We start from the raw sequence: 43,972 nt of genomic DNA on the forward strand, positions 1-43,972 counted from the left end.
CGCTTTTTTCTACAGGATTCTGATACGATTCAATTAACTAAGCAAGTCACTAGAGACATATTTAATACCATTAAGCCTGAAAAAAGTACCAGCCTCTTCTTTGATTTTTTCTGGCAATACTGTATCGGTAAAGCCGCATTAGCAGTTAATAATGCCAATCATGTCGAAAATTTAGAAGAGGATCGCTTCTTCCAATTTTCGACGGAAAATTAAATCGTTACTGCTTCTCATATGCAAAATATATGAAAGAAACCAAGCAAATCAGAACCAAAATAAAAAGCCTTAGAGATTTTTTCTCTAAGGCTTTGTCGTATTATTGCTTAGTTACGTTAGCTGCTTGAGGTCCGCGATCGCTTTCTTCAACATCGAAAGTTACTGCTTGTCCTTCTTCTAATGTTTTAAAACCGTCGCCTTGGATAGCTGAGAAATGTACGAATACATCGCTGCCATCTTCACGAGTGATGAAGCCAAAACCTTTTTCTGCGTTAAACCATTTTACTGTTCCGTTTTCCATGAATAAAATCCTCCTCGTGCCTAAGCACTTAATTAAGTATGTGTAACATTGCCGGCCTACGAAAAGGGAAACATCTGTATACCAACTCGTATCTCAAACAAAATTACAATAATAGTTTAACATTCTACTTATTCTATGCGCAAGGGTTTTCAATTGCTACTTTAAGTACTTTTCTTCACGCAAACTGAAATATTTGGTTTCACCAACAATAATGTGGTCTAATAACTCGATTCCCATCATCGCTCCGCACTCCTGAACACGTTCAGTAAAAGCCAAATCATTATGTGACGGCGTGGGATTTCCCGAGGGGTGATTATGACCTAATACCACCCGTGCTGCACTAATTCGCACCGCCTCGCGAAAAATTTCCCGGGGATGGGCGATACTCTGATTCAGCGAGCCAATGAAGATCGTCTTCTGCGAAATAATTTCATTTTTCGTATTCAAAAAGAAGGCGACTAAATGCTCTTGATGGTAATCCTTTAGTTCTGTGATCAACTGTTGACCTAAAGAAAGACTAGATTGAACCTTCCCCATCTTTGGCTGTAATGCGCGATTGATTCGATAACCAAATTCCATCATCGCCTTTAATTCAATTGCTCGCGTCTTGCCAATTCCCTTAAATTGCTGCAGCTCCTGCAGCGTTGCATGCTTTAGATCATAGAGTGCTGGGTATTCACGCAAAATACTACCCGCTAATTCCATCACATTTTGCTGACGCGATCCATTGCGCAAGATAATCGCTAGTAGTTCCTGATCCGATAAATGCTTCTCACCTTCTCTAAGCAAACGCTCCCGCGGCCATGAACTTTCAGGCAGCTCTTGTAATAACAAACTTTTTTCCATAAAAAACTCCTTTGCTACTTTTCTTTAAAGTACGCAAAGGAGTTAATTTTATGCTTCTAAAAAGTCGATTACCTCATGCAAGGTGGAGAAAACCGCTTCTGTTTTTTCTTTTAATTCAGTGGTTGGCGGAAGAATATCCGGTACCATCACTACTGGCACCTCCGCTCCTTCTGCGGCTAAGATCCCATTTTTCGAATCCTCTAACACTAAGCAATCTTCAGGCGCAAGTCCTAAGCGATTCGACGCGATTACAAAAATTTCTGGATCAGGTTTGGCAAATTTCACGTCCTCAGCTGAAATAATGTCCGAAAATTTGTCACGAATTCCTGCATGCTCCAGTAAAATTTCAATAATCGGTCGCACATTACTAGACGCCACTACCCGCGGAATTTCTTTTTCCTCTAAATAAGCGAGCAATTCATGGACACCTGGTTTCAAATCGACCTCACCGGTTTTGAAACGATCATGAGCCATTCCCCAGCTTTCATCGATAAATTTTTGCACCGTCTCCTCGCCATGATCAGCATACATTTTATGCAGCTCTGCCCACACCTCTTCATCTGAGATACCGATAAAACGTGCATAAATCTCTTTCGTAAAAGGCAGACCGTATTTCTCAGCTACCACCAAATTGGCTTCGCAGTAAATCGACTCCGTATCAAACAATAAGCCGTCCATGTCGAAAATGATTCCCTTAACTTTTTTCATTCGTACCTCCTAAATTTAATAATAATTGACGTACTTCAGAAACGAAGTACAATGAGCCCGTAATCAATAGTAAATCATCTGCACCCATATCCTCTAATAATTCTCCTAAGCCGAATTGCCATAATGAAACCACCTCAAAGCGGCTATCCAGATGGTCAAAGCGACTAAGATCCAACGCTTTAGGATATTCAAATGTGGTCAGATAAATGTGAGCATTAGGAATTTCTGAAAGCAATGCAAGCATCTGGTCAACATCCTTTGTCTCCAACGCTGAAAAGAGAATATTGATATTATAATCGCGAAATTCGCGTTTTACATTTTCGACTAAGCGTTTGATTGCATGTCCGTTGTGCGCCCCATCCATGACGATCAAGGGTTCGTCACTGACCTTTTCCATTCGAGCCGGCCATTGTGCCTTCATCAACCCTTTTTGAATGGTCTTCTCTTCAAATGGCAGACCCTTTTGTTCACAATAGAGATGATACAGCTCAATCGCTACTCCGGCATTTTCTACTTGATGACGCCCCAATAATGGTACCTTCAGTGATGTAAGCTTGCCAGCTTGATCGGTAAAATTGAACAGCTCGCCCCAAGTGGCATCAGGTCGCAAATAATCCACTTGGTATTCTTCGCCGTAGCGATACATTTTTGCTGTCTCATTCGCTGCCTTTTCCACAATTTCGATCAACGGACCTTTCGTAATTTTTCCTGTTACTACGGGTACATTTTTTTTGATGATTCCGGCTTTTTGTCCGGCGATCTCGTTTAAGGTATCTCCCAAAACATCCATATGATCGTATCCGATCGTTGTAATAGCCGTCAAAATCGGTTTCACGACATTGGTTGAATCCAGCAAGCCGCCTAAGCCAACTTCAACGATGGCAACGTCCACTTGTTCTGTCGCGAAATAATCCAGCATGATTGCTGTCAAAATCTCAAATTCCGTAATCCCGCTAATTGCTGGGTCTCGATCAAGCTCAGCGACGATTGGCTGATATTTTTCGACATAGACAATCAGCTGATTGTCTGGAATTGGCTGGGCGTCAATGGCGATTCGTTCGTTAAATTCTTCAATGTAAGGGGAAGTAAAGCTGCCGACAGTAACCCCCGCCTCAATTAAGATACTGCGTAAGTAGGCAACCGTTGAACCTTTACCATTCGTTCCGGCAATATGAATCACAGGCACCTTTTTTTCTGGATTATCTACTTTATCTAATAACGCTTGGATGCGTTCTAAACCTGGGCGTGAGCCAAATTTTTTACGACTATGAATCCAAGCAATCGCTTCTTCTATCATCAATAGTATTCGCCTCGTTTATCTCTTTTTTTGCATGCCTCTAGTATAGCAAAGTTTCCTGAAGAAAGATGGATAAGTGCTGAGGAAATCCACCAATTTATAAATTTAGTTATGAGATTATCAGATAAAAAATGAGCGCGACCCAAATTACAGGTCACACTCATCAATCAATTAAGAAATCGTCCGCAGACTTTCAATCCGTTCTTGAACCGCTGCTTGTTTTTCTAAATAATCTTTTTCTTTTGCTCGTTCTTCAGCAACCACGTTTTCAGGTGCATTCGCCACGAAGCGTTCATTGGCTAATTTACCTTGGACACGTTTGACTTCACCGTTCCATTTTGCCAATTCTTTTTCAAGTCGTTTGATCTCTTCTTCGATATTGATCAAACCGGCTAATGGCAAGTAAATTTCTGCGCCAGTCAATACGGCTGACATCGCCAAGTCAGGTGCTGTAATGTCGCTTGCAATCACCAATTCTTCTGGATTACAGAAGCGTTCGATATAGCTGGTGTTCTCAATTAAGAATTCATCGATTTTTTGATCATTCGTTTTGATCAGTAAAGTAATTGGTTTTGAAAGTGGTGTATTCACTTCCGCCCGAATGTTTCGAACTGAACGAATCAATTCCTTCAAAAATTCCATACCTTTTGCGGCTGTTTTGTCATTGTATTCTGGATGAACCACTGGATAGTCCGCAACAACTAATGACTCGCCAGTATGTGGAATCTTCGCCCAAATTTCTTCTGTTACAAAAGGCATAATTGGATGTAATAGACGTAAGGTTTGATCTAAAACGTAAACCAAAATGCTCTTCGTCGTTTGTTTTGCTTCTTCATCTTCTCCGTAAAGAATTTCTTTACTCATCTCGATATACCAGTCACAGAAGTCATCCCACATGAAGTTATACAATTGACGTCCAGCTTCACCAAATTCAAATTGATCAAACAGGCTGGTTACTTTTTCAATCGTTTCATTCAAACGAGTTAAAATCCAACGATCCGCCACAGTTTTCTCACCAGAGAAATCAATATCTTCAGCGGTAAAGCCTTCAACGTTCATAATTACGAAACGAGAAGCATTCCAGATTTTATTGATAAAGTTCCAAGCTGCATCCATTTTTTCATAACTGAAGCGAACATCTTGACCTGGCGCTGAACCTGTTGATAAGAACCAACGCAATGCGTCAGCACCATATTTTTCAATCACGTCCATTGGATCGATCCCGTTGCCTAAAGATTTACTCATCTTACGGCCTTGTTCATCACGAATCAAACCGTGGATCAACACATTTTTAAATGGACGTTCATCCGTGAATTCCAAGCTTTGGAAAATCATCCGGCTTACCCAGAAGAAAATAATATCGTAACCGGTCACCAAGGTACTGGTTGGGAAGTAGCGTTTGTAATCTTCACTTGCTTCGTCCGGCCAGCCCATCGTAGAAAACGGCCATAAGGCTGAACTGAACCAAGTATCTAATACATCCGGATCTTGTTCCCAATTTTCGCTATCCGCAGGAGCTTCCATGCCAACATACATTTCGCCGGTTTCTTTATGATACCAAGCAGGAATACGATGACCCCACCATAATTGACGAGAGATTACCCAATCGTGGACATTTTCCATCCAAGTCATAAAGGTATTGTTAAAACGAGGCGGGAAAAAGTCCACCGCATTATCGGTACTTTGATTTTTTACCGCTTGGTCAGCTAAAGGCCCCATCTTAACGAACCATTGAGTTGATAAACGTGGTTCAACAACAACACCCGTACGTTCTGAGTGCCCAACGCTGTGAACCATTTTTTCGACTTTGATCAAACGACCGATTTCTTTCAAATCAGCAACGATTGCTTTACGTGCTTCGAAACGATCCATGCCCGCATACTTGCCGGCCAGCTCATTCATGCTGCCATCCGGATTCATCACGTTTACTCGCGGCAAATCATGACGATTACCCACTTCAAAGTCATTCGGGTCATGAGCAGGAGTAATTTTCACTGCCCCTGTTCCAAACTCACGATCAACATAACTGTCCGCAATGATTGGAATTTCTTTATCGACTAATGGTAAAATTACTGTCTTACCAACCAAGTCTTGGTAGCGTTCATCTTCTGGATGGACAGCAATCGCTGTATCTCCTAACATCGTTTCAGGACGAGTCGTCGCAATTTCCAACACACCGCTGCCATCACTTAACGGATAAGAAACATGATAGAAGGCACCCTCTAAGTCTTTATGGATAACTTCAATGTCAGACAAAGCCGTTTTCGCTTGCGGGTCCCAATTGATGATGTATTCGCCACGATAGATTAAATCCTTCTCGTATAACGAAACAAAAACCTTACGCACTGCATCGGATAAGCCATCATCAAGAGTAAAACGTTCACGGCTATAATCCAGGGATAAGCCTAACTTCGCCCATTGCTCACGAATATGTCCTGCGTACTCTTCTTTCCATTCCCAAACCTGATCAACAAATTTTTCACGACCAAGATCATAACGGGAAATACCTTGTTCTCGTAATTTTTCTTCAACTTTTGCTTGCGTCGCGATACCCGCATGGTCCATCCCAGGCAGCCACAGCGTATCAAAGCCTTGCATCCGTTTCTGACGAATGATCATATCTTGCAACGTCGTATCCCACGCATGACCTAGATGCAACTTCCCAGTTACATTTGGGGGCGGAATAACAATCGAATAAGGTTTTGCTTGCTGATCTTCTGATGGCTTGAATAAATCTTGGTCTAACCATTTCTGGTAACGACCCGCTTCTACTTCTTGCGGATTGAATTTTGTTGGTAAATTTTCAGTCATTTAAATTCCTCCTATTTTAAAAGATTGATTGCTGGTACAGCTTCTTTAGTCAAAGCAACAGGTACTCTTTTTTGTGCGTATACGAATCCGCTAAACAGTTCCGTTTCATGTTTCGTCAGAACCTTTTTAACTAGGATGTGCCTTCATAATAAATTGCGAAAAGCAGAACTAACGAAAAAAAATCCTAGAACACAACTGTGTTCTAGGACGTAAATTACGCGGTACCACCTAAATTGCAGAAAAAGACTCTGCCGCTCGAACATGTGTAACGGACATGTACCGTGCGTTCTTACTTCTTTCAGATCGCAAAACTCCCAAGCTACCTTCTATGAGTCAAAGTAAAGATGTTTCAGCCGTGCATCTTCTCTCTAGAACTTTAATCCTCATATACTCCTCTTGATCATCGTCTGACTCATTCTACAATGAACTCGGAAACTTGTAAAGTCCTACTGACCATCAAAATAGATCAACGTCTGTAACTCCGAGGTTAAATCAATATAATGGACATGGACATTATCCGGCACTTTTAAAGGATCTGGCGCAAAATTTAAAATGGCTGTGACTCCATTTGCAACCACTTGGTCAATTGCTGCTTGAGCATTTTGACTGGGAACCGTAGAGATAGCAACAGTAATTTTTTCTTCCGCCAACACCTCATCCATCTCATCAATCGAATGAATAAGGTAGCCACACAGCTCTTTGCCAACCTTTTCAGGATCGTTATCGAATGCACAAACAATATTCAAATTTTCATTGCGACGAAAATTATTATTTAGCAGCGCTTGGCCTAAGTTCCCGCAGCCAATCAATGCGATCCGTTTTTCTTCCTTCGTTTCCAGCATGTCGCTAAAAACCTTAATCAAGTCGTTGACATCGTAGCCGTAACCACTGCGGCCAAGCTCTCCAAAATGGGAAAAGTCACGTCGAATCGTCGCAGATCCTACCTGAGTCATTTTGCTGAGCTCGGAAGATTTGATGCGAGTAACACCATTTTTCTCCAATCCTTTCAAACAACGTAAATACAAAGACAGTCTTTTAGTTGTCGCTTTCGATAGTTGGGGTTTTTGAATGATTCGCTCCATGTTTTTTCTCCTTGTTCGTTTTAATGTAATAATTTTTTTTCAAAAAATTAGGCTGATTCTCTCGCCGTATATCATTCTGCTAAACAGTTCTTTTGCTTACTTGGACAATAGCTTTCTACTTCTTCTAAGCTATAGATACTGCGAAAAGCTGAACTGACATCCTTGTTCGTTTTAATGTAATAATTTTTTTTCAAAAAATTAGGCTGATTCTCTCGCCGTATATCATTCTGCTAAACAGTTCTTTTGCTTGTTTTGAGCATAGCTTTCTATTTCTTATGAGCTATAATACTGCGAAAAGCTGAACTGACATCCTTGTTCGTTTTAGTGTAATCATTTTTTTAGCAAAAAATTAGGTCGATTCTCTCGCCGTATATTAGTCTATGAGCTCTTGTTTGTTAATTACTTCACATAAACGATTTTAACATGTAGAAAAAACAATAACAATCTTTTACAAAAAAAAGAGCAAGAAAGTACACTTTCTTGCTCAAATTTATTATAAAAAATCTGCGAACTCTTCGTTTTTCTCTGTTCGAGCAGGCATGATCTCTTCAATCTTCAATCCAGCTAAACAGCGGGCCATCAACCCTTCAATATCGAAGCGTTCCTCCAGTTCCAAAACTTTCTCCAGTTTTGGTCGTGTCTTAGGTTGAGGTGGCGCAAAGATTGTACAGCAATCTTCAAACGGCTGAATGGCCAACTCAAAGGTATCAATCTTTTCTGCTAGTTCAATGATTTCAGTTTTATCCATTGTCACGACTGGTCGAATAATTGGTGTAGTCGTCACTTCATTGATGGCTACCATACTATGCAATGTTTGTGAGGCTACTTGGCCCAGTGATTCCCCATTGATAATGACTAATCCATGACGCATCTCGCGAATCGCATCTGTTAATCGCAGCATCATCCGACGTGTTAATGTCATCCAATATCCTTGTGGGCTATGGGCTTTGATTTCTTCTTGAATTTCAGTAAAAGGAACTTCGATAAATTGGATTCCGCCAACATATGGCGTTAATTTTTCTGTCAGATCCTTGGCCTTTTGCAGCGCCTGCTCACTAGTATAAGGCGGGCTGGCAAAATGAACAGCCTCAATCTCCACTCCGCGTTTCATCGCTAAGTAACCAGCAACTGGGGAATCGATCCCGCCAGACAGCATTAACATTCCACGACCACTGGTCCCAACTGGCAATCCACCAGCTCCTTTGATCGTTTCGTAAGAAAGATAAGCCCCATCACGGCGAATTTCTACCCGCAAATTAATATCCGGACGCTTCATCTGGGCTTTGATATCGGGACAAACATCCATTACTGCATCTCCTAGATATTGCTGGATACCATGACTATCCAATTCAAAGTGATGGTCACTACGCTTAGCAGTAATCTTAAAGGTTTCTTTTCCCGTATAAATCTCTTGCATGATTTGCTGCGTCATTTGCTTCAAATCATCAAGTGTTTTTTCTACGCGAATACTTGGCGAGAAGGTTTGAATCCCAAAAACCTTTTCTAATTTAGGTAAAACCAAACGGCTGTCTTCACCATTTAATAAAATATGCATTCGGTCACGATCAGCATGAATTTTCAAATCAGGAAATTCCGCCAACGCCCCACGGACATTTTGTGCGAGTCGCATGATAAAACTGCGACGGTTCTTTCCCTTGGTTGATAACTCTCCGTAGCGCACCATAATTTCAGTATATTGCACGATCATTCTCCTTATTTATAATGTCAGTTCTTGACCTTCTTTGTCTTTTAATGCTTCAACTGGCATCCATAATCACTATTTACATGAAGCGGTCTTAATTGATCTTCGAAAACTTGTCGTAAAGATGGTTGAATATCACCATGAATTGCTCTGCTTCGGCCATGGTATTGGCTTCATCTAAACTAACTCGGATTGCCGTCGTGGCAATGTCATGGGGAACCCCCATGGCATGTAATGTCGAGCTATCGACCTTTTTACGACTTGAACAAGCACTCGTCGTTGACACGAAAATTTGTTTTTCCTCCAAGGCGTGAACCAACACTTCCCCGCGAATCCCTTTAATTCCAAACGTTAAAATATGCGGCGCAAAATCCTCATCGCCAGAGAAAATCGTTACCTTCTCATAGCTAGCTAACGCTTCCTTTAAGTATTGACGAATGACTGCTGTGTGGTTTGGTCGTTCTGCCTTTTTCTCAAGGTGTAGGCGCAAAGCCCGACTCATCGCCACAATAGCAGGAAGATTTTCAGTCGTTGCCCGCTGCCCACTTTCTTGTCCGCCGCCATTTAACAACGGTGCCAGCTTCTTGCCTTCCTTCCAATAGATAAAACCAACTCCACGAGGACCGTGAAATTTATGGGCAGAAAAAGTAGCAAAATCAACCCGTGGTGTCAGCCATTTTTCCTGCTCAACTTTACCAATCGCCTGTACGGCATCCACATGGAAATGAATCGTGGGGTGGTCTTCCAACACTTTGCTAATCGCTTCGATCGGTTGAATTGCTCCCATCTCATTGTTGACTCCCATAACCGAAACTAAAATCGTTTCAGGACGAATCAGCTTAGCCAACTGCTCGACTTTTACAAAACCATTTTGATCAACTGGTGCGATACTAACTTCACATCCAAGTTCTTTTAGTTGTTCGGCTGTTCGACTGACAGCCGGATGCTCAACACTGGAAATAATGAGATGATCGCCGTATTCTCGCTTAGCAATCGCTGTACCTTTCAGTACCCAGTTATCCCCTTCCGTGCCGCCGCTGGTAAAAAAGACTTCATTGGTTTTCACATTCAGCAAGTCTGCTGTTTGTTTTCGCGCTTGCTGCAGCAAACGATTCGCCTGTGTACCTAAGTCATGCAGACTAGAGGGATTCCCCATAATCCGTTGACTCGTTTTTACATATGTATCAAGTGCGGATGGATAAATTGCCGTCGTCGCACTATTATCAAAATAAATCATTCTTCGACCTTCCTTCAAAAATTCTTTCCTATTATAGCGAGAATGTCATAACACTTCAAGTAATCCTTACAAATAAGAAGAGTTTCATAACCTCTTCCTTAACAGTTGCCAATAACGTCGATCTTCATTTCTCCGAAATAAAGTAAAAAAGCTGAGCAAATCGCTCAGCTTAGACTAAATCTCGGTTGTTAAAATAGAAATCCTCAATCCGTTTAAAAGCACCAGGTTCAACTCGTTCTAGCGCAGTGCCAATCTCATCCAAGGCATCTTGGTAACGATATTCTCTGTTAAATAGTTCCAAACTGTTCTCAATCGCACTCTTGATTTCAGGATGAGTATGACGGTAACGATTCGCATATTGCATCATTTGCTCCGTCAACGCTGCAGCATCCACTAAGTCGTAGGTCTTTTGATCCAACAATTCCATGTCCTCATCGCAAAGACTCACAAGCTTATTAATATCCTGCATATTGATTCGAATCTTGTTTAATGATTTGCTTAACTCTTCCACACGATCCGTCGCTACGAAGAAGAATTCTAAGTAATCCCCAGGCAAGCCAGGTAAACGTTGTTGTTCTACATAGCGTTTTAGATTGCGTAAACGGAATTCATACTTCTCGATTTTCTCAGAAGCTTCCTTTTCACCTTTACGCAAATCGTGTAAGTCATCATCGATCTCAACTTGTTTCGTTTCAATATCATCCAAGACTTTGAAGGCATCCTTATAGAACACTTGAACTTCGGAAAAGGCTAATTCATGTTTGTCAATCTGTGGTTCCATATTGCGGTTGCGACGTTCCAGTTCTTCAATCTCTGTTTGGAACCCGCGGGCACGTCCCAACTCATTGTTGTTCAATGCGTAGCTCTGAGAGGTGTGGTCCAACTCGACCATCAATTGGTGGTTATTCCGAGCAGCGTGAGTAATATATTCACCGATTGTTTTACGGTTAGTTAAAACATATTTTTTCGCTTCAAATTCTTTTTCTAATACGACATACAGATCATCGATCAATTCAGCCGTTTCTTTATTGGCTGTTTCCACAGTACCTAACTCGATTTTCTCTAGATCCTCTAATGAACGTTCAACATGCTTCTTCACTTTATCCAGACGTTCTTCGAAATCATCCTCTGGTAAAACAAAATTGTCAGCCATCATTTTCTTATAAGTTTTTTCTAGTTCATCGATCTGGCCTGGGAAAGTTTTTTCTAAATCTTCATAAATAGCAGGAACCTTTTGCATCGTTTCTTGTACTTCGTACGTATGCTTCTCTGCATCATCCAATACTTCTCGGGCTTCGATCGGATCGCCTGAAGTATTCAAAGTAACGAATTGCGTAAATTCGATTTCCACATTTTTTACCTGTTTTTGAATCTCAGGTAAAGCAGGTCCAAAGCTGTCTTTCTTTTCCTTCAGATCCTTTTTCAATTCTTCAAAAACATCTAACGCTTGCTGAACGGCTAATGAATTACGTTCCTCCGTCTCGCGTAATTCCTTCAATCCTGTACGGATTCCTTCGACTTCTTCTTCCATCTCAGTCATCGTGCGCTCTGCGCTTTCGATCGCCGATTTTCCCTTCATAAAACGGAAGGTCTCATTTTGGCTTTCAACTTCAAAGATTTGACTTTCAAGCTCAGCAAAAGATTTCGTCGAAACATCTGTCCACTTTTGATTCCATTCACGGAAAGTATTTTGACTTTGGCCGACAAGATGCATTTTTTTCACTTCATCGACCTCTTCCACGACAGGAAGATCGAATAACGCTTCTTTCCTTTTATCAAGTTCTTTTAAGCGTTCTTGATTTTTTTTCTTCATCAGATAACCAATCAAGTATAAAACGGCAGCCAAAATGACTAAGCCGATAACGATCCCTATGATTACATTACTTCCCATGTATGATTTTCCTTTCAACTATCCAGATTCAGTTTATTTAATGGTTCATTATTATCAGTTTTTTGGCGAAAACATCTAACGTAGATTATAACACAAAAGACTTTTCTCTTCACTAGCTAGTTTTGAAATCCCTTTAGAAATGTTTATCGCACAGTCACTCCTCATACTAGCATTTTTTGCTGACTGCTTCAATTGCAATAAATTTAAGAAAAGTGTAATTTTATCAAATTTTCTATTCGAGAAAGCGTCGAATCCCCTTGAAATTGTGCAACTTTTCAGATAATATTAAAGCCACATTAAAATAAGAGGTGATTAAAGTGAAAGTGATCAAATTTGGCGGGAGCTCCGTAGCTTCAGCTGAACAACTAAAAAAAGTCTTATCGATCGTGACAGGCGACTCCGGCCGTCGTTTCGTGGTGGTTTCTGCTCCAGGAAAGCGAACCAATAAAGACAAAAAAGTCACCGACTTATTGATTCAATTTTATAATGCTGTTGTTTACAAACACGATACTGACGAATTGATCCGTGAAATCGTCGCGCGTTATACCGAGATCGCGGCAGAATTTCAGGTCGATGACGATATTGAGAATACTTTTAGTGCTGAATTAAGGCAGCTGCAGGAAAACTTTGACGAAGCCGATCCTTATGCCTTAGACAGCTTTTTAGCCAGTGGAGAGAATTTAAATGCCCAATTAGTCGCAGCATGTTTCCAAAAAAATGGTGTCCGTGCTCGCTACATCAATCCAAAAGAGTTAGGAATCACAGTCTCCAATGAACCGCAAAACGCCCGGATTCTAGAGGAATCCTATGAAAAAATCTATCAATGGCGCGAGTCTGAAGATATCCTAATTATCCCAGGATTCTTTGGCTACACAACTGATGGCCACCTTTGTACCTTTTCTCGAGGCGGATCGGATATTACCGGTTCGATCGTTGCAGCAGGTTTAAAGGTCGACCTGTACGAGAACTTCACGGATGTGGATGGTATTTTCGCGGCCAGTCCCAAATATATCCATGATCCTGAACTGATTGAATATGCTACTTATCGTGAGATTCGTGAGTTGACGTATGCCGGCTTTACCGTTTTTCACGACGAAGCCCTGATGCCGGCCTTTAAAGCACAGATTCCTGTGATTATTAAAAACACTAATAACCCCGAATGCCAAGGAACGTTAATCAAGAAATCCTTTGAGAATGTTAGCCGGAATGAAGTGGTGGGAGTTGCCAGTGATGGCGGCTTCTGCGGAATAACGGTTGGCAAATATTTGTTAAACCGAGAAGTCGGTATCGTTCGACGTATTTTGCAAATTCTTGAAGATCTGAACATTTGCTTTGAGCATATGCCTTCAGGAATTGATGATATCTCGATCATCCTGAGAGAACGCCAGTTGACTCGTGATATTGAAGCAGAATTAATGAAGCAGATCGAAGAGAAAATCCAACCGGATCAGCTATCGATCGAGCATGGACTGTCCGTAGTCGCCCTTGTTGGTGAAGGCATGCGTGAGCGGCCAGGAACAACTTCTGACAGCACCGCTGCTCTAGCCCGTAAAAATGTCAATTTGCGGATGATCTCTCAAGGCGCCGATGAACGCAGTATTATCTTCGCCATTCGCAGTGAGCAAGAACGCTTAGCTGTACGTTCACTTTATTACACATTTTTTGATTAAAAAAGGAAAAGCCGTTACTTTTCGGCTTTTCCTTTTTGTCTGTTTATTTCTTCTTTGATCAATGGTTCAGGTGCGTATTTTTGCTGCCAATCCTCCGGCTTCATCACTTTGTTAGTCACTGGATGATACCGCGGCTTCCCATCAGGAAAGAGTTTCCCCATATTCGCCCGATGGACGATCTCAAAAATCGGTTGAGGATTAACGCCAATCAAGGCAAATGAGCCATACGTAAAATAAAGCAAATCGGTCAGGGCATCCACTTCGGCCGTTAAAGCATCTTCGACCTTTTCCCCCTTGGTTAAAACCTTTTCCTTTGCCTGTTCAACACTTTCGTGAAGCTTCTCAACTAAATCCGAAAACTCCGCTTCATCACCTTCTGCAACACCATACAAGAATTCGACGATCTCTTCAGCTTTAAATCCGGCACGAAAGCTCCCACGTTCTTTAGAAAATGCTTTTGGTAAATTAGGTGGCGCTGGCGCAAAGGTTTCATGAAATTCTTTAGCCATTTGATATGGTTCTTTTGACATACTTATCCCTCTTTAAATGATATTGAAATACTTCATTGCTTGATAAATGCCATCATTCTCATTCGTTGCGGTAACATAATCCGCTTGCTCTTTGACCTCATCCAGTCCATTCCCCATCGCTACTCCGATACCGACTTTTTTGATCATTTCAATATCGTTATAGTGATCACCAAAAACCATTACCTCTTCAGGCGTAATCCCAGCGGCTTTCGTAAACTCCAAGATGCCATGATACTTCGAGCCATTCTTGGGAACGATGTCAACCGAGTAAGGATTGGACCGCTGAAACGAGCAATCCGGCAATAATTCTTGCAATCGTTGTGCTTCATTTTCTGCACTGAAAAGCACACATTGATAAATCGGTTCCTGTAAAATCGAGAGCTTTTTGTATCGCCCCTTTTGACGATTTGGACTGAAGGATTGCAACAATCTTCTCGTCGGTCTAACAGGAAACCATTTGGGCATCCAGCTGGCGATCTTTTTTAATAAAGAATTTTGGGACCATTTCATTAAATGGCTGCCATCCATTCTTCGACGTCCGCCAAAAATGATTTGCCGATGTTCGTCATCGGCAAAGTTCACGATCCGCTGCAATGTCTCAGCAGAAAATGGACGCTGGTAAATATCCTTTTCTCGCGTGTACACCAGTTGCCCATTGTACATCACAAAGACGTCCAAAGGCAGCTGTTCAATTCGTTCCTCGATCCTCACAGGCCCTCGTCCGGTCGCGACTCCGCAGAAAATCCCCTGTTTTTGCGCCAGACGAATCGCTTCTCTGGTACTATCCAATACTTTTGAATCACTTGTGATCAACGTCCCGTCAATATCAAAAAAAATGGCTTTTATCATGGTTCTCCCTCATTTTAAAATAGATCGATTTGGCTCGGATTTAATCCTTCGTAATCCAAACCTAAACGCTTTTTCAGTTGCATAGCATTATCGGCCGCATCCCCACCGGAGTTATTATTGAAGATAACACCAACTTCTTTTGTTTCCTTGGCTACTTGCTGAATTTTTTCTCCTAATATTTTTAACTCTGCTTCATTGTAACGATAAAGCGTACGTTTCTTCCGCCAATCCCCCGTGCGATCATTCCAATAGGCCCGATTTCTGCCATGGAAACGGAACAAGCTGAAATTCGGGTTGGTTACCGTCGTATCCAACGGTACAGTGTCAGGCAGCTGCGGTTCATCAACCATCACCAAACTAAAGTTCAAGGTTCTCATTAACTGATGGGTCTTTTCAATGAACTCTTTGCCATACCAGCTGTAGTCTCGCAGCTCGATCGCCACAGGCAAATCGTTGAACAATTCTCGCAACGTTTCTAAATAAGCAACGTTTTCTTTGGTACATTTAAATTGTGCCGGAAATTGCGCTAAAAAGCAAAATAACTTTCCACTTTCGATCATCGGCTGCAAGGTTTCTAAAAAATGCTCCTGCATCGCAGTCATAGAAGGATAGCTATCTTGCCATTTCGCCTGTCCTGTGAATCCGCCATATAGCTTCACCACAAAACGAAAATCCTCCGGAACCTGTGTGAGCCAGTTTTCAACGGAACTTTTTCTGGTAATCCCATAATAATTCGTATCTAATTCTACCAATGGTAAGTAACCAGCGTACTCATACAAAGAAGAGGTCTTCTTACCCGTCAGACTGCTGTGTTCATTAAAAGAAGTTAATCCAATTCGAATCATAGTATCCTAGCCTCCCCTTGCTTCATAGTATACAATAAACATAGCAAAAAAATGATTGCAATGCGCGAATAACGAATGGAGTAATGAAGATGAAACGGATTTTGATTTTACATACAGGTGGAACGATCTCAATGAGTCAGGATGCTGACGGTGCTGTACGCCCTGATAAGAAAAATCCTTTACTGGCGGCGGGGCAAGAATTACGTTTACCTGCTGATATCGAATTAATCGTAGAAGACTTTTCTAATCTGCCTTCTCCACATATAACAGTTGAAACAATGTTCCAGCTCAAGGAACGGATTAAAGCGGCCAAACAAGAAGGCCTTGATAGCGTCGTTATCACACATGGAACGGATACATTAGAAGAGACTGCTTATTTTCTAGAAATAACCATCGGTGATTTAATGCCGATTATTCTCACCGGCGCGATGCGTTCAATCAATGAATTAGGCAGTGATGGCCTCTATAATTTTGAATGTGCGATTCGTGTAGCGGCTTCAGAAAGTGCCATCAATAAAGGCGTGCTAGTGGTCATGAATGATGAAGTCCACAGTGCCCGCTATGTGACAAAGACCCATACAACAAATGTCGCCACATTTAGGACGCCGACGCTAGGACCGATCGGATTAGTAACAAAATCAAAGATTCTTTTCAAACAAGAACTTCCCAAGGCAACTCGTTATGATATCGACAGTTTTGATGCGATGATTCCGATTGTAAAAGTTTTTGCCGGGATGGAGGGCGAGTTCTTTAAGATACTTGACCAAGCCATTTCTGTGGATGGTCTCGTAGTAGAAGCATTGGGTGCGGGAAATTTACCGCCGCAAACCTTACCGCCTTTTTATCATTTATTGGAAAAAGGCCTGCCGATCGTTCTAGTCTCTCGCTGCTTCAACGGGATTGCTGAACCTGTCTATGATTATCATGGCGGCGGCGTAGAATTAGCTCAGCATGGGGTGATCTTCTGTAACGGGATTAACAGTCAAAAGGCCCGGTTAAAATTATTGATCGCGTTGAACGCCAAGCTCTCAAAAGAAGAATTGAAGCGATTTATGGAAGAATAATTTGCTAAGCAACACGACAAAAAGAAGCTGGATCGAAAATACTCTCGATTCAGCTTCTTTTTTGCCATAAAATATTTGCTTCGCAGGCCAGTTGATCGCCAAGACGAATTTCATGTCGGGTTTTGACTTCTTCTGCCTCAACAATTTCATAAAAGCTTTCGATATCGTTCCCGTATAATACCTCTTTATCAAATTTTACATTCACATAGATCGGTTCATGCTGTGTCATAAAATCATAACCTAAGACATCGATCAACCAATTGAAATACATGGCATTGTTGACATGATGATTGCTGTCAAGATCGTAGTAACGTACGTGATATAACTGATGCTGTTCACCCTCAACTTTTTCGATCTTAGGCCAGCGACGAATCTTTTTAACCTGCGGTGACTCGTAAGGTGCCATTAATTTAGCATCCACACTGCTCATTTTCCGATTTTCAACATCCATCAAAACAAAGGACATATCGATCTTCAGCAATTCTGTTTCCTCTGAATCATAAACCCAAAAGCTGCGGTAACAGAAATAACGATTAAATTCGGTTGGCTCAGTCACGACCGTGATCTGCTCGCCGACTTTTGGCAATCGATCAATTGTTACCTCCGTTTGAGTAATCACCCAAGTAATCCCTAGCGTATTAATGTATTCAGTGCCCCGTTCCAATTGATCGCTTTGATCAGACGATGCCTTGATAGCAACGCTTAATAAAGCCGGAAATGTCATATTTTGATTGATATCGCACTCATAGTAGGCGACCTCATGATTCAAGGTGTATCTTTTTCCCAATTACTTTCCTCCTAAAGCTAAGACACGATCTACCGCATCCCCATAACTCTCGCCAAAGGTATTCAGATGAACAAGCAGATAATAGAGCTGATAGATCGTCAGTCGTTCTTCCCAACCGGCACGCATCGGTAGAATTTCTTGATAGCTGTCGATGAACTCTCGACGAAATCCGCCAAAAAGCTGCGACATGGCCAGATCCACTTCCCGATGGCCATATGACACTACCGGATCAATAAATACAGGCTGTCCTTGCGTATCAAAAAACGTGTTGCCGCTCCAAAAATCACCGTGCAATAAAGTTGGTTCAAAAGACATTGTACCCCATTTTTGATACACCCACTCTTTAAATAACTGATAATTTTGTTCTCGCTTCGTTGTCCAATGATTTCTTCCCTTGGCAATTTCAATTTGGATCTCCAAACGATAGGTAAAATAGAAGTCCCACCAGTCTCTGGTAAATGTATTGATTTGCGGAAGGACGCCGATAAAATTATTTTTTTTATAACCAAAATAATCGGCTTTTACTCGATGGATTTTACTCAATGCATGGGCTAAATCTTTTTGATCCCCTTCACCAGGTTCGATCCATTCCATCAGAATAAAAGCCCCTTCCATAAAAGTTCCATGTTGAAAAACTTTTGGAACGCGTACAAAGTTGCTCAATTCTTCCAGCCCGCCAACCTCAGCTTGAAAAAAGTCCGCTGACATCTGAGGATGGTATTTTAGAAAATAATCCCGTTCTCCATCTGTTACACGATAGGCCTGATTGGTATCTCCGCCGCCGATCGGTACAGCTTTCGATTGTAATTGTAAATAGTTTAGCAGTTCATCCATCTCGTCAGCTCCTTACAACAAATAAATTTTCTTCAGGTCTTTGATTTCTTGTTTCGTTACACCGATTCCATCACGAATAAAGTTATTCATTGTTCCATATTGCTCTTTGATTAATTTGAAGCTTGTTTGCAGATATTCCTTTTTAGCCTTCATCATATCCTCAATGCCGTTCAACGAATCCGCGGGCACACCTGCTTTCTCCGCTTTTTGGTACATTTCTTCGACAGCCTTCTTTAAATAACGATTCGTTGCTAGATAATCCTTTGTGATGGTTGTTTGATTGACATCTAGACTGCTTAATAACAGGATTGCCGCAAAACCCGTACGGTCTTTTCCTGCCGTACAATGAAAGAGCAGACTCTCCTTCTCACTTGAATTCTCCAAGACTAAATCAAAAAATTTACGATACTGTCCTCGCACATGGTCATCTGTCACAAAGTGTTTGTATACCTCGACCATTTGTTGATGCGCATCCTCTCCGTTTTGCATCCGACGCATCATTTTCCTAGGCGAGGCCGAAGCTGTCTTAGTTTCCTCTATTGGAAAAATTGGCAAGAAAATATTTTTCGCTTCAGGTATTTCCTGATCCGGCTGAGAATCTCGCTCTTCAATTGAACGAAAATCGACGACTTTTTTAATCCCGTATTTACTTAAATAGTGTTTATCCTGCGCATCAATATGATTGATACCTGCAGAACGAATCAATTTTTGATGAGCGATCCTCCGTCCATCTTTTGTCTTATAACCACCCAATTCCCGCATATTTTCAGCATGCCGAACGGCTAAATGTTTAGGCATTCAACCAACCTCCTTTTTCATTTTCCGAATGCATCTCCCATTCAACTAAATTATCCATTTCGCAAGCGACTTCTCTTAATAAAATCCCCTCATTAAGCCTTTTCCAAAAGTTGAATCAACATCCTTTTTGCTAAAAGTATAGCATAATCAGCAAGAAAACGCTTTTGTTCGTAAAAAGGGCGTTTCAAAAAAATCTGAAACAGCCACACTGTCTCAGATTTTTTTCTTTTATGCCAACGCACCCATTGGGTCCCAAGGTGCTAGAACTGTTGGTTCTGCCTCGAAGGCAGCTAATTGTTCTGGTGTTAAAAATTCTTTGCGAACAACGATTTGATAGGTGTATTCATCCATCCATTCGTCACTCATTACAAAAAAGCCCTTTTCGCCAACTTTTTCTCCCCAGCTGTTTTCGACTTTCCATTTTTTCGCCTGACCATCAATCAAGTCGACACCGGTCAAAACCATCGCGTGGGTCATCAAGCTTTCGCCATAGTCTAATCGCTCAGCCTTCGTCATGGTCAAATCAACGTCAAATAAATCTTCGACATCATAGGCATCTAAGGCCATGATTCCGCTGTCGCGGGTTGAGGATTGACCAACATCGCAGCCAAACCAGACAGATTCGCCTTGCTCTAATTGCTTAACCGCCAATGCCTTGAAATCCTCCATCTCAAGATTCAAGTATTTTACCTGTTTACCATCCACTACATTTCCTAACATATCCACCGTATAGGATTTCATGAAAGGCTTGTCTTCAGTCGGCGCATTGATAATACTGATATACTCATCTAAATCTACATCAACATATTTATCATAGAAGCTTTGTGGAGTCAGTCCTTGATCCAAATGATAATTTTTTTCTTCATCACGATATTCAAAATCAAACACTGTTGGCGGTGTCCCCAATGAGATCGCCAAAAGATTATAGACTTCCTGCAGCATCGCTTCACGGTTTGCTTGAATCTCTTCTTCTGTCGCCTCTTCCAAGACCATCTGACGGAGCAGAACCGCGTGTTTGCGTAATAATTTATTTAAATAATTATTTAGATCGCGAGAGTTTGAACTGTTGCTGCTTTCCGGCATCACACTTTTCGGTACGACTCCATATTTTTGGAAAAGAGACACAATCATATCCCATTGCCCACCATCTTGCTGCGGTGTTTGCAGCAAAAAGGCCACCTCGCGGCTCGTTACAGGCTGATCTGCTGTATTCAATATATTTTCATAGAAGTAATTTGCCTTCTCGTATTTATCCCAAAAGAAGGTATAGTTTTGTGAAAGCTCAAAGTCCTTCAGCTGAAAGGTCGTCAACAGTTTGTGCCGAAACGTATTTAATGCCGCAAACATCCAGCAGCGTCCAGATTGTTTTTGGTTTGCGACTTTTCCTGTAGCCAGATCAATGGAGAAGACCGGCGTATTTTCCACATGTGTCTGAATATTTTCCGCAGAGGCCCGAATACCATTTTTTACTACGCCTCGTTGCAATGCGATTTGTTTAGAATTTTGTTCAAAAGCTTTTCGAAAAGCTTGGGTTCGTTCATTTGTAATTTTTGCCATAAAAAACGCCTCCTTGCCCCTCATTTTACGCTTAATGAGACAAAGAGACAATTAGTTTACAAACTAGGCTGCAAAACTGCTTTTCCTTTTTCGATCCATTGACCCAGTCGCTTGCTTGATAGCATCACCGTTAGCAACATACTCCCGATAAACAATAAAAGAACTTCCACAGAGCTGATCTCGAAATCAAGCTCAAGGGCTCTCAAGCCTTTCACTAAAAAACCATGAAGCAAATACACCGTCAACGTATTTTTTCCCCAATTGGAGAAAAAGTGCCGTTCTTTGGGGACAATCATCAAGAAAGCAACGATTCCGATTAACCCAGCTATAAAAAAGATCAAACGTTGAGGTCCGCCTAGTAACGGTTGATTGAGATAGTCTTCATAGGGCTTTGAACCAAAGACCCAATACTTATTGATCAAATCGTTTCCCTGTATAAATAGAAACAATCCGCTAAATAGCAGTAAGGCCATCCATTTTTTCGGATATGTCTTCAGCTTTTCGACCCAATTCTTCGGAATCACGTAGCCTAACATGAAATAAGGGAAGAACGTCAATGTTCGCTGAACCGCTAAAAAACGATCAAAAATTGGAAAATACCCCACGAGCAGTGCAATCAGTATACTAGCGATCAAAACCTGTCTTACTGAAAATTTATGCGTCAAATGCAAAAGCACGTTCCAGCAAAACAAGCTCAATAAAAACCATAATGACCATTGCGGAATTCCCAGATCAAGACTGAAGGAATCCTGCAGACCAATCAACGTGTAATAGCCGGAGTACAACAACTGAAAGAAAATGTAGGGAAGCAACAATTTTTTTACTAAAATCATCAAGGGTTTTGGTCCACTTTTCGCGAAAAAACCTGAGATCAGGATGAACGCGGGCATGTGGAAGGTAAAGATAAAATAGTACAAATCATTATATAGAGGATGATCATTTGCAAACGGCTGTAGAAAGTGACCAAACACAACTAAGATCATCAAGAAAAGTTTTGCGTTGTCAAAATAGGCATCGCGTTTTTCCATCGAATCCCTCCTCGCTATTAGTATAACGAGGATTGTTATTAGGTTCAAAGAGAGTGACTTCGTTTTAAAAAAAGGTCATGCTTTTCTCAATATTTCACTCATATTTAAGCTTTTTATTCATATAAAATTCACTTTTTAGGTGTAAAAAAATAGAGACGATCAAAAGATCATCTCTAAAACTCCGGCAGTAGGACTCGAACCTACGACATCATGATTAACAGTCATGCGCTACTACCAACTGAGCTATGCCGGAAGAATACTTTACTATAATATCAATTTTTATTTCATGATGCAATCCTAATTTTCAAAAATTAGATGGAGCTGCTGAAAATTTTTATCGAAATAAAAATGGAACGATTTCAAATAGAATTAGAGGATTTATTATGTCAAAACACAAGCACCAAAAAAGAAAGAAAAATAAATTAACACTTGTTTTTCCGCTTTTTTTAATACTCCTAGCATTCAGCGGAATGTATGCTGAACACAGCTATTCTGAGCATCACGCAACGAAAAAAAGCAGCACACCTGCAACGAAAACAACTACTGATTTGACCAATCAGCAACCAATCGAACCAAAAAACGCTACGTCCGCTGGTATTGAGCAGTTATTGGTAGAAAAAAATTTTAGCGGTACTGTTTTAGTTTTTCAGCATGGACAGGTGATTTTGAATAAAGCTTATGGCTGGAAAGATCAAGCTAGAAGAATCCACAATACGATTCATACACAATATTGCATCGGCTCCGTTCAAAAGGGACAAACTGCCTATTTGATCATGCAGGCGGTTAAATCTGGTAAAATTTCCCTAGAGGAAAAGCTCAGCACCTTTTATCCGCAAATTTCTAATAGTGAGAAAATCTCTATCAAAGATATGCTGAATATGAGTTCTGGGTTACGTATCGACGAAAAGAAAATTGCCGCATTGAACACTACTGATCCACAAAAAATACTTTCAGAGACAATTCGTCAAACGACTGTGGCTGCGAATTCTAGTTACTCCTATCAACCGGTCAATTATGTTTTGTTAGCTGGAATTTTGGAGCAAGTCTATCATACCGACTACAGCACACTATTTGATAAACTTTTAAGAAAACCAATGAAGCTGAAAGAAACAAGCTTCTATTCAGAAACGAACAATCAGCAGGCTCTTTCATACTCAGAAAGTTCATCCGGCCCTGTTTACGCTCCTACGACCGTATCTTCTTACGCAGATGAATTAGGAACAGGCAATGTGTTTATGTCGGGGGAAGATTTGTACAGCTATTTTCAAGATCTTTATCAGGACAAATTTTTAACAACACAAGAACGTGCTGCATTATGGCAAACGTATCCAGGTGAAAAATACGCCAGCGGAATCTATAACATGACAAATAACTACCATTCACGAGGAGTTAAGGCACGTTTTGAAGCCCTTGTTGATTTTTCAAAAGATGGTCAAAATGGCATTATTCTGCTCTCAAATGTCTGGACTCAACCAAAGGGATATAATGATATCGTCTCTAAACTATATAAACAAGTCATAAACAAGTCGTCGCAAGTTCGTAAGCGACGACTCGTTTATAAATAAAGAATTCACAGCAGCTAATGCCGCATTTTTTTCTGTTTAACCAGTTGACAAATAAGCTTGTTTTCGCTATTCTATATCTTGTGTTAAATAACTATGCCGCCTTAGCTCAGCTGGTAGAGCGTTTCCATGGTAAGGAAGAGGTCGTCGGTTCAAGCCCGACAGGTGGCTCTTCTAAGAACGTTGAGTTTTTAACGTTCTTTTTTTGTGTTTAGAACTACTTTCAATTCCTGCAAGGTAGAAGCTGACAAGTGTCAGACCTAATAAAAATCCGCCAAAAATATCGGTTCCCCAATGGGCTCCAGACAAAAAACGACCGATAACCAGCGCAATCATGACCACCAGGCTCACATAGGCGATGATTGCTTTTCCCGTTCCTGTTTCCTTTCTTAACACATAAAAAGCTGACAGTAAGACTGTAATCGCTAGAAAAGTATGACTTGACGGATAGGATGCCTCTAGCTGTCCATCTACTAAAATCGGTCGATAATTGATGATGACTTTTTCAAAAAGAACATAGCAAGCGGCGACTCCAGCATAAAGAAATCCTAGCGCAAGAATTTCCTTGTCCACTAGTAAGAGCTTCTTGCGGGTATACAATTGGAAAAAGCCTCGTAAAGCAAAATACCCCACGATTATCAATGGAAAAATCCCTAAGATTTCCGTCACTTGATACCAAAATTCACTAGTACCTATCTTCTGAAATACGTATTGATTAATTGTAGAAAAGCCCACCTCCGAATGCTGCGGACCTATTTTCTGTACATCGAACAAGGATAAAGAAATCGTGTATAAAATAAAGACGATCAATAATCCTATGGCTGTTTCTAATTGCTTCTTTGCTATTTTCATTTGACTAATCCTCTCCTAACAATTATTTGGAAGCTATCCAAATAAAACGTATCAGAGACTGCCAGAAACAAAAAGAAGCGCACCGTCACCTTGATGTGACGATGCGTATCAACGGCTATTTAATAGGGAAATCCCCTTCACTGCCAAAAGCATTAATACATACGTTGCCGGGTATGGATGTCTAGTCATGATGAAAAGCAGTACGCCGAACAACGATAAAATCAAAGAAACCGATCCAATAATTCGTTGTTCTCGCCTAGAAAAAGCGAGTTCAAAAATGCCGAACAGCATTGTTAAAATAACGAATGAAAAAATAATAAGCTTGAAAATAATCGTATCCTGCGAAAGTTGCCATAAAGAGACAAACGCAATATGGTTCCCTTGTGCTTGACCAAAAATCGGCAGAACAATTAATAAGCCAACCATGCAATCTGAAATACCTAAAAGCAGCTGTTGAAACTTCTTCCGCTGCTGTTGCTGCTCATTTTCTGCAATTGACAGCAATTCACTATTGGATAGCAACTCATCAATAGAAATATCAAAAACCTGCGAAATAGCTTTTAAGGAATCAATACTGGGAAATCCGCGACCTGACTCCCATTTGGAAACTGCTGTTCGTGAGATAAATAGTCTCTCTGCTAATTCTTCCTGCGTCCATTGCTTATTTTGACGTAATTGCTTTAGTTTCTCGTTGAAATCCACTCTAATCTCCCATTCTTTCTTTTCTCCTCAATCATACCATAATAGCAGAACAGAAAAAGGAGCTGGTTCGAAAGTCTTTTAGACTTTCAAACCAGCTCCTATTCACAAATAAACGACGCCTCTATATCATCTTCTATGAGATTTTACTCGTCCTCGTCATCATCGTCACCGATGATCCGTTCATTCACGTGGCAAATATTACTTGTCGCAGATTCGACTAATGCAAGCTCTGTACCGATCAATTCACTATTGATGAAATCAATCACCATCGGCATATTCATTCCTGCGTATAGTTCGATCCCTTGCCCTTCTAAAATCATCCGCGAGACTACATTACAAGGTGTTCCGCCCATCAAATCAGCCAGCACGACAAAATCATCTAAATCCGCAATAACTGCTTCAAATTTTGCGCGAAAATCTTCCGCTGACTCTGCGGGAAGTAAACTGACTGTATGGATGCTTTCTTGCGGTCCCATAATCATTTCCGTACTCTTTTTCAATTCCTCACAAAAGAGTCCATGACTCACTAAAACTAATTGTTTTCCCATTGGTTCGCTCCTCATTATTCATTGGAATCAGCCTAACTTATTTAGAAATCACACCTAATGCTGATAATGCCACACAGACTACTAATACGATAAAGATCGCCTTGGTTGAAGTCATGTTCTTTTTACCTAGCATCCAATAAATCGCTGCAACGATTCCTGCTGGTAATAAGCGCGGTAAGATCATATCAAGATTGTTCTGCATATTCAACGTCACATCACCAATGCTCGGTGCCCAAGAGAATTTTACATTGATCATGGTCGCAACTAACGCCCCAACCATGAAGACCCCAAGCAAAGTCGCCGCGTCTGTCAAAGCAGTTAAGCGATGCTGCATCGTTGTAACTAAAGAGATTCCTTCACGATAAGCGAATTCCAGTTGTTTCCAACGGAAGATCATTACCGCGATTTGTGCGATGATCCAAATGAAGATACCAGTTGGATTTCCATTGATCGCCATATTCGCTGCCAAGGCCCCAAAAATCGTTGGAATCAATGCGGCGAAGATCGAATCCCCAATTGCCGCAAAGGGACCCATTAACCCAGCCTTCATCCCTGATACAGTGTCTTTTCCGCCGATCCCTTCTTTTTCTTCAATCGCCAAGTCAATCCCAGTCACGATTGTATTGAAGAAGTTTGACGTATTAAAAAATTGTGTATGAGTCTTCATAATTTCTTTTAGTTCCGGCGTGTCATCGCCATAAATCTTACGTAATTGCGGCAAGATTGTATAAAGGTAGCCTGATCCTTGCATTCGTTCATAGTTCCAGCCTAATTGGAAGGTACACAAGCTTCTGCGATTGATCTGCTTAAAATCTTCCTTCGTCAACTTATAATTAGATTTCGTCATCTTCAATCTCTCCTTCATCTGAATCATTGGAAGCAACTTCTTTCGGTGCTGGGGAATTTGGAATCATCTGTCCATTCTTATAACTGATCGCAGCTAAAGCAAATCCGATCAATGCGATGGCTAACATAGGAAGTGAATTGAAAATGCCTTCGAAATTCTTCACGACACCAGCTACACCAGTTCCTAAAACCTGCATATTGGTAAAAACTGTTCCTAGTAACGCTGTTAACGTGAATCCTAGGATCAAGTAAGGAAAGTGTTTTTTCACAGGCAAGTAACGTAATAAAATCGCAAACCCGACAGCTGGTAAAACTGCTCCGGCTACAGATAGACCGTCACCTAACCATTTCAAATCACCATTCAAGACAGCAACAACCTTTTCGACTAAGCCTCCACCAAATGCTAACGCTAGAAAGACTGGAATCATGCGAGAAAATGACCATGGAATGGCCCCCATCAAGAAGTTGCGTTCAATGCCTTTATAATTCATATCTTCGACTAATTTATCAATCCGATGAGCGAAATACGTATTGGCAAAACGAGCCAAAATATCTAATTGAATCATCAAGCTGGCAACTGGTACCGCAATTGCAGCGATCGCTTGCTCTGGATTCATTCCCAATGCTACTGAAAAAGCTGTTGCTAGAATCGTTCCGGAGTTAGCGTCAATTTTTGATGCGCCTCCAAATGTACCGACACCTAGTACGGTCAATTGCATACTGCCGCCAATAATAAGTCCTGCTTTTAAATCGCCCATTACTAGGCCGGCAAATAATCCGGCAAAGACTGGTGCACTCAATGATGAATAAATTTGTAATTCATCTAAAATTTGATACCCTGCATATAATGTTAATAATAAGATCTGCCACCATAAGATATCCATTTACTTATCCTCCTATTTCGCTAATAGATTCATGAAGTCTTCTGCTTTATCACTTGGTACCATTTGTGCGATCAAGCGAACGCCTTTAGCATGTAATTGGTTGAATACTTCTACATCCTGATCGACAACATTGATTGATTTAGTAATTGAACGCGTTTCATCTGTTTGCGACATATTTCCGACATTGATTTCTTCAATTGGAACACCTAGCTCAACTAGCTTCAATAAACGATCGGGTTTGCGGGCAATGATCAATAGACGTTGAGAATCATATTTCCCTGCTAAGATATTGTTAGCGGCTTTTTCAATCGGCAGCACGCTTAGCTTCACACCCGCTGGAGTAGCCAGCTTCAGTCCGCTTTTTTCAATATCATTTTGTGCCACTTCATCATCTACCACCATGATCCGCGTAATATTCAGTTTTGTTGTCCATAAGTTTGCTACCTGTCCGTGAATCAAACGTCCGTCAATTCTTACTCCAATAATACTCATTGTTATCCCTCTTTCATTTCTTTATATAATGGTTTTTTTACCAATTGAATCTCTGGTTGAAAGGTTCCTTCTGTTTCAAAAATCACGATTTCATTGTTGCCTTCTTTAAGTAATCCCTTAGGAATATAAAGCGATAGTGTTGGGCCAACTTCCCAAAATCGTCCGATATTTACTTGATTGACGAAAACGACACCTTTTCCAAAATTCGACAGATCGATAAAGCTGTCTTCCACTTCATCAAGCACTACTTCATAGCGATAAAAACTTGGCTGCTCTGGCTGCCATTCTCTTGAATAATCAACCGTCTCACACGAATCCAGCGGCAAGCAATACTGCGACCAATCAGTGAGGAAATGCAGATCAGCCATGACTCCTGTTCGAATCCCCTTATTTTGTGTATCAGCAAATAATTTGTATCCGTAATTAACCCGACCCATATTTTCAATCAAAATGTCTAATTGATTGGTTTCTTCAGTCATCGGAACAATGATATCCTCGCCGATTTGCGTCTGATACTGTGTCGCTTGTAATTTTTGATTTAGAAATAGCTGACTACGATCGCGACCATCAATGACTCTTAGTCTTTCTTCTTCCGCATCCTTTTTAATCGATGTGCGATACAGAATGTAGCCAGTATTTTGTCCTAGCATTTCCATCGTCTCTGGATATGTCGTTTTCACCGGTTGACTGATCGTGTCTAAAGTTGAAAACAAGCTGACTTTATTTCTTAAAGGAATTCCTTTTACTTCCATTGTGTTCTTTGTCAACGGTTCCATTTGTTGAATCTCAGGAAACGTATCATGAATCATTTTTTGAATTGCGAAATATTTTTCGGTTGGATTGCCCTGCTCATTTAGCGGAGCCCCGTAATCATAAGAAGTAATTTGCGGCAAATCAATGACTCCTCGTGCGGAGCAGCCATTCATAAAACCAAAATTCGTTCCCCCATGAAACATATATAGATTGATACTGCCTCTAATTAAGACTTCCTTAACTGCTTCCGCCAACTCCTCGGCATCTCGTTGAACAATAGGTTCCTTCCAGCGATTGAACCAGCCATCCCAAAATTCCATGCACATCAGGGGCCACTTTTTTCCGTGTTCATCGAAGAAACTCTGCATGGATGCAAAATTCTCTTCGGCCTTTGAACCAAAATTGCCCGTAACTAAAATATCTTCTTCTATCATGCTGCCTGCTCTAAGTGTCGCACGCCAAGGCCCATCTGAAGTGAAAAACGGAACCGTGATTCCTCTGTTTATCATCAAATCTCGAACCGAACGTAAATAGTCTTTTTCTTCTCCATATGAACCATATTCATTCTCGATTTGGATCATCAAAATATTTCCGCCATTTGACAACTGATGAGGAACCAGTTTCTTTATGAGGACATCATAATAATCAGCCACATGTTTTAAATAACCGATTTCATTTGTTCGGATGCGTGTGTCTTCGTTTAGTAGCCAAGCGGGGAATCCACCAAACTCCCATTCTGCACAAATGTATGGTGATGGCCTTACGATCGCATATAACTCGAGTTCCTTTGCAATTGATAAAAAGCGTTCCAAATCTAGTATTCCTTCAAAATGGAACTCACCTTTTTTTGGTTCATGCAAATTCCATGGTATATACGTTTCAACGGTATTGAAGCCTAAAGCTTTCAAGTTATACAGTGAGTGATACCAATCCGCTGGGTCAATCCGAAAATAATGTATTGCTCCTGACATGATCTTAAAGGGCTCGCCGTTTAAAAGAAAATCTTCTTTAATCTCAAATGTTTTCAAAAGCTCCCTCCTTAAATGAAAGCGTTTTTAATATATTAATATATTAAATTATCCGATACTGAAAGTCAACTCTCCTTATTTTAGTGGAATGTGTTAAAATCAAGCCATAACCACAAAATCAAAAAATTCTAATGAAACTTTTAATTCCTATTCATTGTTTGGAGGTTCCTATGGTCATCCCAAAATACCAAATCATAAAAGATGAACTAAAACAGCAAATCATTTCTGGCAAATTCGAAAATGGCGACAAATTTTATACGGAAGCCGAGTTGGCAGAAATGTTCAGTGTCAGCTCAATCACCGTCATTCGCGCGTTGAATGATTTAGTCAAGGATGGATTCATTGTTCGACATCAAGGCCGTGGTTCTTTCGTCTCGCGCGCCCGTAAAGGAAAAATAGTCGAATTTTCCGATATCGAGTTGTTTCCTATAAGTAATGATCAAGTACAAGTCTTATCAATCACACGAGGAAATGATCCCGTTTATTTAAGTAAGCTCGAATTGCCTGATACAGCATTTTATTACTGCATCAAACGCTTGCGCAAAGCCGAAGAAACTCCGTATATCTATCAGCAGACCTATTTGCCGGAACAATATGTGAATCCTAATTATCAAGAACTGAGCTATTACAATTCCATCTATCAACGCTTTAAGCTAGATTATAATATCCATATGAACGAAGAAGACTTTACTGAAACAAATGAAATCAAGTTCCCGACTCCTTCAGATGCAGCAAAGCTGCTGGAGATTTCTGCTGATGAACCAACTGTTCTCCAAGTCCGTGTGACCAAACGAAGGGATACACAGCAAATGCTGGAATATGTTGAATCCTATAAAAAATGGAATTTTTACAAAATTGAACTGGTCTCAAAAAACAATTAATCCTGACTAGATCGAGCTTATTGCTCGATCTTTTTACTATGAAGAAAGTATAAAATTTTCACATGAATAAATCGTTTTACAGCAGGCATATCCATGTCCGGCTTCACGAACTAGCTTTTTCGGCAATAAGCAAAAATATTTCGAAATTTGAGAAGCACCAAGTAGGTACCAATCAACATCAGTTCTCTTCGATCACTGTGTTTCTTGGCAATTTAGAAATATTTTGGTCTTATTGCTCAAAAGCTGAGCGAGTTCGCGAAGCCTTTCTTACGTTGATCTCTTCAAAATGCATGTCCACATTCGCTGGATTGACATGACCTGTTCGTTCTTCTTGAGCATTGGCCATACCGGCTGCCATACACAGCTTCAGCAGTTCTGTTACGCTCATTTTTTGTGATAAGCCATAGGCAAACCCAGCTATAGTAGCATCACCTGACCCCACTGGATTAACTGTTTTAATCGTTGGAATCGTTACTCGATAGAAAGAATCACGATATTTTGCAAGCGCCCCATCTTTGCCTAGTGACACAACAATCCACTCAACACCAGTAAATAAAGGCTGAGCTAAAGCACGCTGAAGCGCTTCTAGATCATCAATTGAAAACGGCTGACCCAACAACGCTTCTAGTTCTTCAAGGTTTGGCTTAATCAAAAAGGGTTTATGCTCACCGGCTAACACCTGCCTCAAGCTTTCACCAGAGGTATCCACAAGGACTTTTACCCCTTGTTCTTCCGCTAATTGAACGAGCCTTTGATAAAAATTCAATGGGAGCCCTTTAGCCAGACTGCCTGAAATGGTGACAATCTCGGCTTCTTTAACCAACTCCTGAAAATTTTCCAAAAAAGCCTGCTGTTCCGCTTCTGAAACCGTTGGACCAGCTTCTAATATTTCCGTCTGATTTCCTTCATGCAAGATCGCAATTGAATCTCGACTTTCCTCTTGGATCGCTGTAAATGCCTGCTTGATACCTGCTTTCTTTAATTCTTCCGAGATATAAGCGCCATGAAAACCGCCTAAAACACCCGTTGCTAAAACATCGCCCTTCAAATCATGAATGACACGCGTGACATTAAGTCCTTTTCCGCCAGCTGTTTTACTCACCTGATCGGTTCGATTGACCGTGTCTAGCTTCAGTTTCTCCAGTGGATAAGAAATATCAATGGACGGGTTCATCGTTACTGTTACTATCACGAGCTCGCCTCCTAGTTCACCGCTGCTTCTTCTACGACTTGAACTTTGTCATGCCATGAGCTTGCCGTTTGTTTTAACACGTTGTTCAAGCTTTCGATATTTTCACGACCTTCGCTTTGCAGCCAGTCACGAACAGCAGCTTCACCTGATTCAATAAACGGCTTTACACCATTTTTCCAGGTGGCACGCCCACAGAGCACACCATTGAAGGTGGAGCCAGCTTCTTTAGCAAATACCAATGTTTGTTGGAATAGCTCCGTTGAAACACCTGCGCTTAAGAAAATAAATGGTAAATCCGTTGCTTGGCTTTGTTCTAAGAAATAGTTTGCCGCTTCTTCTTTTGTATAAGCGATTTCACCAGTACCAAAGCCTTCAACGAAATTCATATTCACTGGGACCTCCACTTTTAGAACATCCACTTTGTATTGCGGTTTTGAGAATTCCTTCATCATATCATTGACCTTGTGCGGTTTCACTTTGGCATAGTCAAATGAACCAGCATCTGAAATTTGCGCATCATAAGAAACCAATTCTAAGTAAAATGGCAAATCTTCTTCTGCACATTCACTGCCTAACCGTTCGACAAAGACATGCTTTTGATGATTGATCGCAGGATCTTCATCCACATCATAATAAAGTAAAAACTTGATAGCATCGGCACCTTGTTTTTTTAGTCGTAAAACCGACCAATCCGCTAATAGATCAGGTAAACGTCCTGGTGTGGTTGCATCGTAGCCTGTTTTTTCATATGCCAGCAATAGACCTGCATCTGCATGACGTACTTTTGCTGCAGGCAGACCGTATTCAGGGTCCAATAAGATCGAAGACGCATATGGTGTCAGCTCGCTCGATACCAATTCTTTAAAATGCTCAATATGCTTATCCGTTGGTTCGACATTTAACGCTTTGATCATTTTTTTTAACGCCCCACGTTGATCAATTGCTAAGGCACTGATAATGCCATCCTTTGTTGATAAACGGTCCATCGCCGCTTTTTTACCTGTTGTTAATGTAAGCATGTTTCTTCCTCCCAGTTAATTCCTATTTATAGTCATGAATCGTTACACCTTTTACCACTCGATTGACTGTCCCCGTTGGTGAAGGCGTGTCAGGTGTATTCGCAACTTTCACCGATGTTAAAAGCGCGACAGTTTGTGCTACCATGACATAGCCTAGTGCTAAATAGGCATCTGGAAGTAAAGAAGTCCCAGTTGCAAACTCGAACGTATCCCCAGAGAAATTCCGTTTTCCGGGTTGAGTGATAGCAAAGACACCGGAAGCGATTTCATCTTCGTGAACTTCTTCTAAGATATCTAAATCGTAATCCCGCGTGTATGGATCATTATTGACAAAACCGAACATAATAGTTTTTTCATTGATAAATGATTTTGGTCCGTGTCTAAAGCCCATCGATGAATCAAAGACTGTCGCGATTTTTCCAGCGGTCAGTTCTAGGATTTTTAATTGTGCTTCTCTGGTCAAGCCTGCTAAACTGCCGGAACCGACATAAACAATTCGTTCAAAATCAAGTGCGACAATTTCTTCGATGTCATGCTCACGGGCGATCACTTCGTTTCCTAAAGCGTTCAATGTTTCTACATAGTTTTGCTTTTCCTCTAGTGCTGTTTGATCAAATGTCAGCAACGCGCCTAGTGTCATACAGGAGAAGCTGCCAGTCATGGCAAAACCGTCATCATTCGAACGAACAGGCATTAAGAATAAAAAGCTCTTGGAATCGGCTTGGCTGATTTGCGCCAATTTTCCCTCTTTTGCACAGGTGATTGATAAATGATGGATTGTATCCACGACTTGATTTGCGATTTCAACTGCTGCCAAGCTTTCAGGACTGTTTCCGCTTCTGGCAAAGGATACCAGTAAGGTCGGTTCCTCTTTGATTAAATATTCTTCAGGCTCCGCCACGATGTCAGTGGTTCCGATACTTTCAAAGCTGAATGCTTGACGATCGCCGTGTTTGCGCAAATAAGGAACCAGCGTGTCGCCTACATATTGGGAGGTTCCCGCACCGGTGAAAATTACGCGTGTACGCTGACCCTTTGCTTGTTTTTGGACTTCTGTAAGAAAATTTTCTAATTCCCCTTGGGCTGACTGATAAAGGTCAATCGTTTCTTTCCAAAGTTCCGGCTGTTGGCGAATCTCACGCGTCGTGATCTCCGCTCCCATTTGTTCCAATTTTTCTTTTTCTATTGTAAACATGCTTTAATTCTCCTAACTATTTCGAATATGACGAATCTGATAATGAAATTGATCCGCGCGAGCGACGCTCAAAGTAAATTCAATGATTTCATTTTTCATATTGTAGGTCTGACGGACTAAATGCAGGACTGGTGCTCCTTCAGGGATCATCAGCTGTTTCGCGTCATCCTTTGAAGCGATGCTGGCATAAAGCTCTTCATCTGCTAAACGGACGGTTTGCTTAAAATCTTCTGAAAAAAGATCGTACAAGGGCTTGCTTCTTAATAGCTGATCATCTAATGACAAGAAGAATTTGACAGGCAGATAGCTATCTTCAATCATTAAAGGCTCTCGATCCGCGATCCGCAGCCGACTCAATTTGAAAACTGCTTCTCCTAAAGGAAGATTGAGTCGTTGTGCGATAAATTTATCGGCTTCCATTTTTTCAAAGGATAAAATTCGCGTCTCAGGATGTCTGCCGAGGCTTTTCATTTGTTCGGTAAAGCTGTAGGCACCAGCTAAATCTGCAGCAGCTGTTTTGATATCAGAGACAAATGTCCCTTTTCCATGACGCCGATAAATGTATCCCGTGTTTTCCAGCTCTTGCAAAGCTAAACGGACCGTCGTCCGACTAACTCCGTACTGAGCTGTTAATTCCCGCTCAGATGGCAGCTTATCATGAGGAATCATGCCGCTTTCCATCCGCTTCTTCAATAAATCTACAAGTTGATGATACAAAGCTTTGTTTTTAAAAGAATTTTCCATGGGCTTCTCCTTCTTTTAAACTGGTTATAACCACAACCCAATGGTAAGGTGGTTTTTTTACCTTTGTCAACAATAAATCTTTTAGTAATTTTACTATTGGCTTAAAATGCTGATTTATCAAGTTTTCGTAAGATAAAATATGCTAGTAGAATTTTTCTTTCAAACTATATTCAAATAAACTTTTCAATAATTGGTATGAAAATCTAATACCAGTTGACGCAATTAGAGCATAAAAAACGTGCCAACCCGCAGGTTAGCACGTTCACTTATATCTGATTTTTTCTTAAAAAACTAAGACTGGTGTTCCCTCATCAAGCATAGGATACAGCTCAGCCATTTTGGCCGGAGGCGTATTGATACAGCCATGAGAGCCGCGATACAGCCACAAATCACCGCCATAGGCGTACTGCCAATCGGAATCATGGATACCAACACCTGTATCATCTATTGGCATCCAATACCGGACAGGACTAGCATATTTAGAGCCGTCGTCATTCAAACCTCTCAGCACCTGATCCATTGACTTGCTTCGAACATAGTTTAATCCAGGAGGAGTCGGCGTTGACGGTTTTCCACTGACGATATCCGTTTCAAATTGCAGCTTTCCTTCTTTGTAATACCACATGTGCTGATTTTGCAGATCCACCTCTACATAAGTATTGCCAATGCTTGTCTGAATATTTTCTACATCACTTACTACTTTTGGTACACGATTAAAGTTCTCACCTTTTAGAATCTGAGCACTTAATTCCTTCACCTCTGAAGGAATATCGATCGTCCAGTTATAAAGACCTGCAGGAACAGAAACGGTTCCTCGTAAAGTACTGTTAAAGGATGTCGGATTTTCTTTCGTATTGTTTTCTTCATTCAACTTCGTCACAAAAGCCGTCACCTGATCCTGTTTCAAAAGCACTTCCGCTTTTTCATTGGTAGTTAACCAGCTGCTAAGTTCTTGGGGAGGAATCGTTAGCTGCTTTCCGCCAATCGTATAGACTGCCTTTAGCTTGGCTAATTGATTCATTTTAGTCTTTAATTTTTTTAATGTACTATCTTCTTTAGTCAGAACTGGCTGGGCGTAATAATCCTCCGTATCTAGTGAATCCTCACCATTTTCCAGATACTTCTTTAAAGCAGTTTTGACCGCTTCGACATCAAAGGTATCTCCTTGCTTTTCTGGGACAATCACAAAATGATCCTCTTGCCATTCAATCATAGCATTTTTTGTCGGCACACGCGCAGCGTTTGTTTGAAGGAGCACTGTACCCAAACTATCTATCAATTGATCTACTTTGGATTGATCGTATATATTCGGCAAATCGTACTGGCTGCCAAACAAGCTGGTAATTCCCCAAGCAAATGGTTTTTGATTTTGCTTGATTTTGCTAAGCTCCTCCAGATGATCTGTTTGCCAGCCCAATTCACTTCGTTTAAATTGCTTCCATATGGTACTGCCCAGGTGAATTTCAAAGGGCGCCTCTGTTAATTCAGCATTTATTTTTTTATTTGCCTGCTCAAGCGTTAATCCGCCAACATTGATACTGTTTACCTTCGTTTTCGGTAACAACCGATCCGCATAATGAACACTCTTAAATGAATAAAAACTAACAACTAAAAGTAAAACCACCAAACTGATAATAATGATTTTTTTCGTTTTCTCTTGAAAAAAATCCTCCCTAATACCTCTCAAAATATACCCTCACTTTTCTCGCTTAAAATTGATGCATTCACGCCAACTACCCCTGCTGGCTAAGAAATACTATAACTTTATTACCATCATATTTTATCAGAAAAATAATGGCTTTTGGCCGATAAATTATGACTTTTTTATGAAGTAGCATATATACTAAGTTAAAAATATTTTTAGCAAACATTTTCAATATAATTTTTGCTATGAAATAATTTTAAAATAATTTCACATCCCGAAAACCATGCGGGATATAAGTTTTTCCTCCTACTTCGAACTTATTATCTTGTTTCGAAAGTGACCTGAAAAAGCCGATCGTCCATCCTTCGATCGGGCTGGTCAATCGCCATTTGGATTTTTTCGGCGTAGGCCTTGCCTAATTCTTCGTATGGCTGACGAACGCTTTTTATTTGAGGACGAAGGATTTGTGTGACTTCACCGCCATCAAAGCCAATAATCGTGATGTCCTGATTCATCTTCTTCCCGCTATCATATAGCGCTTGGTAACAGCCGATCGCCAGCATATCGTCACAGCAAAAAATCGCACGAACGTCCGTCTCTTTTAACAAATCAATCGTTCCTTGATACCCTCCAGCTATCGTCAAAGGCATCTGCTTAATGTATTTTTCTTCTATTAATAGATCATGATCCTTCAACGCCTGGCAATAAGCGTCAAAACGTTCTGTCAGATGATAGTGCTCAGCATTATCCATAATAAAAGCAATTTTTTCATGACCTTCTGTGATCAGCCATTCGATTGCACGATAAACACCAGAATATTCATCCAGCTTGACGGTCCCATAAAACCCTTCATTCAAACCGCGATCAGCAAAAACGACCGGAATCTCTTGAAAACGTCCACGTTCGATGATTTTCTTTCCCTGGTAATCATTTGGCGTGAACAGAAAAATTCCTTCGACTGCAATTCTTGCTAGTTGATTCAATAACTCCTGTTCCTTAAAAAAATCATGATCTGATTCACAGATAATCAGATAATAGCCCTGCTTTTCCAATTGCTCTCTGATTTTTCGGACAATCGCCGAAGCAAACTGTTCCGAAAAATCCGGAACAATCACGCCGATCGTCTTCGATTTTTTCGCGATAATATTGGAAGCAAAATAATTTGGGGAATAATCTTGCTCTGCAATCACCTTTAATACCCTTTGTCTCGTCGCTTCGCTAAAGCGGCCGCCCTTTTGATTGAGAATCTGAGACACTGTCGTCACTGAAACCCCTGCTAAGCGAGCCACCTCTTTCATTGTGATTTTCATTTTCCACCTCAATCTAGCTTGGTTTACCTTTTCTTAAGAAAATTTCTGGCGATTTCCATGATTTTTTCGTATAGAATTTTCTGATTTTTTACAACAAAATTTCAACATTGCAACTTTAAGCAGCGCTTTCAAAATAAGACATGATAAAAACCTGCCAAAAACCTTATCAGTACGCTGTTTTTAATTATTCTTAAAAGAGATTAAGTATTTCAAAAACACACGTTCGGTTATTTATTGTCACATTAATACATTACACTGTAACGTATTGTCACTGGTTTATAACCCACGCAATCTGAAACGATGGTAAAGTATCACTCGTAGTCGAAATGACTGATTTACATTTAAAAACTTTTTTGGAGGAATTTACATAATGAAATTTGGAAAAACTCTTGTACTTACGACTTTACTAACAGCTGGCGCAGTATTTGCACTAGGGACAAACGAAGCACATGCAGCAGAAAACTACACAGTTCAAGCTGGTGATACCTTATCAAAAATCTCAATCAAATTTGCTGGCGATAACAGCTTGGTTGATTCAATTGCTAAAGAAAACAAAATTTCTAATATTGACATGATTTTTGAAGGTCAAAACTTAACGATCGATACAGACGCTAAAGGCAATACAACAGTAACACCAGTTCAAGAACAAGCAGCTCCTGCTCAAACAGCGCAAGCTCCCGTTCAAGAAACTACACAAACAGCTGCTCCTGTACAACAAGCCGCTGCTCCTGCTGCTGAAGCTTCAACACCAGCTAGCACAAATGCAGCGAAAGAATGGATTGCACAACGTGAATCTAGCGGTTCATACACTGCTACTAACGGCCAATACATTGGACGTTACCAATTATCAGCTTCATACTTAAATGGTGACTACTCAGCAGCAAACCAAGAACGTGTAGCCGACCAATACGTGACTTCTCGCTATGGTTCATGGGAAGGCGCTCAAGCATTCTGGCAAGCAAACGGCTGGTACTAAGTCGATAGAAGAGCCTTTAAAAACCCTCAAATGAGGGTTTTTTTTATTTTTAGAAGCTCTGTCTTATTGCGGCAGATAATTCATCAACGGTTGCAACAATTTGATCTGCTTGTGCTTCAATCATTTCATTCCGCTCTCCAAAACCATAGAGCACGCCAATGCTCTTGATCTGATTGGCTTTGGCACCAATGATATCAAATTTTCGGTCACCGATCATTACAGCAGGAGTTTCTTCCAATTGAGCTAACGCATAGGCAATCACATCCGTTTTATTTGACCGTTTACCGGCTAGATCCGCGCCGAAAATTCCCGAAAAATACTTAGATAAACCAGTATTTTCAATAATCTGCTCGGCATAAAACTCCGGCTTTGATGTCGCTATAGCTAAATAGTAATCCGGAGCTAGTGAAGCAAGTACCTCTTCGATACCATCATAGACAGATAATTGCTTGATTCCCTGTTCTGCATAGTATTCGCGATAAATCAGCACCGCTTTATCTGCTTCTGCTTCCTTCAAATCATATAGCTGTTTTAATGTATCCGTTAAAGGCGGTCCGATAAAACTATGTAACGTCGCCTCATCAGGAATAGCTAAGTCCTTTTTTTTCAACATATAACACACACTATTTATGATTCCTTCACTTGAATCCGTCAATGTTCCATCTAAATCAAACAATACAATCTTTTTCATCCTCTACCTCCTGCTTCCATCCTACTGATTCCTCTGACAAATATCAACCTAAGGCAATATTCTTGCTAAAAAAATGGACAACACTTATACTTACTTTTAGTAAGAAATTAGGAGGAATTTATTATGGATACACAAATTCGCGGATTACACCACGTTACAGCTATGACTTCCAGTGCCGAAAAAAATTATCGCTTCTTCACGGATATTTTAGGCTTACGTATGATTAAAAAAACCGTCAATCAAGACGATATTGAAACCTATCATTTATACTTTACCGATGACACTGGTGCTCCTGGAACAGATATGACATTCTTTGACTTCCCACGGATTCCCAAAGGAACAAAAGGAACCAACAGCATTTCACGTACGGGCTTTCGTGTTCCAACCGATGCTTCATTGGAGTATTGGGCACAACGCTTTACAGATTTAGCTGTCGCTCATGGAGAGATTAAGGAGCGTTTTGGCAAAAAATACCTTGAATTTCATGATTACGATGATCAATTATTCCAATTAGTGTCCGATGAAAAGAATCAAGGTGTTGCTGGCGGAACACCATGGAAAAATTCAAACGTTCCTGCTGAACACGCAATTTTCGGATTAGGACCTACGATTGTAACTGTGGCAAAATTTGACCATTTAAAATTAGTTTTAGAAAATCTTTTAGGCTTTAAGGAAACAGCTGCTGAAGGTAGCATGCATCAATTTGAGGTAGGCGAAGGCGGCAATGGAGCAACCATCATTGTCGATGACCAGCCAGACATGATTCCAGCACAAGAAGGCTACGGCAATGTACACCATTTAGCTTTACGCGTTGCTGATGATGACGCGTTGCGGGATTGGATCGAGAAAATCAACGCCTTAGAATTCCCAAATTCTGGTTTTGTCGATCGTTTCTATTTCCAATCAGAATATTTCTTAGCAGCACCGCATGTTTTGTTTGAGTTAGCAACGGATGGGCCAGGCTTCTTGCAGGATGAAACCTATGAGCACGCAGGGGAGATTCTTTCCTTACCACCTCATTTACAGTCAAAACGAAAAGAAATCGAAGAGTACGTTCGGCCATTCGACACATCTAATGCCAATAAAAAACGTCAATAAGGAGAATATACTATGCTCTTCTATTCAGCTAAAGAACTGACGACCAAACAACATTACAAATTTTTAACAGGGAGTATCATTCCCCGTCCAATCGCATGGATCACGACAATCAATCAAGAAACAAACATTGTGAACGCTGCTCCTTTTAGCTACTTCAATGTTGTCGCTAAAGATCTACCATTAGTCAGCCTTTCGATTAACCGTAATAATCAAAAGATCAAAGACACCGCGCGTAATCTGCTTCAACAAAAAGAAGGAGTCATTCATCTGGTAAACGACAAAGTTTTAGCAGAAATGAATCAAACCTCTGCTTCATTACCTGCTGACGAAAGTGAGTTGGCAAAAACGTCTCTCACTTTAGTGGATAGTCAAGAAGTCACAGTACCGGCGATCTTAGATGCTCCGATTCGATTTGAAGTTTGTTTACACCAATATATCCCTGTTAAGGATCATAATGATACTATTATTAGCGACCTGTTTATCCTAGAAGTCTTAAACTATCACTTTGAAGAAAACTTGTTCGATCCAGAGAACGAATACATTGATCCATTGGCTTTTAATCCACTTGCTCGTCTAGCTGGCGCTACATATAGCCATATCGCGGGTACATTAGATCTCGAAAGACCCAACTAAATAAGGAGTGGGCTCAATGAGCTCACTCCTTATTTTCACGTAAATCAATCATTTGTACATTTCCATCAATCATACCACTAGGACCCTTCAATTTGATTAAGGACATTCTTGGATCGAAAGTTAATGTCATCTCATCTTCTAAGTATAACTTGGAATGTTCTTTGATCGCAATACTGCCAATATTACTTTCAATGTCTAAGTTATAATCTGAATGATCCTGTTCCTTATCCAAAATCAATAATCGAAAACTAATATTCAATGCACAACTTCCAGATTTAGAATACTGACCCACACCGTCATCCAAATCTAAAACAATTCGACTATCTTGATACTTTTTAAGACGTCCTACCAAATCATCCGCTATATTTATATACATAATTCTCATCACCTCAAGGTAAGCATAGCACGATTTTACCAATCATCTAAATACTTTGCTCACAATCGAATAGATGAGGTTGTGACAGAAGTGATCAGCTTCAAAAAATAAGAAGGAATTTCCGAAGAAGCTACTTCTGGAACACCGTTTATTCGGAAAAAGAAGCTATGACAAGACTTTTGTCACAGCACCACTTCTCACAACACCATACATACGAGTCTGCATAGGGTAATTCAATTTATATTAACAGTGTGTACTTTTAGAGAAGAAATACCTCTTGCATTTGCACTTTTATAGTTGCTGACCGATGTGTTGTCTCACCACATCAGACTTTCACCACCTAAATTGTCGTCCCATGCCTGGTGCACAAAAAAAAGACAATCTACAAGAGATTGTCTCAGACTGTAGACAAAAGCTGTTCCAAACTCGTAACTCGAGCTTGGAACAGCTTTTTATCTACTTCGTTTCGAATTTTTGAACAAAAAAATAAAGGCTCCTTGCCTTTCCATAGCCAGGTGGCTAATTTCTTTAAATTCATTGCAGCAAACACTAGCATCGTATGCGTCGCGACTTTTTCCAAGCCTCGATACTTGGTCCAACGCATCCCATGCTTTTCTTTTGCATCCGCAAATATTCGTTCAATCGTTTGTTTCCGTTTTTTGTAAATTGATTTATTCAGATCCGTTAGGCGAAGATGTTCCACTTCATCCATCAGATCTCCCCAAACATGTCTCGTGATGACTCGTTGATGATTTTTACTTTTGGTACATTGGTTTAGCAGAGGACAGTTCACACATTCTTTTGGATTGGATTTGTATTCTCGGTACCCTTCTCGAGTAACCGTTGAAAAAGCGAGCATTTGATCTTGCGGACAAATGTAACAATCATAATACTCGTCATAGAGAAACTCGTTTTTTGATAATAGCCCCTTTTTCCCTTTGGGCCTTGAATAAGGCAAACAAGGTCGAAGATTCAAATGAGTCAAAAAGTGAACAAACTTAGGTGTCTTATACCCAGCATCAGCGACAACACAGTTGATTTCAGGAAAAAGTCTCTTCGATTGTTTGACGAGCTGAAAGGCGACTTGACTGTCATGAATATTTCCAGGAGTGATGATTGTGCTAAGAATAAATCCGTTGTCGTCGCATGAAGTATGGGCAGAATAAGCAAATTGTTTTTCTCGTTCGCCTTTGACGTAGTAGCCGCTTTCCGGATCAGCCTTACTTATTTTTCTTTCTTTCAGCTTCACTTCCTTTTCTAAGTCCAAAGTAAAAGGGCGTTTTCCGGCCTCTATTCGTTGACGATTGATCTCATCTTCTAATTCATCCTGATAGGCTTTCGCTTCATCATGGGTCATTTCTTTCGTAAACTTATGTTTATTGGCGTTAGCTTTGATGTGGGTAGAATCAAGATACAAATGATCCTCTGTTACAAAACCTGCTTTAACTGCTTGTTCTAAAATATAGGCAAAAATATCCTCAAACACCGTCGTTTCTCTAAATCGGCGGACATAATTCTTTCCAAAAGTTGAGAAATGGGGGATTTTCTCCTCGAAGGAATAGCCTAAAAACCAGCGGTAAGCGACATTGGTATCGACTTCCTTAATGGTTTGCCGCATGGAACGGATACCGAATAAATACTGAATAAACACCAATTTGATCAGAATCACTGGATCGATACTTGGGCGACCTAAATCGGAGTAAGTGGCTTCGACGATTGGATAAATAAATTCAAAATCAAGCGCGGCATCAATCTTTCGAACGAGATGATCTTGAGGAACCAGATCATCAATCGTGAGCATCGCAAATTGATTTCTACCATTCGTATTGTTTTTAGACATCATAACTATCACTCCTTGCATTCGTTTTCATAAATCTATTATAAAAGAAAAGACTGTAGACATCATCCATAAAATGGACTTTGTCTACAGTCTGAGACAATCTACAAGAGATTGTCTAGAACTCCGGCAGTAGGACTCGAACCTACGACATCATGATTAACAGTCATGCGCTACTACCAACTGAGCTATGCCGGAATAATATGCGTGGCGACGTCCTAATCTCACAAGGGGCAACCCCTCACTACAATCGGCGCTAAGAAGCTTAACTTCTGTGTTCGACATGGGAACAGGTGTATCCTTCTCGCTATCGCCACCACACTAGTATTTAATTGAGTAAACGTCGTTCACTCAAAACTGGATCAGAAACATTCTAACAACCGTGAATCAATTTTTGGTTAAGTCCTCGATCGATTAGTATCAGTCCGCTCCGTACATCACTGCACTTCCACTCCTGACCTATCTACCTGATCTTCTCTCAGGGATCTTACTTTCTTAAAGAAATGGGAAATCTCATCTTGAGGTGGGCTTCACACTTAGATGCTTTCAGCGTTTATCCCTTCCCTACATAGCTACCCAGCGATGCCTCTGGCGAGACAACTGGTACACCAGCGGTAAGTCCATCCCGGTCCTCTCGTACTAAGGACAGATCCTCTCA

At 40.7% G+C, this 43,972-nt stretch carries 41 protein-coding genes, 3 tRNA genes, 2 rRNA genes and 1 other annotated feature (2 of these 47 only partly in view); of the genes, 9 read left to right on the forward strand and 37 right to left on the reverse strand.

What is annotated here, in order from left to right; all coding sequences use genetic code 11:
• Positions 1 to 213, forward strand: the end of a protein-coding gene (locus tag IGI52_RS10230; RefSeq protein WP_016181221.1) for a TetR/AcrR family transcriptional regulator. The gene continues 291 nt to the left of window position 1, outside the view; only the last 213 of its 504 coding nucleotides appear in the window; its start codon lies off the left edge, out of view; the stop codon is at positions 211 to 213.
• A 100-nt stretch (positions 214 to 313) separates the two neighbouring features.
• Here the strand turns inward: IGI52_RS10230 and IGI52_RS10235 are convergent, their stop codons facing one another.
• From IGI52_RS10235 to IGI52_RS10275, 9 genes are all read right to left on the reverse strand, one after another.
• Positions 314 to 514 (reverse strand): cold-shock protein, encoded by a 201-nt coding sequence (locus tag IGI52_RS10235; protein ID WP_016181220.1) that lies wholly within the window; start codon positions 512 to 514, stop codon positions 314 to 316.
• A 156-nt stretch (positions 515 to 670) separates the two neighbouring features.
• A complete protein-coding gene (gene radC, locus IGI52_RS10240; RefSeq protein ID WP_016181219.1) occupies positions 671 to 1,360 on the reverse strand; it encodes a RadC family protein in 690 nt (229 codons plus the stop codon).
• Positions 1,361 to 1,408: 48 nt separating this feature from the next.
• Entirely contained in the window at positions 1,409 to 2,068 is a 660-nt protein-coding gene (locus tag IGI52_RS10245; protein WP_048719612.1) for an HAD family hydrolase, read from the reverse strand.
• Positions 2,055 to 3,365: a bifunctional folylpolyglutamate synthase/dihydrofolate synthase gene (locus tag IGI52_RS10250; RefSeq protein ID WP_016181217.1), complete on the reverse strand. Its 1,311-nt coding sequence runs from the start codon at positions 3,363 to 3,365 to the stop codon at positions 2,055 to 2,057. Before IGI52_RS10250 ends, IGI52_RS10245 begins: the two co-directional genes overlap by 14 nt.
• A gap of 171 nt (positions 3,366 to 3,536) precedes the next feature.
• Positions 3,537 to 6,176 (reverse strand): valine--tRNA ligase, encoded by a 2,640-nt coding sequence (locus IGI52_RS10255; protein ID WP_016181216.1) that lies wholly within the window; start codon positions 6,174 to 6,176, stop codon positions 3,537 to 3,539.
• 200 nt (positions 6,177 to 6,376) lie between these two features.
• Positions 6,377 to 6,589: a binding site (T-box leader), on the reverse strand.
• 33 nt (positions 6,590 to 6,622) lie between these two features.
• Positions 6,623 to 7,258, reverse strand: a complete 636-nt coding sequence (locus IGI52_RS10260) for a redox-sensing transcriptional repressor Rex (RefSeq protein ID WP_016181215.1) — start codon at positions 7,256 to 7,258, stop codon at positions 6,623 to 6,625.
• Between the two features lie 493 nt (positions 7,259 to 7,751).
• On the reverse strand, positions 7,752 to 8,960 hold the full coding sequence (gene thiI / locus IGI52_RS10265; RefSeq protein ID WP_016181214.1) for a tRNA uracil 4-sulfurtransferase ThiI: 1,209 nt from the start codon (positions 8,958 to 8,960) through the stop codon (positions 7,752 to 7,754).
• Positions 8,961 to 9,054: 94 nt separating this feature from the next.
• Complete coding sequence (locus IGI52_RS10270; RefSeq protein WP_016181213.1) at positions 9,055 to 10,197, reverse strand: cysteine desulfurase family protein; 1,143 nt, start codon at positions 10,195 to 10,197, stop codon at positions 9,055 to 9,057.
• Positions 10,198 to 10,366: 169 nt separating this feature from the next.
• Positions 10,367 to 12,088, reverse strand: coding sequence for a septation ring formation regulator EzrA (locus IGI52_RS10275; RefSeq protein ID WP_016181212.1), 1,722 nt, complete (start codon positions 12,086 to 12,088; stop codon positions 10,367 to 10,369).
• Positions 12,089 to 12,405: 317 nt separating this feature from the next.
• Here IGI52_RS10275 and IGI52_RS10280 point away from each other — a divergent pair, with 317 nt between their 5' ends.
• Positions 12,406 to 13,758, forward strand: a complete 1,353-nt coding sequence (locus tag IGI52_RS10280) for an aspartate kinase (protein WP_016181211.1) — start codon at positions 12,406 to 12,408, stop codon at positions 13,756 to 13,758.
• A gap of 14 nt (positions 13,759 to 13,772) precedes the next feature.
• Here the strand turns inward: IGI52_RS10280 and IGI52_RS10285 are convergent, their stop codons facing one another.
• Genes IGI52_RS10285 through IGI52_RS10295 form a run of 3 tightly spaced genes read right to left on the reverse strand, consistent with a single transcriptional unit; the run spans position 13,773 to position 15,982 of the window.
• On the reverse strand, positions 13,773 to 14,288 hold the full coding sequence (locus IGI52_RS10285) for an HAD family hydrolase (protein ID WP_127979599.1): 516 nt from the start codon (positions 14,286 to 14,288) through the stop codon (positions 13,773 to 13,775).
• A gap of 12 nt (positions 14,289 to 14,300) precedes the next feature.
• Positions 14,301 to 15,137, reverse strand: coding sequence for a Cof-type HAD-IIB family hydrolase (locus IGI52_RS10290; protein ID WP_102871716.1), 837 nt, complete (start codon positions 15,135 to 15,137; stop codon positions 14,301 to 14,303).
• 14 nt (positions 15,138 to 15,151) lie between these two features.
• Complete coding sequence (locus IGI52_RS10295) at positions 15,152 to 15,982, reverse strand: DUF72 domain-containing protein (protein ID WP_271819801.1); 831 nt, start codon at positions 15,980 to 15,982, stop codon at positions 15,152 to 15,154.
• A gap of 89 nt (positions 15,983 to 16,071) precedes the next feature.
• Here IGI52_RS10295 and IGI52_RS10300 point away from each other — a divergent pair, with 89 nt between their 5' ends.
• Positions 16,072 to 17,046 (forward strand): asparaginase, encoded by a 975-nt coding sequence (locus tag IGI52_RS10300; protein WP_048719392.1) that lies wholly within the window; start codon positions 16,072 to 16,074, stop codon positions 17,044 to 17,046.
• A 49-nt stretch (positions 17,047 to 17,095) separates the two neighbouring features.
• On the opposite strand, the gene IGI52_RS10305 is transcribed toward IGI52_RS10300, so the two are convergent.
• The 6 genes from IGI52_RS10305 to IGI52_RS10330 all read right to left on the reverse strand — a co-directional run bounded on the left by IGI52_RS10305 (position 17,096) and on the right by IGI52_RS10330 (position 22,303).
• Positions 17,096 to 17,833: an acyl-[acyl-carrier-protein] thioesterase gene (locus tag IGI52_RS10305; protein WP_102871718.1), complete on the reverse strand. Its 738-nt coding sequence runs from the start codon at positions 17,831 to 17,833 to the stop codon at positions 17,096 to 17,098.
• Entirely contained in the window at positions 17,834 to 18,667 is an 834-nt protein-coding gene (locus IGI52_RS10310) for a fructosamine kinase family protein (protein ID WP_102871719.1), read from the reverse strand.
• 12 nt (positions 18,668 to 18,679) lie between these two features.
• The gene (locus IGI52_RS10315; RefSeq protein ID WP_016181204.1) at positions 18,680 to 19,465 is read right to left on the reverse strand and encodes a tyrosine-protein phosphatase; all 786 of its coding nucleotides are present in this window, start codon (positions 19,463 to 19,465) and stop codon (positions 18,680 to 18,682) included.
• Between the two features lie 228 nt (positions 19,466 to 19,693).
• Positions 19,694 to 21,022: an aminopeptidase C gene (locus tag IGI52_RS10320; RefSeq protein ID WP_049222028.1), complete on the reverse strand. Its 1,329-nt coding sequence runs from the start codon at positions 21,020 to 21,022 to the stop codon at positions 19,694 to 19,696.
• A 56-nt stretch (positions 21,023 to 21,078) separates the two neighbouring features.
• Positions 21,079 to 22,050, reverse strand: coding sequence for an acyltransferase family protein (locus IGI52_RS10325; protein WP_016181202.1), 972 nt, complete (start codon positions 22,048 to 22,050; stop codon positions 21,079 to 21,081).
• A gap of 179 nt (positions 22,051 to 22,229) precedes the next feature.
• Positions 22,230 to 22,303: transfer RNA gene (locus IGI52_RS10330), tRNA-Asn, on the reverse strand.
• Positions 22,304 to 22,433: 130 nt separating this feature from the next.
• Between IGI52_RS10330 and IGI52_RS10335 the strand changes: the two genes are divergently transcribed.
• The gene (locus tag IGI52_RS10335; protein ID WP_438781212.1) at positions 22,434 to 23,615 is read left to right on the forward strand and encodes a serine hydrolase domain-containing protein; all 1,182 of its coding nucleotides are present in this window, start codon (positions 22,434 to 22,436) and stop codon (positions 23,613 to 23,615) included.
• Between the two features lie 95 nt (positions 23,616 to 23,710).
• Positions 23,711 to 23,783 (forward strand) — tRNA-Thr (locus tag IGI52_RS10340).
• A 3-nt stretch (positions 23,784 to 23,786) separates the two neighbouring features.
• Here the strand turns inward: IGI52_RS10340 and IGI52_RS10345 are convergent.
• From IGI52_RS10345 to IGI52_RS10375, 7 genes are all read right to left on the reverse strand, one after another.
• Positions 23,787 to 24,464, reverse strand: a complete 678-nt coding sequence (locus tag IGI52_RS10345; protein WP_438781213.1) for a phosphatase PAP2 family protein — start codon at positions 24,462 to 24,464, stop codon at positions 23,787 to 23,789.
• A gap of 108 nt (positions 24,465 to 24,572) precedes the next feature.
• Positions 24,573 to 25,166, reverse strand: coding sequence for a helix-turn-helix domain-containing protein (locus IGI52_RS10350; RefSeq protein WP_438781214.1), 594 nt, complete (start codon positions 25,164 to 25,166; stop codon positions 24,573 to 24,575).
• 143 nt (positions 25,167 to 25,309) lie between these two features.
• Positions 25,310 to 25,714, reverse strand: a complete 405-nt coding sequence (locus tag IGI52_RS10355; RefSeq protein ID WP_102871723.1) for a PTS sugar transporter subunit IIA — start codon at positions 25,712 to 25,714, stop codon at positions 25,310 to 25,312.
• A gap of 37 nt (positions 25,715 to 25,751) precedes the next feature.
• Positions 25,752 to 26,561, reverse strand: coding sequence for a PTS system mannose/fructose/sorbose family transporter subunit IID (locus IGI52_RS10360; RefSeq protein ID WP_438781215.1), 810 nt, complete (start codon positions 26,559 to 26,561; stop codon positions 25,752 to 25,754).
• Positions 26,548 to 27,444 (reverse strand): PTS mannose/fructose/sorbose/N-acetylgalactosamine transporter subunit IIC, encoded by an 897-nt coding sequence (locus IGI52_RS10365; protein WP_049221658.1) that lies wholly within the window; start codon positions 27,442 to 27,444, stop codon positions 26,548 to 26,550. The genes IGI52_RS10360 and IGI52_RS10365 overlap by 14 nt, the downstream gene beginning before the upstream one ends.
• 12 nt (positions 27,445 to 27,456) lie before the next feature.
• Entirely contained in the window at positions 27,457 to 27,936 is a 480-nt protein-coding gene (locus tag IGI52_RS10370; RefSeq protein WP_016181195.1) for a PTS system mannose/fructose/N-acetylgalactosamine-transporter subunit IIB, read from the reverse strand.
• Positions 27,937 to 27,938: 2 nt separating this feature from the next.
• The gene (locus IGI52_RS10375) at positions 27,939 to 29,717 is read right to left on the reverse strand and encodes a glycoside hydrolase family 35 protein (protein ID WP_438781218.1); all 1,779 of its coding nucleotides are present in this window, start codon (positions 29,715 to 29,717) and stop codon (positions 27,939 to 27,941) included.
• Between the two features lie 170 nt (positions 29,718 to 29,887).
• On the opposite strand from IGI52_RS10375, the gene IGI52_RS10380 reads away from it, so the two are divergent.
• A complete protein-coding gene (locus tag IGI52_RS10380) occupies positions 29,888 to 30,598 on the forward strand; it encodes a GntR family transcriptional regulator (protein ID WP_016181193.1) in 711 nt (236 codons plus the stop codon).
• 229 nt (positions 30,599 to 30,827) lie between these two features.
• Here IGI52_RS10380 and IGI52_RS10385 read toward each other — a convergent pair whose 3' ends face one another.
• From IGI52_RS10385 to IGI52_RS10410, 6 genes are all read right to left on the reverse strand, one after another.
• A complete protein-coding gene (locus tag IGI52_RS10385) occupies positions 30,828 to 31,790 on the reverse strand; it encodes a hexose kinase (RefSeq protein ID WP_438781219.1) in 963 nt (320 codons plus the stop codon).
• An 11-nt stretch (positions 31,791 to 31,801) separates the two neighbouring features.
• Positions 31,802 to 32,809 (reverse strand): tagatose-bisphosphate aldolase, encoded by a 1,008-nt coding sequence (gene lacD / locus IGI52_RS10390; RefSeq protein WP_438781220.1) that lies wholly within the window; start codon positions 32,807 to 32,809, stop codon positions 31,802 to 31,804.
• A gap of 22 nt (positions 32,810 to 32,831) precedes the next feature.
• Positions 32,832 to 34,004: an SIS domain-containing protein gene (agaS, locus tag IGI52_RS10395; protein ID WP_049221666.1), complete on the reverse strand. Its 1,173-nt coding sequence runs from the start codon at positions 34,002 to 34,004 to the stop codon at positions 32,832 to 32,834.
• A 12-nt stretch (positions 34,005 to 34,016) separates the two neighbouring features.
• Positions 34,017 to 34,748, reverse strand: a complete 732-nt coding sequence (locus IGI52_RS10400; RefSeq protein WP_016181189.1) for a GntR family transcriptional regulator — start codon at positions 34,746 to 34,748, stop codon at positions 34,017 to 34,019.
• Positions 34,749 to 35,031: 283 nt separating this feature from the next.
• Positions 35,032 to 36,435, reverse strand: a complete 1,404-nt coding sequence (locus IGI52_RS10405) for a L,D-transpeptidase family protein (protein ID WP_438781222.1) — start codon at positions 36,433 to 36,435, stop codon at positions 35,032 to 35,034.
• A gap of 278 nt (positions 36,436 to 36,713) precedes the next feature.
• Positions 36,714 to 37,703 carry a LacI family DNA-binding transcriptional regulator gene (locus tag IGI52_RS10410; protein WP_438781224.1) on the reverse strand — a complete coding sequence of 330 codons (990 nt, stop codon included), beginning with the start codon at positions 37,701 to 37,703 and terminating at the stop codon, positions 36,714 to 36,716.
• A 370-nt stretch (positions 37,704 to 38,073) separates the two neighbouring features.
• On the opposite strand from IGI52_RS10410, the gene IGI52_RS10415 reads away from it, so the two are divergent.
• Positions 38,074 to 38,679: a LysM peptidoglycan-binding domain-containing protein gene (locus tag IGI52_RS10415; protein ID WP_016181186.1), complete on the forward strand. Its 606-nt coding sequence runs from the start codon at positions 38,074 to 38,076 to the stop codon at positions 38,677 to 38,679.
• A 49-nt stretch (positions 38,680 to 38,728) separates the two neighbouring features.
• Here the strand turns inward: IGI52_RS10415 and IGI52_RS10420 are convergent, their stop codons facing one another.
• The gene (locus tag IGI52_RS10420) at positions 38,729 to 39,370 is read right to left on the reverse strand and encodes an HAD family hydrolase (protein WP_311894675.1); all 642 of its coding nucleotides are present in this window, start codon (positions 39,368 to 39,370) and stop codon (positions 38,729 to 38,731) included.
• 123 nt (positions 39,371 to 39,493) lie between these two features.
• Here IGI52_RS10420 and IGI52_RS10425 point away from each other — a divergent pair, with 123 nt between their 5' ends.
• Positions 39,494 to 40,468 (forward strand): ring-cleaving dioxygenase, encoded by a 975-nt coding sequence (locus IGI52_RS10425; protein ID WP_438781225.1) that lies wholly within the window; start codon positions 39,494 to 39,496, stop codon positions 40,466 to 40,468.
• Positions 40,469 to 40,480: 12 nt separating this feature from the next.
• Entirely contained in the window at positions 40,481 to 41,101 is a 621-nt protein-coding gene (locus tag IGI52_RS10430; protein ID WP_438781226.1) for a flavin reductase family protein, read from the forward strand.
• Positions 41,102 to 41,123: 22 nt separating this feature from the next.
• On the opposite strand, the gene IGI52_RS10435 is transcribed toward IGI52_RS10430, so the two are convergent.
• The 5 genes from IGI52_RS10435 to IGI52_RS10455 form a co-directional block, all read right to left on the reverse strand.
• A complete protein-coding gene (locus IGI52_RS10435; RefSeq protein ID WP_438781227.1) occupies positions 41,124 to 41,477 on the reverse strand; it encodes an iron-sulfur cluster biosynthesis family protein in 354 nt (117 codons plus the stop codon).
• Positions 41,478 to 41,874: 397 nt separating this feature from the next.
• Positions 41,875 to 43,320, reverse strand: a complete 1,446-nt coding sequence (locus IGI52_RS10440) for an IS1182-like element ISEfa7 family transposase (RefSeq protein ID WP_438781229.1) — start codon at positions 43,318 to 43,320, stop codon at positions 41,875 to 41,877.
• A 118-nt stretch (positions 43,321 to 43,438) separates the two neighbouring features.
• Positions 43,439 to 43,512 (reverse strand) — tRNA-Asn (locus IGI52_RS10445).
• Positions 43,513 to 43,519: 7 nt separating this feature from the next.
• Positions 43,520 to 43,635, reverse strand: a 5S ribosomal RNA gene (gene rrf / locus IGI52_RS10450).
• A gap of 73 nt (positions 43,636 to 43,708) precedes the next feature.
• A 23S ribosomal RNA gene (locus tag IGI52_RS10455) occupies positions 43,709 to 43,972 on the reverse strand (it continues 2,648 nt past the right edge of the window).

Source organism: Enterococcus sp. DIV0187 (assembly GCF_051713785.1).
GTDB classification, from domain to species: domain Bacteria; phylum Bacillota; class Bacilli; order Lactobacillales; family Enterococcaceae; genus Enterococcus_A; species Enterococcus_A avium.

Excerpts from the sequence above, each read along its gene's own strand:
- IGI52_RS10275 (WP_016181212.1), bottom strand. The coding sequence starts at position 12,088 with ATGGGAAGTAATGTAATCATAGGGATCGTTATCGGCTTAGTCATTTTG.
- IGI52_RS10325 (WP_016181202.1), bottom strand. The coding sequence starts at position 22,050 with ATGGAAAAACGCGATGCCTATTTTGACAACGCAAAACTTTTCTTGATG.
- IGI52_RS10410 (WP_438781224.1), bottom strand. The coding sequence starts at position 37,703 with ATGAAAATCACAATGAAAGAGGTGGCTCGCTTAGCAGGGGTTTCAGTG.
- IGI52_RS10310 (WP_102871719.1), bottom strand. The coding sequence starts at position 18,667 with ATGGATGAACTGCTAAACTATTTACAATTACAATCGAAAGCTGTACCG.
- IGI52_RS10290 (WP_102871716.1), bottom strand. The coding sequence starts at position 15,137 with ATGATAAAAGCCATTTTTTTTGATATTGACGGGACGTTGATCACAAGT.
- IGI52_RS10235 (WP_016181220.1), bottom strand. The coding sequence starts at position 514 with ATGGAAAACGGAACAGTAAAATGGTTTAACGCAGAAAAAGGTTTTGGC.
- IGI52_RS10435 (WP_438781227.1), bottom strand. The coding sequence starts at position 41,477 with ATGTATATAAATATAGCGGATGATTTGGTAGGACGTCTTAAAAAGTAT.
- IGI52_RS10300 (WP_048719392.1), top strand. The coding sequence starts at position 16,072 with ATGAAACGGATTTTGATTTTACATACAGGTGGAACGATCTCAATGAGT.
- IGI52_RS10315 (WP_016181204.1), bottom strand. The coding sequence starts at position 19,465 with ATGCCTAAACATTTAGCCGTTCGGCATGCTGAAAATATGCGGGAATTG.
- IGI52_RS10415 (WP_016181186.1), top strand. The coding sequence starts at position 38,074 with ATGAAATTTGGAAAAACTCTTGTACTTACGACTTTACTAACAGCTGGC.
- IGI52_RS10355 (WP_102871723.1), bottom strand. The coding sequence starts at position 25,714 with ATGGGAAAACAATTAGTTTTAGTGAGTCATGGACTCTTTTGTGAGGAA.
- IGI52_RS10295 (WP_271819801.1), bottom strand. The coding sequence starts at position 15,982 with ATGATTCGAATTGGATTAACTTCTTTTAATGAACACAGCAGTCTGACG.
- IGI52_RS10260 (WP_016181215.1), bottom strand. The coding sequence starts at position 7,258 with ATGGAGCGAATCATTCAAAAACCCCAACTATCGAAAGCGACAACTAAA.
- IGI52_RS10380 (WP_016181193.1), top strand. The coding sequence starts at position 29,888 with ATGGTCATCCCAAAATACCAAATCATAAAAGATGAACTAAAACAGCAA.
- lacD (WP_438781220.1), bottom strand. The coding sequence starts at position 32,809 with ATGCTTACATTAACAACAGGTAAAAAAGCGGCGATGGACCGTTTATCA.
- IGI52_RS10370 (WP_016181195.1), bottom strand. The coding sequence starts at position 27,936 with ATGAGTATTATTGGAGTAAGAATTGACGGACGTTTGATTCACGGACAG.
- IGI52_RS10270 (WP_016181213.1), bottom strand. The coding sequence starts at position 10,197 with ATGATTTATTTTGATAATAGTGCGACGACGGCAATTTATCCATCCGCA.
- IGI52_RS10365 (WP_049221658.1), bottom strand. The coding sequence starts at position 27,444 with ATGGATATCTTATGGTGGCAGATCTTATTATTAACATTATATGCAGGG.
- IGI52_RS10335 (WP_438781212.1), top strand. The coding sequence starts at position 22,434 with ATGTCAAAACACAAGCACCAAAAAAGAAAGAAAAATAAATTAACACTT.
- IGI52_RS10250 (WP_016181217.1), bottom strand. The coding sequence starts at position 3,365 with ATGATAGAAGAAGCGATTGCTTGGATTCATAGTCGTAAAAAATTTGGC.
- IGI52_RS10420 (WP_311894675.1), bottom strand. The coding sequence starts at position 39,370 with ATGAAAAAGATTGTATTGTTTGATTTAGATGGAACATTGACGGATTCA.
- IGI52_RS10360 (WP_438781215.1), bottom strand. The coding sequence starts at position 26,561 with ATGACGAAATCTAATTATAAGTTGACGAAGGAAGATTTTAAGCAGATC.
- IGI52_RS10400 (WP_016181189.1), bottom strand. The coding sequence starts at position 34,748 with ATGGAAAATTCTTTTAAAAACAAAGCTTTGTATCATCAACTTGTAGAT.
- IGI52_RS10440 (WP_438781229.1), bottom strand. The coding sequence starts at position 43,320 with ATGATGTCTAAAAACAATACGAATGGTAGAAATCAATTTGCGATGCTC.
- IGI52_RS10345 (WP_438781213.1), bottom strand. The coding sequence starts at position 24,464 with ATGAAAATAGCAAAGAAGCAATTAGAAACAGCCATAGGATTATTGATC.
- IGI52_RS10285 (WP_127979599.1), bottom strand. The coding sequence starts at position 14,288 with ATGTCAAAAGAACCATATCAAATGGCTAAAGAATTTCATGAAACCTTT.
- IGI52_RS10255 (WP_016181216.1), bottom strand. The coding sequence starts at position 6,176 with ATGACTGAAAATTTACCAACAAAATTCAATCCGCAAGAAGTAGAAGCG.
- IGI52_RS10245 (WP_048719612.1), bottom strand. The coding sequence starts at position 2,068 with ATGAAAAAAGTTAAGGGAATCATTTTCGACATGGACGGCTTATTGTTT.
- IGI52_RS10430 (WP_438781226.1), top strand. The coding sequence starts at position 40,481 with ATGCTCTTCTATTCAGCTAAAGAACTGACGACCAAACAACATTACAAA.
- radC (WP_016181219.1), bottom strand. The coding sequence starts at position 1,360 with ATGGAAAAAAGTTTGTTATTACAAGAGCTGCCTGAAAGTTCATGGCCG.
- IGI52_RS10425 (WP_438781225.1), top strand. The coding sequence starts at position 39,494 with ATGGATACACAAATTCGCGGATTACACCACGTTACAGCTATGACTTCC.
- IGI52_RS10320 (WP_049222028.1), bottom strand. The coding sequence starts at position 21,022 with ATGGCAAAAATTACAAATGAACGAACCCAAGCTTTTCGAAAAGCTTTT.
- agaS (WP_049221666.1), bottom strand. The coding sequence starts at position 34,004 with ATGTTTACAATAGAAAAAGAAAAATTGGAACAAATGGGAGCGGAGATC.